50 protein-coding genes (1 of these 50 running past the window's edge) are annotated in these 57671 nt (G+C 50.3%); 15 read left to right on the top strand and 35 right to left on the bottom strand.

The window, feature by feature from the left end:
* Positions 1-88: 88 nt before the first annotated feature.
* Positions 89-859 carry an Ig-like domain-containing protein gene (locus HZA49_05515; protein ID MBI5778896.1) on the bottom strand — a complete coding sequence of 257 codons (771 nt, stop codon included), beginning with the start codon at positions 857-859 and terminating at the stop codon, positions 89-91.
* Positions 860-1289: 430 nt separating this feature from the next.
* On the opposite strand from HZA49_05515, the gene HZA49_05520 reads away from it, so the two are divergent.
* The 3 genes from HZA49_05520 (at position 1290) to HZA49_05530 (ending at position 4694) form a co-directional block, all read left to right on the top strand.
* Complete coding sequence (locus HZA49_05520; GenBank protein ID MBI5778897.1) at positions 1290-2276, top strand: hypothetical protein; 987 nt, start codon at positions 1290-1292, stop codon at positions 2274-2276.
* Between the two features lie 210 nt (positions 2277-2486).
* The gene (locus HZA49_05525; protein MBI5778898.1) at positions 2487-2852 is read left to right on the top strand and encodes a hypothetical protein; all 366 of its coding nucleotides are present in this window, start codon (positions 2487-2489) and stop codon (positions 2850-2852) included.
* Between the two features lie 297 nt (positions 2853-3149).
* Positions 3150-4694 (top strand): hypothetical protein, encoded by a 1545-nt coding sequence (locus tag HZA49_05530; protein ID MBI5778899.1) that lies wholly within the window; start codon positions 3150-3152, stop codon positions 4692-4694.
* Between the two features lie 373 nt (positions 4695-5067).
* Here HZA49_05530 and HZA49_05535 read toward each other — a convergent pair whose 3' ends face one another.
* The 29 genes from HZA49_05535 to HZA49_05675 form a co-directional block, all read right to left on the bottom strand.
* Positions 5068-6129 carry a hypothetical protein gene (locus HZA49_05535; GenBank protein ID MBI5778900.1) on the bottom strand — a complete coding sequence of 354 codons (1062 nt, stop codon included), beginning with the start codon at positions 6127-6129 and terminating at the stop codon, positions 5068-5070.
* A 255-nt stretch (positions 6130-6384) separates the two neighbouring features.
* Positions 6385-7179, bottom strand: a complete 795-nt coding sequence (locus HZA49_05540) for a hypothetical protein (protein MBI5778901.1) — start codon at positions 7177-7179, stop codon at positions 6385-6387.
* Between the two features lie 313 nt (positions 7180-7492).
* Positions 7493-7819, bottom strand: a complete 327-nt coding sequence (locus tag HZA49_05545; protein MBI5778902.1) for a hypothetical protein — start codon at positions 7817-7819, stop codon at positions 7493-7495.
* A gap of 73 nt (positions 7820-7892) precedes the next feature.
* Positions 7893-8567 carry a trypsin-like peptidase domain-containing protein gene (locus tag HZA49_05550; GenBank protein ID MBI5778903.1) on the bottom strand — a complete coding sequence of 225 codons (675 nt, stop codon included), beginning with the start codon at positions 8565-8567 and terminating at the stop codon, positions 7893-7895.
* Positions 8568-9304: 737 nt separating this feature from the next.
* Positions 9305-10045, bottom strand: a complete 741-nt coding sequence (locus tag HZA49_05555) for a hypothetical protein (GenBank protein ID MBI5778904.1) — start codon at positions 10043-10045, stop codon at positions 9305-9307.
* Positions 10046-10054: 9 nt separating this feature from the next.
* Entirely contained in the window at positions 10055-10819 is a 765-nt protein-coding gene (locus tag HZA49_05560) for a nucleotidyltransferase (protein ID MBI5778905.1), read from the bottom strand.
* On the bottom strand, positions 10806-11543 hold the full coding sequence (locus tag HZA49_05565; protein MBI5778906.1) for a hypothetical protein: 738 nt from the start codon (positions 11541-11543) through the stop codon (positions 10806-10808). The genes HZA49_05560 and HZA49_05565 overlap by 14 nt, the downstream gene beginning before the upstream one ends.
* Positions 11521-12732 (bottom strand): DUF4263 domain-containing protein, encoded by a 1212-nt coding sequence (locus tag HZA49_05570; protein MBI5778907.1) that lies wholly within the window; start codon positions 12730-12732, stop codon positions 11521-11523. Before HZA49_05570 ends, HZA49_05565 begins: the two co-directional genes overlap by 23 nt.
* Positions 12733-12886: 154 nt before the next feature.
* Positions 12887-13642 carry a nucleotidyltransferase gene (locus HZA49_05575; protein MBI5778908.1) on the bottom strand — a complete coding sequence of 252 codons (756 nt, stop codon included), beginning with the start codon at positions 13640-13642 and terminating at the stop codon, positions 12887-12889.
* Between the two features lie 20 nt (positions 13643-13662).
* Positions 13663-14598 (bottom strand): hypothetical protein, encoded by a 936-nt coding sequence (locus HZA49_05580; GenBank protein ID MBI5778909.1) that lies wholly within the window; start codon positions 14596-14598, stop codon positions 13663-13665.
* Between the two features lie 14 nt (positions 14599-14612).
* The gene (locus HZA49_05585; protein MBI5778910.1) at positions 14613-15392 is read right to left on the bottom strand and encodes a phospholipase D family protein; all 780 of its coding nucleotides are present in this window, start codon (positions 15390-15392) and stop codon (positions 14613-14615) included.
* Between the two features lie 13 nt (positions 15393-15405).
* Positions 15406-15831 (bottom strand): zinc ribbon domain-containing protein, encoded by a 426-nt coding sequence (locus tag HZA49_05590; protein MBI5778911.1) that lies wholly within the window; start codon positions 15829-15831, stop codon positions 15406-15408.
* A gap of 302 nt (positions 15832-16133) precedes the next feature.
* Complete coding sequence (locus tag HZA49_05595) at positions 16134-16481, bottom strand: hypothetical protein (GenBank protein MBI5778912.1); 348 nt, start codon at positions 16479-16481, stop codon at positions 16134-16136.
* A gap of 144 nt (positions 16482-16625) precedes the next feature.
* Entirely contained in the window at positions 16626-17066 is a 441-nt protein-coding gene (locus HZA49_05600; protein MBI5778913.1) for a hypothetical protein, read from the bottom strand.
* A 431-nt stretch (positions 17067-17497) separates the two neighbouring features.
* A complete protein-coding gene (locus HZA49_05605) occupies positions 17498-20617 on the bottom strand; it encodes a GAF domain-containing protein (protein MBI5778914.1) in 3120 nt (1039 codons plus the stop codon).
* 24 nt (positions 20618-20641) lie between these two features.
* Entirely contained in the window at positions 20642-21700 is a 1059-nt protein-coding gene (locus tag HZA49_05610; protein ID MBI5778915.1) for a response regulator, read from the bottom strand.
* Positions 21701-21778: 78 nt separating this feature from the next.
* Entirely contained in the window at positions 21779-22039 is a 261-nt protein-coding gene (locus HZA49_05615) for a hypothetical protein (GenBank protein MBI5778916.1), read from the bottom strand.
* Between the two features lie 95 nt (positions 22040-22134).
* On the bottom strand, positions 22135-22560 hold the full coding sequence (locus HZA49_05620; GenBank protein MBI5778917.1) for a hypothetical protein: 426 nt from the start codon (positions 22558-22560) through the stop codon (positions 22135-22137).
* Positions 22561-22853: 293 nt separating this feature from the next.
* Positions 22854-23288, bottom strand: a complete 435-nt coding sequence (locus tag HZA49_05625) for a septation protein SpoVG family protein (GenBank protein MBI5778918.1) — start codon at positions 23286-23288, stop codon at positions 22854-22856.
* A 117-nt stretch (positions 23289-23405) separates the two neighbouring features.
* The gene (locus HZA49_05630) at positions 23406-23864 is read right to left on the bottom strand and encodes an ATP-binding protein (GenBank protein ID MBI5778919.1); all 459 of its coding nucleotides are present in this window, start codon (positions 23862-23864) and stop codon (positions 23406-23408) included.
* A 177-nt stretch (positions 23865-24041) separates the two neighbouring features.
* On the bottom strand, positions 24042-26102 hold the full coding sequence (locus HZA49_05635) for a response regulator (protein MBI5778920.1): 2061 nt from the start codon (positions 26100-26102) through the stop codon (positions 24042-24044).
* Between the two features lie 724 nt (positions 26103-26826).
* Complete coding sequence (locus HZA49_05640; protein MBI5778921.1) at positions 26827-28254, bottom strand: sigma-54-dependent Fis family transcriptional regulator; 1428 nt, start codon at positions 28252-28254, stop codon at positions 26827-26829.
* 4 nt (positions 28255-28258) lie between these two features.
* On the bottom strand, positions 28259-30034 hold the full coding sequence (locus HZA49_05645) for a sensor histidine kinase (protein MBI5778922.1): 1776 nt from the start codon (positions 30032-30034) through the stop codon (positions 28259-28261).
* A 93-nt stretch (positions 30035-30127) separates the two neighbouring features.
* A complete protein-coding gene (locus HZA49_05650; protein MBI5778923.1) occupies positions 30128-31564 on the bottom strand; it encodes an SPASM domain-containing protein in 1437 nt (478 codons plus the stop codon).
* 386 nt (positions 31565-31950) lie between these two features.
* The gene (locus tag HZA49_05655) at positions 31951-32664 is read right to left on the bottom strand and encodes a hypothetical protein (GenBank protein ID MBI5778924.1); all 714 of its coding nucleotides are present in this window, start codon (positions 32662-32664) and stop codon (positions 31951-31953) included.
* A gap of 15 nt (positions 32665-32679) precedes the next feature.
* Positions 32680-33657, bottom strand: coding sequence for an ABC transporter substrate-binding protein (locus tag HZA49_05660; GenBank protein ID MBI5778925.1), 978 nt, complete (start codon positions 33655-33657; stop codon positions 32680-32682).
* A gap of 233 nt (positions 33658-33890) precedes the next feature.
* Complete coding sequence (locus tag HZA49_05665) at positions 33891-35780, bottom strand: TonB-dependent receptor (GenBank protein MBI5778926.1); 1890 nt, start codon at positions 35778-35780, stop codon at positions 33891-33893.
* A 6-nt stretch (positions 35781-35786) separates the two neighbouring features.
* Positions 35787-36590 (bottom strand): response regulator, encoded by an 804-nt coding sequence (locus HZA49_05670; GenBank protein MBI5778927.1) that lies wholly within the window; start codon positions 36588-36590, stop codon positions 35787-35789.
* Between the two features lie 139 nt (positions 36591-36729).
* Complete coding sequence (locus HZA49_05675; protein ID MBI5778928.1) at positions 36730-38085, bottom strand: insulinase family protein; 1356 nt, start codon at positions 38083-38085, stop codon at positions 36730-36732.
* A 135-nt stretch (positions 38086-38220) separates the two neighbouring features.
* On the opposite strand from HZA49_05675, the gene nadA reads away from it, so the two are divergent.
* Complete coding sequence (gene nadA, locus HZA49_05680) at positions 38221-39129, top strand: quinolinate synthase NadA (GenBank protein ID MBI5778929.1); 909 nt, start codon at positions 38221-38223, stop codon at positions 39127-39129.
* Positions 39130-39166: 37 nt separating this feature from the next.
* Here nadA and HZA49_05685 read toward each other — a convergent pair whose 3' ends face one another.
* Positions 39167-41392: a hypothetical protein gene (locus HZA49_05685; GenBank protein ID MBI5778930.1), complete on the bottom strand. Its 2226-nt coding sequence runs from the start codon at positions 41390-41392 to the stop codon at positions 39167-39169.
* Between the two features lie 249 nt (positions 41393-41641).
* Here HZA49_05685 and HZA49_05690 point away from each other — a divergent pair, with 249 nt between their 5' ends.
* The 5 genes from HZA49_05690 (at position 41642) to HZA49_05710 (ending at position 45651) form a co-directional block, all read left to right on the top strand.
* The gene (locus HZA49_05690) at positions 41642-42370 is read left to right on the top strand and encodes a hypothetical protein (GenBank protein MBI5778931.1); all 729 of its coding nucleotides are present in this window, start codon (positions 41642-41644) and stop codon (positions 42368-42370) included.
* Between the two features lie 4 nt (positions 42371-42374).
* On the top strand, positions 42375-42752 hold the full coding sequence (locus tag HZA49_05695) for a small basic protein (protein MBI5778932.1): 378 nt from the start codon (positions 42375-42377) through the stop codon (positions 42750-42752).
* A 72-nt stretch (positions 42753-42824) separates the two neighbouring features.
* On the top strand, positions 42825-43850 hold the full coding sequence (locus HZA49_05700) for a zinc-binding dehydrogenase (GenBank protein ID MBI5778933.1): 1026 nt from the start codon (positions 42825-42827) through the stop codon (positions 43848-43850).
* 177 nt (positions 43851-44027) lie between these two features.
* Positions 44028-45353: an NAD(P)/FAD-dependent oxidoreductase gene (locus HZA49_05705; GenBank protein MBI5778934.1), complete on the top strand. Its 1326-nt coding sequence runs from the start codon at positions 44028-44030 to the stop codon at positions 45351-45353.
* A 10-nt stretch (positions 45354-45363) separates the two neighbouring features.
* Positions 45364-45651, top strand: a complete 288-nt coding sequence (locus HZA49_05710) for a hypothetical protein (GenBank protein ID MBI5778935.1) — start codon at positions 45364-45366, stop codon at positions 45649-45651.
* Positions 45652-45895: 244 nt separating this feature from the next.
* Here HZA49_05710 and HZA49_05715 read toward each other — a convergent pair whose 3' ends face one another.
* Complete coding sequence (locus HZA49_05715; protein MBI5778936.1) at positions 45896-46291, bottom strand: hypothetical protein; 396 nt, start codon at positions 46289-46291, stop codon at positions 45896-45898.
* A gap of 180 nt (positions 46292-46471) precedes the next feature.
* Between HZA49_05715 and recG the strand changes: the two genes are divergently transcribed.
* The 5 genes from recG (at position 46472) to mreD (ending at position 51895) form a co-directional block, all read left to right on the top strand.
* The gene (gene recG / locus HZA49_05720) at positions 46472-48580 is read left to right on the top strand and encodes an ATP-dependent DNA helicase RecG (protein ID MBI5778937.1); all 2109 of its coding nucleotides are present in this window, start codon (positions 46472-46474) and stop codon (positions 48578-48580) included.
* 84 nt (positions 48581-48664) lie between these two features.
* The gene (locus HZA49_05725; protein ID MBI5778938.1) at positions 48665-49054 is read left to right on the top strand and encodes a hypothetical protein; all 390 of its coding nucleotides are present in this window, start codon (positions 48665-48667) and stop codon (positions 49052-49054) included.
* Between the two features lie 197 nt (positions 49055-49251).
* On the top strand, positions 49252-50316 hold the full coding sequence (locus tag HZA49_05730; GenBank protein MBI5778939.1) for a rod shape-determining protein: 1065 nt from the start codon (positions 49252-49254) through the stop codon (positions 50314-50316).
* Positions 50317-50388: 72 nt separating this feature from the next.
* Positions 50389-51288, top strand: a complete 900-nt coding sequence (locus HZA49_05735) for a rod shape-determining protein MreC (protein MBI5778940.1) — start codon at positions 50389-50391, stop codon at positions 51286-51288.
* Positions 51289-51391: 103 nt separating this feature from the next.
* Positions 51392-51895: a rod shape-determining protein MreD gene (gene mreD / locus HZA49_05740; protein ID MBI5778941.1), complete on the top strand. Its 504-nt coding sequence runs from the start codon at positions 51392-51394 to the stop codon at positions 51893-51895.
* Between the two features lie 5 nt (positions 51896-51900).
* Here mreD and HZA49_05745 read toward each other — a convergent pair whose 3' ends face one another.
* Positions 51901-53100 carry an HD domain-containing protein gene (locus HZA49_05745; GenBank protein MBI5778942.1) on the bottom strand — a complete coding sequence of 400 codons (1200 nt, stop codon included), beginning with the start codon at positions 53098-53100 and terminating at the stop codon, positions 51901-51903.
* A 2-nt stretch (positions 53101-53102) separates the two neighbouring features.
* The gene (gene glmM / locus HZA49_05750) at positions 53103-54455 is read right to left on the bottom strand and encodes a phosphoglucosamine mutase (GenBank protein MBI5778943.1); all 1353 of its coding nucleotides are present in this window, start codon (positions 54453-54455) and stop codon (positions 53103-53105) included.
* Positions 54456-54637: 182 nt separating this feature from the next.
* On the opposite strand from glmM, the gene HZA49_05755 reads away from it, so the two are divergent.
* Positions 54638-56995 (top strand): FHA domain-containing protein, encoded by a 2358-nt coding sequence (locus HZA49_05755; protein ID MBI5778944.1) that lies wholly within the window; start codon positions 54638-54640, stop codon positions 56993-56995.
* 50 nt (positions 56996-57045) lie between these two features.
* Here the strand turns inward: HZA49_05755 and HZA49_05760 are convergent, their stop codons facing one another.
* Positions 57046-57671, bottom strand: partial view of a S41 family peptidase gene (locus HZA49_05760; GenBank protein MBI5778945.1) — the 3' end only. Its footprint extends 1588 nt past the window's final position; only the last 626 of its 2214 coding nucleotides appear in the window; the start codon falls outside the window, past its right edge; it ends in the stop codon at positions 57046-57048.

The raw sequence follows: 57671 nt of genomic DNA on the forward strand, positions 1-57671 counted from the left end.
AAATAACCAGGAAAGTAGTCAGCGGAGAGAGAAAGCTGGCGATTACGACCAACTAAGTGGTTAGGCCGTAAAGTTTCTGTTAGTAAAATCACTGTTTACCGCTTAGTGCGGTTCTGTAAAAGTGTTTTTGGACATGCTCCACATACCTATTGGACCAGATATTGTATCTTGTGCCGTCCGACTGCTCCCAGACCACGAAGGCATTGCCGCTGGCATCAACCGCAATCTGGGGGGAATTGGCATATACGGTTCCGGTTTCAATAGGTCCAGCCGTGGCCCAGCCCGTGCCGGAGACATACCTATTAGCCCAGATATTGGCCGTTGTGCCGTCCCGCCTCCAGACCGCCAGGGCATTGCCATTGGCATCAACCGCAATCTGGGGGCCACCGGCATCACCTGCATTGTCTGTCTCTACGAGCACTGGTGTGCGCCACGCCTGCCCGGTGGTAAAACTCCAGGTGTAATCAACGGCCAGGGCATTGCCGGCCGAATCCGTTACCCCGGTGGTTATGGTGGCCGTGTAAACAGTTAAATCGGCCAAGGCGGCCGATGGCGTAAAAGTGGCGGCGGCGCCTACGCAGATAACCGTTCCGGCTACCCCGCTGAGCGTAAATGTGCCTGTGGTAACGGTCGTGGCACTCATCGCCTCGCTGAATGTGACGGTAATGACGGTATTGAACGCGATGCCGGTGGCGTTAGCCGCCGGCCCCTTGGATGAGACAGTCGGCGGAGTGGTATCAGGCGCGCTCGAACCGCTGTCCGAACCGCCGCCGCCGCCGCCGCAACCCGCGTAACCCAGCATCATTACGCCGGCAAACAAGGCCAGGACTATCCCGGCCGTCCATATTCTGTTTCTCATAGCACACTCCTCTGGCGCCGAAGCGCCATGGCGCCCTTATGGCGCCACTTCTTTACCGGTTACCCGGCTTGGTTAATCAATGACGGCAGTTTACCACATAACGGTAAAATGTCAAGAGATGTTACAATATTTTTGCAGCCGGCAGCCACGACCGCGTCCCTCCGCGGGGGGCCGGGGGTTGTTTACTCGCAGTTAGCGACCCCGCCCGTACGGGCGGGGTAAACTCCGGAGCGTTATCTGCGAGTTATCCCGCAACGAAGTGGAGTGGTTATTTCCCTCCAGCCGCTGGCGCAGTTATGCACTTTACTTTAATCTTATATTGCGTATCAGGTCTCCCGCACCATCCGGTAAAATATCTCCATTTCTTCTTGATAACAACCGACTAATAATGTATAAATGCAGAAATATTATTAAAGAAAGGACATGCGCTATGAAGGAAACCATGAAAATAAAACTCGGCCTGGCCATCATCTTATCCGGGGCCATTATCCTGGGCTATTACGGCTGCGGCGGCAGTTCATCCTCCAGCGACTCCGGCTCCAGCGCCCCGCTCTATTCCACCGGCGTCCTGGATACCACCTTTGATACAGACGGCGTTGTTACCACCACCATCGGAAGCGGTGGTGATTATGCCCAGGCCATAGCCCTGCAAACAGACGGTAAGATTCTGGTAGCCGGATATGCCTTTAATGGTTTAGATAATAATATCGCCCTGGCGCGTTATAACGTCAATGGTTCTTTGGATACCGCCTTTGACACGGACGGTGTCGTTATCACCGCTATCGGAAGCGACGATGGTTATGCCTCTGCTGTAGCCGTTCAGACCGACGGTAAGATTGTGGTGGCCGGATATGTTTCTAATGGCGCTAATAATGATTTTGCCTTAGCCCGGTATACTATCACCGGCACATTAGACACCGCCTTTGACACCGACGGCATAGTCACCACCACTATCGGAAGTAGTAATGATTATGCCTATGCCCTGGCCCTGCAGGCCGATGGTAAGATGGTAGTAGCCGGAAATGCCTGGAATGGCGCTAATGATAATTTTACCTTAGCCAGATATAACACCAACGGCTCTCTGGATACCACCTTTGACACCGACGGCATAGTCACCACCACTATCGGAAGTAGTGATTGTTATGCCCAGGCCATAACCCTGCAGGCAGACGGGAAGATTCTGGTAGCCGGATATGCCTATAACGGCGCTGATAACGACTTTGCCCTGGCCCGCTACACCATCACCGGCACGCTTGATACCACATTCGGCATTTCCGGCGTAGTCACCACCACTATCGGAAGTAGTAATGATTATGCCTATGCCCTGGCCCTGCAAGCCGATGGCAAGATTGTCGTCGCCGGATATGTTTATAATGGCGTTAACTATGACTTTGCCCTGGCCCGGTATTGGCGTTAACGCTTAAAATAACCCGGGCGGATTCGCTTTACTGCGGTCCGCCCGGAAAAATATCAGATTCTGCTTGTCAAACCCTTTTAAGCGGTTATATTATATATGCCGGGGGGCGGAAAAAGTCCCTATCCCTGTCCCTCCAAAAACCCAATGACTCTGCCCGTCCCCGTCCCCCGGCTTAATCCTTCTCCGCGCCCGGGCGGTGAAAGGTGTTTTATGAAGAAAGAAGACATTAAAAAAAGCATTGTCCTGGGCGTGGTGGCTGTCGCCTTACTCTGGGGTGTCTTTGGAATCACCCATATCATAACTCATGGATACCGGCCGGTTACAAGCATCGACGATATTATACGGACTATAGGGTATGTCGTCATCATCCCGATTTCAATATTAGTCCTATTCAATATCAAACTGCCCCTGGCGCTGGGCAGACCGCTGGCCGTCCTTTCCATCCTGATGGCGTTAGGTTATCTGGCATTCTTTCGCTCATTCTTTTCCGAACCCCCCTATCCTTCCCCATCTCTTGGATTTTATACCTACTTTGCTGGATTGGTTGCATGGTATTCCTTGTGCCGCCAATCATAACCTTTGCCATCTACGCCATCCGGGTCCTGCGCCCGGCCAAGAAATAATTTCTCACCACGAAAACACGAAAGTCCGAAGACACGAAAAGGACTAAAAAACATTTCGTGATTTCCTTATTTCGTGCCTTCGTGGTTGCATCTTCTCCGCGCCCGGGCGGTTAATCTGTGCCCTCTGTGGTCATCCGCGTCCCATTAGTCCCTCCGCGCCAGACCGACAATTAAGCGCATTTACCTTGACAAAACCAGGCAACATGCTATATAACTGGGTAACACTGTAACGTAAGGAAAGGGAATGGTTATGAACAAAAAGAAATTGGCAATCATCACCGGCGCAATTTTATCCGTTGCCTTGGTAACCGCCTTGACTTATGTCGGCTGCGGCGGCTCCTCCAGCAAGGGCGGCTCCAGCGTTGTAGCCAAACTGGCGGTTAGAGGAACAATCGGGTCCGGCTATACACCACCGCTGGCTTCCCGCCCGGACAACTTCCTTGACAAATTCTGTTCCATCTTTTCGCCCGCATTTGCCTGGGCGGCCGCCGATATTCCGGTGAATAAAATCCTGGCCGTGCCTTATGATGGCGGCGCTTTTGAGGATTATTCGGTGCGGAATATCAAGGAGATTCCGATTAATCCGGACGGTACATTTACCATGTCATTGGAAAAAGATATGAACTGGCTGCTTATCCTGGTGGATACCACCCAAACCGGACGCGAGAACCAATTCATAAGTTATGTGGCCTTAGACGCGGGCTCGGGCGAGCGCCTGCTCCAACTGCCGGTCTCCAGCGTCAGCGCCGATTCGCTTGACCTGGGCAACCTGGTCAGGGCTACGGATATGGCCGTGGCCGACAATGCCGCGATTACGGCCAGCGCCTTCTCTCTGACCGCGCAGCAATTAACCACCCTGGCCAGAGGCGACGACATGTTAAAAACAGTCAAGAACCTTTTCGTCAACTACGACAGTGTTACGCGCCAATATTACCTGCTCCGTCCCCAGTATGAATGGCGCGGTGATTATAACTCCCTGGCCCTGGGCGCCTACACCACCGCCACAGATTATGCTTATCACCATTACCTGCTTATGATGGAGACCAATGACCCGTCGCTTACCCTTAATAGTTTAATCAGCGCCGATGGTCTGGCGCCGGCCAAGGTCTGCCAGATGATTCCGCCGTCCGATGTTCCCACGGTAAATAACACACCGCCTATTTATTCGGCCTCCAACCCCATATCCAACGCCTATGCCGTGGCCGCAGACATCATCCCGAACACCAACGGGCCCGGGTTCATGTTGCAATACCCGTCCACCCTGCGTGATTTCCGGGCGCAACAATCTGGCGCCAATATGCTCTTCGACCTGGGTTCCGCCAACCTGAGCGGCACCGCCCCGGCCGGAATCTGGAATTGGACCATCAACGGCGCGCCGGTCGGTAAATTTGATATCGCCATCACCCTGCCGATAACCGGAGACAAACAGGTCAAGGGCTTCGTGCCGGCCATCAAGGTTAACACCGTTACCGATGCCGGGTGTGAAAAAATCACATCCATGCAGATTAAGTGGTATGTCTATGATGACGGGGCCGCGGGTTATGTGGAAGCGGACAACACGGTGCTCAAATACCTGACCCAATCCTTCATGATAGTTCTATCGAATAATTCGCAGGTTACTCCGCGCTTTGAGCAGTTTACAGAATTACCCCTGACCACTTCACTGGTTACGCCCACGCTGGCCACCGGCTGGTATTTGGGAACCGGGCCTACCGTGGAACAGGAGGCCCGGCGCATCGGGTTCGGCTATAAGTCCGGCGGTGTTGAGTATTTCTTTGCCTGGGATAAACCTTAGCGACCGCCAAACGGATTCTACGGCCCTTTGCGCCCCTGTCCCGAATGGCACATAGTTAAGGGGTAGCCATCCCCTTATTGTCATTCTGAGCGGAGCGAAGAATCTCATTACGAGCACAAAAAGAGACCCTTCACTTCGTTCAGGGTGACACCTTGGAGCTTAACTATGTGCCATTCGCTCCTATTCGTCCCATTCGTGTTTGATTATCCGGTATCCTGCATCCTGCATCCTGCATCTGTGGTTTCTACACTACATATCCAAGTATGTAGATTACCAGCTCGGTGGAATTGTTTCCAGCCACATAGGCCTGTCTTAGAGCCAGTTAGACTTTAGTCGTTACTGGCTCTTAGATCCCGCCGCAGGCGGGGCCACATTAAACAATGTATCCTAGAATATATATCACCAGTTCAGTAGAGTTATTTCCTGATACATAGGCCTGCCACAACAGCGTCCGGTCAGATGCCACCGGCATCAGGACTGAGCCGCCGTTACTAATCCCCGGGGCATTAACCGGCGGAGCCATGACCTGCAAGGCATACTCCGCGCCCAACTGACTGAAGATATATGCCATCATCCCGCCGTTGGCGTAACTCTGGTTGATGACTGCAATGGACACAATCACGCCCTTGGTGTTGAGTGGAATAATCGCCGATAAATCCACAGTCGCCGGTTGGGTGGTAGCGGTAATCCCGGGGAAATCAAGGGCCGTAACCGGCGCCGGAAGCATAGTTAGTGTATCCCCGCCGCCCACGCCCGGGGCTAACTTGGCTTGCGTCACTTGCCCGTCACCGATTTCCGCAGTAGCAATTGGCGGCGTAAGTGGTCTTGCTACCGGAGTAAATGATAACTTCTCCGGCGTAACAGAGCCGTTAGCGAGTTTTTCCGTAATCACGCTGTTTGATTGCAGTTCGCCGGAACCGATGGCGTTGTTGGCAATCTTGTTCTGGGTAATGGTGTTGGTGGCAATCTTGGATGCAATGATTGCGCCGTCGGCAATCTTAATAGAAGTCACCGCGCTGTTGGCAATTTCATCCGTTGACACCGCCGGCGTAATCGGCCGGGCCACCGAGGGCGGCGTAAAAGATAGTTTGGCCTGGGTAATCGCCCCATCCCGGATTTTGGCCGTGCTGATGGAGTCATCCGCTATCTTGGCATTCGTAACGCTCCCGTCTGCCAGTTTCTCGTTGGTGATGGCCTGGTTGGCAATCTTTTCCGCTGTCACGCTGTTTGCTGCCAGCTTGCCGGTTTCAACCGCGCTGGACATCAGCTCATCCGGTCCGATCATCCCGTCGGCAATCTTAGCCCGGGTAACCGAACTGTCCCGGATATGTTTTTCCTCGATAGCGTCGTTGGCTATCTTATCGCCCGTGACCGATTGCGGGCTTAAGTGCCTGGTTTTGATTTCGTTGGCCCGGTCGTATAAAGTCCTTGCCATAATGTGATACTCCTTTCGCATTGCCGAACCGGTGGTCCGGGCAGACGCGCCAATGGCTTCCTGCATAAAGGTAGGAAGACCTGTTTTTACAACGTTTCCAGTATTTGGTTAACGCCTCGCATTGCATAACATTCCTCTTGTCATTCTGAGCCGGAGGCGAAGAATCTCACATTGAAGCGAGACCCTTCGCTCCGCTCAGGGTGACATTTCAGTCACCTACGCCCCCCGATGTGACATCGGGGGACTTCGCTTACGCTACGCCGTATATATCTGCGCCTCCAGTTTGAGTTGGCCGTTATCCACGAACCAGACGCAATAGGACTTGTCCACGGTGCGCGTCGCCACCCAGTTATTTGCCTTGGCTGAGTCCGAAACGCTGGACAGGAAATCCATAATACGCTGGTTATGGCTGGCCAAAGAAGCCGCATCATAACCGCTGGCCGTTACCAGCACGCCGGTCTGGATAAGCAATTGAGCCAATCCAACCCTGAGCGTGGCCTTGAGCCGCCCCTTGGCGATGTCATAAGGACCGCCGCCCGGCAGAATCTCAGAGCCCTCCGGCAGTTGCTCGGCAATGGTCTGGTTACCGGTCAGCCATTCGCCCATAATGGCCGCGGCCTGCAGACCCCCAACGCGCGAGCCCACCAACCTCAGGACCTTGACTATGCCTTCCTCCCAGGCCGACTGCTTGGCTTCGACATTATCCTTATACCGCTTGGCAAAGACGCCGTCTATTTCCTCAAATGCCCGGTCCCAGTTGTCGTTATACTTGTTATAGGCATTGAGCAGATTGGTTCTCTGCTTGGTGCGGATGTCGGATGCGGACAGGTCGCCCTTAGAGATAAAAGAACCGTCCACGAACGGCTCAAAGTTCTCAGCGGCCGGGGTGGCCATCACCTGGCCAAAGGTCGAGTCATCAGGAATCCGCTCCTTACGGCGGCTATTGATGACCTCGGCGTTATTGACCAGTCCGTCCCGCCATCTGGTGCCCATCTCCGGCCGGGGCGTAATCGCCGCCAAAACCGGAATGCTCACTTTAGTATGTATCATGTTTGTTCGCCTCTCTTAGAGCCAGTTAGACTTCCATCGTTACTGTCTCTTAGATCCCGATGAGTGTAGCCGATATCGGGAGCGTTCTACAGTTAGCGCCACGCTCTGTTAAAAATTGGCCCGCCTATCCGCGCCGGTGAGAAGCACGGATACTCACCTGGCAGGCCAATCTCTTTTTTCACTACGAGAATCCCCTCTTGAGAGGGGTGTCCCGAAGGGACGGGGTGTGTTACACACCCCTAAATCCCCTCTTAATAGAGGGGACTTTTTACATTCTTTGTGCCGGCGCCTGTCCCGTCGAATGACGGGATGGTTAATCTTTAACGGTCGCATATCCCGCGCCGACCAGGGGTCGCTTGGGCAATCTAGCCAATACCCCAGCGCAATTGTCGTCCTCGTCGACATTGCCCTGTTCGCGGTCTATCTTATCAATGATATCATCGGTCCATTGCCTGGACTCCTGCCACTGGCTGGCATCCAAGAGCCACTCGTCGCCCATTCGGATGGACGAGGGCAGGGGGTGCCGGCGGTCGCGATGGGTCTTGTCGTAGCAATGCTTGCACAGGCAATCCGTCTCGCGGTCGAAGGGTGGGCCGATTTCACCGCCGCAGATGTCGCACTTGCCAAATTCGTTTTCCATAAAATGCTCCTTTTCTTACTCGCTGTTAAACTTCAGTTGTTACAGCGAGTTAGACCCCGCAGAATTGCGGGGCTTACCTTATGTTATTCTGCTCCAAAAATTTATAAATTTCTCCTATCGGGACAACACCGGCCATAGTTGTAACCAGTTGCCCATTGTAAACCTTCACCCAAACCGCGATTCCTATTACCTCATAGGTCTGCGCATCGTAAACGGGTCCTCCCGAGTTACCGGGCAAAACCGGTGCAGTCATTTCCCAATGGTCTGACTCAACCACAGAAATGATTCCATTGGATGGTCTGGGATTTAAACCCAAAGAGCAGCCAACTACATATACCGGCGTAAAAACATAGGCGGTATAATCCTTCTGCGCCAGCCGGGCTTTATATGTAAGTGATTGTGACGGCCTGAGCAAGGCCAGGTCTTTTAGGGTATCGGTGATAACCACGGTCGCGGTCAAAACCCGGTCATTGGTTTCAATCGTTACCGTGCTTTCGTCTTCTACGACATGCGCAGCCGTCAGGATGTAATCATCAATCGCAACGCCCGTTCCAGTAGACCACCCGGCTGATATTTTTACAGCCGGATATAGAAGTTTTTCATACTCAGTTTGGTATGGATTACGGTTCTTATCCGGCGCTTTGACTATTACTATTTCCGTGGTGTCATCTACCCTATACGCTCCACGCTCTACGCTCAACGCTAAGGCAATCGCCAGCAACCCATAAACAACCAATCTCTTTATCATAAACCACCTCGTTGAAGCATTAACCGGCACACCGGCCAACAGGTTAACTGGCCGACTGCCTGCTCTCTCCTACCTATATGTGCTAACCGTAAATTTAGGGGCGTTTTTGAGGGATGGTGAAACGGGTGATTTTTGATAACTGCTTGGCAGGCAAGGAAATAAAAAATCCGATATTTTTTGGTTCACCGTAAACTTTAGGGTTAGACGGTGGGGGGTGGGGTATGGTAGTGGGGGGTTTAATCCAGGGCCGTGTCGCTTCTTATGGTCAATAGCGCCCCTGCAGTGATTAGATAGCCACCAGGCAAATATTAGATGGCCACCCCGTAAATATTGGATAGTAACCATCTAATGATTTGATGGCCACCCCGTAAAGATTGGATGGTGACGATGCAGAGGATTGATGGTAACGACGTAAAAATTAGGTGGTAATGATATAAATGTTAGATGGTGACGATGTAAGAATTTGATGGCCACCCCGTAAAGATTGGATGGTGATGATATAGAAGTTTGATGGTAACGATGTAAAAATTAGGTGGTAACGATATAAATGTTAGATGGTGACGATGTCAGGATTGGATAGTAACGATGTAAAGAATGGAATGTATGCACTCTGGGGCCAAGAACAAAAAAGCGGCCTGCCCGCCTCTGGCTGGGGTTTTAAGAAAACGTGGCCTGGTAAGGCAGGTAGATTAAGAGAAAGAAGGAATTAAATGTACCCCAGGAGAAAGGAGAAGAAATTAAGAATTTTTAAATGTCTTGAGATACTCTTTTAAATCAATTGCAGGAGCTGTTCCTAATCTTTGAAGCTCATCTAATAAATTAATGAAAAAGAAAATCAAAGATTCTTCCTGTGAACTTTTTTCAAATTTATACTTGTTTTTACCTTTATTTTTATACCAGAATGAGACGCAAGTAAGAGAACAACCAAAATGTAAGAACTTCTCTTTGGGTAATTTGAAAAGGTTTGCTTTTAAAGGTACTGTATATTTACTATCAATTGTTAAAATTCCAGCCAGAATATTAAAAGGCTTTTTAGGGTTATTAATTACACCTCCAGCATGATAAATCGGAGCCGAAGTGCGTTTCAGCTTGCGTACAGAGGCCGCTTTTTCAGAAGCATATTTAATATTGCTTCCATTTAAGGTTGGCTTAACTTCAATCACAGCATAGATGCTTTCTGCTGGTATGTAAAGTGTATTATCTTGATTAAACAGAAAGGGAGAATAGTGTTGGTCAAAAATTACAATATCAATCTGATCACTTAATTTACCCTTAGAATCTAAAACAAAAGCTTTATTCGCAACCTGATAACGTTTGGGTAAATAAGTTCTCAACATATTTGCCCACCTATACTCAGTAGCATCACCTTTAGTTACGGGATGAAATATGATTTTCCTGTTGAGCAAAAAGCGACTTTCCATTTCTTCCTGTAACCCCAAAAAAGCTTTTCGTAAATCAATCGTTTTGTTTTTACTCATAATGGTTTCTTAATAAATAATTCTACCCCAATTAGCACTCAAAAGGCTATTACCTGCTGCATTTGAAATTTTTAATTTTTCTAACAATGTTAAATCGTCAGAAATTATATTGGCACTATTTGCAGGATCAACCACTTGAGTACCAGTTAAGTCATCTTTAAGATATTGTAATACAGTAAGAAAATTATTAGCTATTTGGCCTATATTTTTATTATAAAGAGCATTTAGCACTGATAACTCCAAATAAAACGAGGGGAAATCTAGTCCATTTAAATTACGCCAAATTTTTGTCGCTACTATCTCATCAATTCTATCAGAATTTTTAACTTTATCAATATGTCGCTGAATATTTGTTTGCGTCCATGTCTTTTTCTTATTTTTCCATAGACTATGGTTATTTGTATTACCTGATTGCTTCCTTGCAGGAATCAAATCAACTGAAAGAGTAGAATGTTTAATGCCAATAGAAACATTCTGGCGACGAGGAGAATACCGCTTTCCCTCTAGATAATCATATAAATTATCGTAAATATCTTTTAATGTCCCTGGTGTATTCGAACTGAGAGAGATAAATAAATCAACGTCAGTTGAACCTTTAACGGCAGTTCCTTTGGCGCAAGATCCGGAAAGAGAAATATCCAGTAAATATACACCTCCCCACTCACGAATCATGGGAGAAATTAATTGTCGCACATTAGATGCTACTAATGAACTAACTAATGGAATCATTTTATATTTAGATATAATAGATCCAACATATTCATCTGCGGTCATTTTTATCCTCTTTCACAACAATTAATAATTCCCTTACAATATTTGCTTTAACATTCCCAAAGCGTCCCTTACCTTTTTGTTCACAAGCGGCACCGCGAATACATATTACGTCTACACCTGTTTGCCAAAGATTTGGAAGTTGTTCTTTGGTAATAGAACCAGCTAGCCAGGCTTCTATTTTATTCTTATGACAATGAGATACAAACCTCTTAATATCTTCTAAAGTTAAATAATTTAAAAGTCCCTTGCCACACTCTTTATCAAAAGTATCTATTAATATCCCATCTGCTTTAATTTCTTTTGCTAATTTAGGGCCGCCTTTAATAGGGTCAAATATCTTGCGTAACTTTGTGTCTGCAAATATTGCAGGTATAACCTGTTTCCTTGGAAACCAATGCTTTACTGTTCGCACTATATTACCACCTAAATAACACGCATCTTTATACTTAAGGTTTGCTAACCCGGCCTTTATAATATCTGCTCCGCTGGATGCAACGCCTAATGCCGCCTGACAAGCCGTGCTTCTATTTAATTGTCTTTCTCCTATATTTGTAGAAACTAACATCTTTCTAGGCAGTGCTTTTCGTACCGTCATTATATTTAAAGGATAAGGTGTTCCAAGAGCAGAGGCAGGAAATTCTACATCAGCAATATGCGCACCTCCCTTACACGCTTCTACTGCTTCATTTCTTCCACGAACACTAATTAATAGTCTTTGTTTCATCTGTTATTCTATCCCCTCTTAAACGTTTAAGGAGATTCTTTAAGTTATTGAGAAAATCGTCATATAAAATAATTTCTATATTTTTTAGTGAGCCATTAAGCATTTGGAAATCATCTCTCTTCTCTGAACCGATTAGCTGAGAATTTGTACCGGCTATAATATAACCCCGAGGTTTTATAACCCTTATGTTTACGCCTGTTTTATCTCTAACATTATTTATGAGAACATTTTTATTTTCTTGAATTTCTTCAATATAGTTCTCAACCTGAGAAATTGCCTTGGCAATCTCCGGGGTCCAATAATAATTATTACGGCTTTTATCTAAGCTTAATAGTGGCGTATTGGGTCTTTTAATTTCATATATATCTAAATAACCATAAACATTAATAAGCAAGAAATCAGGATAATCACCTTTTAGCGAAATATTCTTTTTCGGCAGAACTCCAACATAATTAGTATTAAACAGTAAAATATAATCCCTCAGAAATTCTTGCCATTTGTGTTCATCTTGAGTTTGAGCATTTAGTTTCTGTTCAAATTCTTTAATAATATCGTTCAAGTAGACGGATTCTTCTCTATTTTTAGTTTGTTTCGTAATAATCAATCGTTTAATTCTACTTAGTTTTAAACGGTTACTCTCCCAAAATCTAGGATAAAAATCGGCCAGTTCTTCCACGTCTGATTTAGATAGATTTTTAAGAACACTTTTCTTCTTTAAAATCCCTGAAAGTTGGTCTTCTTTATAAGATGAATCATATTTTATTTCAGACTCTTTAAAGTATCGCGGGAAATATGAATATAAATAAGATTGAATTAAGTCGTTTGAACTTTTATTCTTGCTTCTATTGAACAGGCGTAATTGTTTCGCAATAGATGACAATTCATTATACCCAAGAAATATTTTTACTTTAGTAACAAGGTGTTTTAGATAAGTTTTATCTTCTCTTAAAATATGAAATTCAACCTTTTTCCCAAGTTTATTTATAATCTTAAATAAAACCTTCCCTACAAAATACCCTATAAAACCTTCTTTATTAAAACCAGATGGTAATTTCTTAAAATCATCTAAATATACTCTTTTGATAAAATTAGATAGTTTCATTTTACTGTTTATATTGAATCTAATTTTATTAGTCATTATTTCATAAGGAATATATCGTTGCCTTCTTCTTCGCTTTTGTTTCGGCATTTTCTTTCCTTTCGCTATGGAATCACTGGGGTATCTTGTCGCAAATCCGCCTCAAGAGGATTCGATTCAATAATTCGGTACGTCCTCCCCCCAAATTACCTCATTTTAATTGATATAAATATTTTTCAAAGGGGATAGTAAAATCGTCATTTTACTACCAAACAATATCTTCCCAGCGAGTTTTCTCAAGACTCGCATTGGCGTTATTTTTCATGGTCAATTTATCCGATGATGTTATTAAATCAGATACAATATTATTACTGTTTGCCGGGTCAATCAGTTTTACCAATTCAACATTTTCTTTAGTATATCTCAAAGCCTGCAGCATTAGTTCCCCATAATCTTCGGTGCGGGAATTATCAAGGGCTTTTATGATTAAAAGTTCTAAAGCGAACGATTTAAAGTGTATCGAATGACGGTATTTCCAGATTTTCATTAGTTTAATAATAGGCCTACATTTTGCTTTGCTTACATAATCCTTATGCAATTCAATATTAGTTTTAATTGAACTGCCCGTAGTGGTAACAAAAAGATTTGCGTCCGCAGAATTATTTGATATCTCCCGCGCCGGAACAATATCAACGCTTTCCTTATCATTGGAAATTCTAATTGAGACAATTTGTTTGCGTGGGTTTAGACTGCGTAGACTTGCAAATACTTGATTGTACATATCCTGTAATGTATAAAAAGCATCGCCTTTAAAATAAACACATAAATCCACATCATATTTTAAATTAATTGCTGTTCCTTTAGCATAAGAACCAGAGTAATATACTCTGCTAATTTTTGAACCATAGCTATACCTTAACAGATCTTCTATTTCTTTTCTTCGTTTCTGGATTCCGCTAATGTCATTTTCAGTAAGATTATACTTTGCCAGTATTTCCTCTAAATATTGTTGAGAAGTCATATTAATTATCCTTTCTTATTTTATCTGACTGGAAAAGATGACCCAAATATTGCTCGCCACCACATTCTTGCCAATAGTAATCTCCCTTTTTCTTCTGCTTTAAGAGCCCAAAGTGATTGTTTATAAGCCTTATTGCATTTAATCAGTATTCTTTGTTTATCAAACATTGTGAGGTCTTTTGTTACATTATTGGTTGGATTAACAGGATCTATAATCATTATTGGAGATTTTGCTACTCGTACTTGCGATAATAAGAAATTATCATTAAACCATACAATATCATTTAATTTGCTTTCGCAAACATAGCGCATGACATTGGAAAAATTAAGACCAAAATGTGCGGATGTAGAAAACTTATCTAGTGCCTTCACGCAAAGTAGCTCCAATGCAAACCCTTTTAGCGGAACCGCTCTTACTTTTTTCCACCATTTGAGTAAACGTATTGTTTTACCGTAGGGTCTGTATGAAAGGTCTCTTTTCTTAAAAAACTCTACGTGCATTGGTATCGATGTTTTTATCCATTTTTTAGCGTCGCGGTCAGGTATATTGGAAAGATATTTATCATTACCGTCCCAAAATACCGGAACAATTTCAACATCACAATCCGTGAAACGAATTCCTATGGATCTTCTTTGCCTTCTAACCGGTAGTTGTGGAAATGTTTGCTTAAAGCGGGTAAAAAATTTACCTAAAACAATTCCGGGCATATAAAATTCGCCGTTCGGTTTTTTGCATATCGCTAAATCATAATGTGGGGATAAATCTACGTCTTTAAGCGGAGATATACAGGTATCTTTTGCATACGAACCAGAATAAAAGAATTTTTTCGGAGAAAGATCGGGGTCGTTATTTAGTATCTGTTTAATATAATCACAGTGTTGCCTCGCCGTTTCCAATATACTTTCGGATGGAATTAGACCAGAAATAAGACTTTGAAATGATTCATTTATATCCATATTTTCCCTCTTCTCTATTCCGGTGGTTTACACACCTTACAAGGTTCGTATCCTTTTGCCTTGGCGTCTTTTAGTTTTATGGGAATCTTTGACTTCGCTAGATGCTGACACTCAGACCGATGGTATTTGCTCCCAGTCCTGGTTATATACACTGTTACTTCTTCCGTGTCACCTTTTTTCGTGCCGGAATCGTCCTTTGCCTCCGGCGGTTTGGTTGCCGGCGGGGTATCGGCATTCTTTGTCAGATATTCTTCCGAGTGTTCCCTGTGCTTGAAATAGTTTGCCTCATATTGTTTGACCAGGTCCGGATGGTCTTTGATTATCAGCAGGTTTTCGGCATTGTTCTCCTCGGCGTTCTTGCTGAAATTAAAACTGCCCGTGATTATCACCTTGCTGTCCAGAAGTATTATTTTATTGTGGGCTATGGCGTGCCTGGCATCAATCAGGGTCGAGATATTGGCCTGGTAAACCATATTCGCCTGGGAGTATCTTTCAGACCTCTGGCTTTTGTCCAGGATAACCTCTACCAGAACCCCTCGTCTGGTCGCATCTACCAGGGCCTGGGCGATGGGTTCAGAAGTGAATGAATACGCCTGGACACAGATGATTTCCTTGGCGGCATTAATTTCCTTGACTATCGCCTCGGTGCATCCGCCTTTGGGTGAGAAATAGATCTGAATATCCTTTGCAGTATGTTTAGCCACATCCTGCTGTTCGCCCGGATATAGGGACATCAAGCCCCCGAAACCAAGCAACCCCACCAATCCCAAAACCAATAACCATTTAAGTTTCATATTGCAAATCTCCTCATTTTTGCTTGCCTGTTTGACCGAAGAGATAACCAACCACTGTTCCTAGAAGCGTTCCAACTACATAGTTGTCAATCAGTTTTTGATAACCTAAAATTCCGATAGTACCAAAAGTTATTGCTGACAATATTAACGTAAAACTCCAACGCCAGAAAAAGTATTTTTTGGTTGTCTGGTTCTCTTGCTCTTTAACGATTTTTTCTATTTCCAGTTGCTTATTTTTGTAAGTGAAATATTGATTACTGACTGCTTGGGCACCCGCACTATTTAGTAAACCACCAAATGCATCTACTGTGTCAGCTATACCGGTGTCTCCTGCTTCTTCAGATTCGCTATGATGTTCCATAGGCTTGCCACACTTGAGACAAAAATCTGCCTTGTCCGATATGTCTTGTCCGCATTCATTACATTTTATCAGTGCCATATAGTATATCTCCTTTTAGTGGAAGGGGCATTTTTGATATTAATCAAAATATGCCCCCTCCATTTACCTTATTTGCTGCAAGTTCCGTTTCTTTCTTTTCCCAAGCATTCATTATCAAGTTCTCCAGAACTTGGACGTTTCCCATCGGGTGGGGTTGTCTCTTCATAGTCTGATGTTGGCCAATTGGAACAATTCTTGCACCAATGCCATGTGTCGCTACCTTTTTTTCTACGATAAGTTGCCATTCGTTATCACCCCCTTTCATTATTTACAGTTATCTGTGCAATCAGTGTAATCTGTGGTTACCTTTTCTTATCCTTCCGTTCAGAGCGTTCTTTGATGCCCAGCGCATCGCGGATGGCCTTTTCTCGCTGTTCCAGGTGGCTGACTGAACAGCCCATGATAATCGCCACCCGCCCCATATCTTCCAGCGCGCCGTAGAGCACCACAAAGAGCGCGTCCTCAAGCGTGAACCGGCCCAATATCACCTTCTTGCCGGCCAGGGCCTTTAATGATGCCTGGGCAAAGGTCTTGAAGGTCAGTTGCTCACCGGAATAGTCACGGGTCAGATGGTATTTGCCCGCGGCGATGACCTTCTCTATAAAAGAAAGCTTCTCTAATTTTTCGTCGTCATAATCTCTGGAAAACATAATTTATAAACACGAATCACACGAATAATAAATTCCTGGATTCCGCATCAAGTGCGGAATGACAAGCGAAAGGGAAACACACCCCGACCCCTCTTAATAGAGGGGATTAATTAGTGTCATTCGCTCCCATTCGTCTTATTCGTGTTACTCTTTTATCCACGGCACACTGCCTTTGAGGATGACCTCCAGGTATTTTTGCCGCTCCTTTGGGCTCATCTCTTCCAGAGAGCGGGCCAGTTTCAGGGTAATGATGTTCTTATGGAGCCAGGGGTCGGACCAGCCGGCCAGGGTATAAGGCGTGCCGGCCTGAGAACGCGGCACAGAGCGCAGGTAGGTGAATCCGCTCCGGGCCAGTTTCTCGGTCATCTCCAGGGTCTTGGGTGTCAAGCCGACAAAGACGCCCTTGAGTTCGCGATAGACCACACAGCCCAGCCAGAGGTCGCGCAGTTCGTCCTTGAGCGTCCGGGAACGGAAGTAATAGCCGAAGGTGGCCTGGTCTTTGGTCCGGGTCAGGACCTGACGGACCGGCTTCCAGCCCAATGCCGGAAGGATTATCTTGCTCTCCTCAACGATGAGTTTGGACATAATCAAATTTCCTTAAAAAGTAATTCAATACTAACCGAAAAGGGTATGTACAATTTGTACCCACCCTTTGCCCTGCTTGATACAACCGGTGACAATTTGTCACCACTTCACCTCTTTCCGTCCTTTTCCCCGGTGACACCCTCATGTTCCGAGGTTGCAAATAGGGAATTACCCAACAAACATCAAAAATACCCGGTTTGTTGGGTAACTGCGCTTAATTCAATCCGTTCAATTCCTTTCCCTGGGTCAATCAATATTTTACAACGGGATTTAACTGATTAAACCGATTAAAATAAATATCCGTTAAATCCGTTTAATCCCGTTGTTAAAGTCCTGTTCTCTTTACACACCCCTTACCCCTCCCCGTATCAAGTACGGGGCAGGCTTTAATAGAGGGGATTAATTACGCTATACGCTCTACGCTCCACGCTCTACTGCTTTCCCTCCAGCATTTCCCGAATCGTCTTAAACAGTTCATTGAGTTTATAGGGTTTCTGGATAAAGGGCAGATTGCGCGCGCGTATCTGCTCGCTGTAGGCGCCCCGGCTGGCATAGCCGCTGCTTAACAGCACGCAGACGTTCTTGTTTTTGGCGGACAGCTCGTCGCACAGTTCCACCCCGTTGGTGTCCGGCAGGACCACGTCGCTCAGGATAAAGTGGAACACGCCTTTTTCCTTTTCAAAGAGCGTGCGGGCCTCAGCGCCGCTGGCCGCGGTAAAGACCTGGTAGTTCATCTTGGCCAGGGCGTTGGTAACCAGGTTGCGGATGCCCTCGTCGTCCTCGACGACCAGGACCTTTTCGGACTTGCCCCGGAGCTGGTTGACTGGAATAACCCTGGTATCGCTCTTGGCCTGCGGTTTTTCAGCCGAGACCGGCAGGTAGATTTTGAAGACGCTGCCCTGGCCCGGTTCGCTGTTTGCAATCCCTTTGGGTTTGCCATACGCGGTCCCTGCGGGTTCCGAATAGACATTGAGCCAGCCGTTGTGTTTCTTGACGATGCCGTAAACCACCGACAGACCCAGTCCGGTGCCTTTGCCCTGGGGCTTGGTGGTGAAGAACGGCTCAAACATATGGCTCAGGACCTCCTTGGACATTCCGGAGCCGGTGTCGGAGACGGTAAGAATGACAAAATCGCCGCAACGGGATTCGATATTGAGTTGGCAGTATTTTTCATCCACGGCCACGTTCTCGGTCTTGATGGTAATCTTACCGCCGGTGGGCATGGCGTCCCGGGCATTGACCACCAGGTTGAGCAGGACCTGTTCGATATTGCCGGCGTCGGCCTTGACGGCCGCGGCGTCAAGCGCCAGTTTGGTTTCTATCTTAATGTCCTCGCCGATTAACCGGTTGAGCATCTTGAGCATATTGGCGACTGTCTCGTTGAGGTTGAGGGACTGGAGTTCGGAGCTGTGGCCCCGGCTGAAGATAAGGAGTTGCCGGGTGAGAACGCCGGCCCGGTCTGTTGCCGTGACGATGTGCCTGAGGTATTCACCCAGCCCCTGCTGCATCTTGGGCGTCAATTCGGGTAAGCAGGGGCTGGGTTCATGGACCGGATTGGATTTCTCGGTGCCTGCCTGTGCCGTGTTCGGCACGGCAGACAGGTCCATCAGGGAGAGTTCGGCATAGCCCTTGATGGCGCCGATCATGTTGTTGAAGTCGTGGGCGATGCCGCCGGCCAGGGTGCCGACTGATTCCAGTTTCTGGGCCTGGAATAACTGGGACTGGGTTTTCTTTTGCTCGGTGACGTCGCGGCCATAGACAATAACATAGTTATCTTCTGAGACAGGCGTTAATACGAAAGAAAAAACGCGGTTACCAAGTTCCATCTCAAACTCCCTGCCGGCCTTTGATTCAAACACCGCATTAACCCAGTCGCGCCATTTATCGGACACCATTTTACCTACCTGGCTTTTTGCAGACAATATTGAATCGCCGGCCTGGTTCGCATAAAGTAGAATTCCGTTAAAATCAACGCACATAATCGGGTTGGGATTCCCGGAGGGAATTTTAGACACGAATAACATTTCTTTCTCAACCCGTTTCTTTTCCTGGAGGTCGCGCAGGGTGGTGATGCCGTGGCCCAGGTCCAGGGCCATCTCGGACAGGAGTTTGACCTCGGGTTCGTCAAAGACCTCCGGCTCGGAAGAATAGATATTAAGCATTCCGAATACCTTGGCTTGGGCAATCAAGGGCAGAGAAATCGCCGAGGCATAGCCGCGCTTGAGCGCCTCGGGCCGCCAGGCGACATATTCCGAGATATGGCCGATATCCCGGGTAATCACCGGCCGGCCGGTCTGGAACGCGTTATAGGACGGGCAGTGCCGGGTTTCCGCATCATCCCAGCAGCGCTGGATAATTTCCATGAAGCCATCTTCATAACCGGCGCTGGCAACCGGATTTAATTTCTGTTGTCCGTTGTTTTGGGCATAGCCGACCCAGGCCATCCGGTAGCCGCCCAGCTCCACAACGGTCCGGCAGATGTCACGGGTGAATTGCTGTTCGTCAGTGGCCATGACCAGGGTCTGGTTGCATTTGCTCAGGGTGGCCAGGGTGCGGTTGAGCCGCCGGAGTTCCGCGGTGCGCTGCTGGACCTTGATTTCCAGTATGTCGTGCGATGCCTGGAGTTCATCCTTTGCGGACTGACGCTCGGCATCGGCTTTATGGAGCGCCTTGGAGATGACATAGAGGAAGACCACAAAGATGATGATGTCGGCCACAAGCCGGATGGAGGTGCCGAATTCACCGGGGTATAGGCCGGAGCGCTGGCCCCAGAGCCGGAGCCAGCCGGTGATGAAGAGGATAAAGACCGCAACGGGCATAATCCAGCGGGCCATCTTGCCGCCCAAACTGTCGCTGGTGAAGATGGACATCAGGCCCAGGTCCGGCCGGGCAAAGAGGACGCCGAAACAGATGAGGACGAAGAGTATCATCGTATTGAGCGCCATCCTGGTATATGAGGCCAGGCCGGTGAATTCGCTGACGTTATAGGAGTAGCCGATGAGGGCCAGGAGGGCGATTATTCCTTCAGCCGCAATAAGAAACTGGGTCGGCCGGTAGCCGCGCCGGGTTTCCACGTCCAGGAGCAACAGGGCCAGCCCGATGAGGATGAAGTTGAGCGCGGTATTGGGCGCCATCCGGCCCGGGTGCACGGTGCCGACTGCGCCGGCCGGCTCAACCACCAGGAGCTGGTCAATGCCCAGGTTCACGCTGAAGAGGTATTCGCCCAGACTGAGCAGGCCGATGCAGGTGATGAGGAAGGCACAGATAAAGGCGATGCGTTTAGCGTAGAGTGTGGAGCGTAGAGTCCCGCCAAGGGCGGGATAAACTCTGTCCCGGCCCAGGAGGTAGAGCGCGATGCCGATAAGCAGGAAGCATAGCGCGGTGTTGGCCTTCATCGTGATGAGGGACGGATGGGGCGATTTCAGGACCGGGATGTCAAGGAACCAGCCGATGAGCACCAGGCATCCGGATAAGGCCACGATGGCGCCGATGATGCGGGAAACAAGCCGGAGCCGGTTGACCAGGCGCAGGTCAGATTCGTTGTTGTTCATAGAACTCTCCTTTGTTGTCGCTCTCTACTGGCATTGGTCGCAGACCGCCTGAAATTTATCAGCTATATTAATAAAGGTCTTTAAGACCTCGGGGTCAAAGTGTGTTGGGTCGGTCCGGCCGTCGCCCTGGGTGATGATGCGCACGGTCTTGGCGTGGTCAAAGGGCGGCTTGTAGGGCCGTCTGCTGCGCAGGGCGTCATACTGGTCGCAGATATTGGTAATGCGGGCTTCTATGGGAATCTTATCCCCTTTTAGTCCCTGGGGATATCCACCGCCACTAAATCTTTCATGGTGATGCCGGGCAATTGCAGACGACATCTTTAAAATAGGATGGTCTGAATTGGCAAAGATATTAAAACCGATATTAGGATGCTCGGTCATAATCTCAAATTCGTCCTTGGTCAGCGAACCTTCTTTCAAGAGGATATAATCCGGGATGCCGACCTTGCCGATATCGTGCATCATAGAAGTGAGTGAAATCGTCTCCACAAACTCAGCCGGCATATCCATAGCCCGGGCCATAACCTCGGCATAGGCGGAGATTCTTTTGATGTGCAGCCCGGTATGCTCATCCCGGTATTCGGCAATCATGGCCAGGCGCTGAATCATGTCGCGGTTGGCGCCTTTAAGTTGTTTGAGCGCCAAAAATAATTCCGCGGTGCGCTGCTGAACCGTGTTTTCAAGCGATGCCTTATAATCATTTTCCATCCTGAACAGGCGGTGATATTCCAGGGCCTTATAGATGGTATAATAAAGGTATTCGGCGGCAAAGGGCTTAATCAGGAAATCGAAGGCGCCCTTGCGGATGGCTTCTATGGCGTACTGGAGTTCGGCTGAGCCGGTCATCATTATCACCGGCAGGTCGGGTTTGAGTTTCTTGATTTCGCCCAGCAGGGCCAGGCCGGACATGCCGGGCATGGAGATATCGCTCAAGACCAGTTCAAAACTATTTTCCTTGATTTTATTCAGGGCGTCCTCGCCGTTAGCGCAGGCCGTAACCAGATACCCCTTGGGTTTGAGGATTGACGAAATGGCGTCCAGCATTATGGAATCGTCGTCCACGACCAGTATTTTATGGTTCATAAATCTATTCCCTATCCATAAAACGATGCGCGATTGGCCACTACTATGTTAAATAACATAACCGCCCTATGTAAAAAATCAAGCCGAATATTTTATAAAGCCGATAATCTTAATTGCCAGGACCCAGGCCGAATAGGCCATCAGGGCCATTATCACAACCGTGCCGGCCCAGTAGATTAACGTGACCCATTTTTCCGCCCGGTCGGCGCCGCGCTTAAAAGTATCAATGTCTTCCGGCAGCCGGCTGATAATCTCACGGCACCAATAGAATCCGCCGACCAGGATGATTACGTGAATCAGCCAGACACTTCCGCGTCCGTAAAAACCATGTATCCCCATCAATATTCCTTTTTTACAACTGTACTCCGGGGACACCTTACCGAATTATTTAATTCAGTATGCTGTCCCCCGAACCGTTACGCCTGCCTCATGTTTCACTTTTTACGGTCGATGAGCACCAGCCGTTGGCCGGCGCCGGATTCCTCGAGCGCCAGCTTGAGGATGGTCCATTGACCGGCTGACTTGACGGCCTCGACATAGAGCCAGCCGGATTTAGCGCCGCACTGGACCGGGATGGCCAGTTCGGCGTTGCCGCTTGAGCCGGAGACATGGATGTTCCCGCTCAGATACCAGCCGGGTTCGATTTTGCCGCCGAAGAGTTTTACCGCCGCCTCATTTTCCCGCGCATAGCTCAGGGACATCTTGTAGGCGTCCGAGCTTTTCATCACCGCGAAGATGGAGTAAACAAATCCGAATATGGCCAGCCCGGCGATGATTGCCGCCGCCAGCGCCATGACCGGCACGAACCATTTCCAGTTACCGGACCACCAGCTTGGTTTCTTGTTCACTGTTTCATTCATAATAAAACCGCCTTTCTTTTTACGCGCCGGCAACCGCTTTATCCCGGGCCGGCCCTCCGGGTTTGAGGCGCTTGGCGATAATTTCGCTGTTGCATTTGGGGCAACTGAATTTCAAGGCCATATAATACTCCGGCAAGGGTTTCTGGTGCGGTCTCTATGCCTGCTTAATCTGCCCCGCACCCCGAATGCTTTCGGGGCGGGAGTGAACCCGTTTACCGGTTTTATTCTATCAATCCGTTCGCTGGAGTCAATCAATTCCAACCCCCAGACCAATACATTGGTGCGGGGGCATGCTATACGCTCTCCGCTCCGGCGGCCCAGCCGCTGTATTGGGAGGGCCGGCCACGCGCCGGCGCGGCTTTCCTTAGTTCGGTTTCGTAGGCCTGGAGGACCTTCTGGGTAATCAGGCTGTGGAATTCTTTGTTAACCGGAAAGGCGATTTCGGTAAAGAGCTCCGGCCGGCCGCGGGCATCCGCCGTTACGCTCCGGTTCGGCAGTTTGCACCCGCATGCGGAGCAGAATTGCGCGAAGACCGGGTTGTGGCCCCGGCATTCGGGACACGGGACCATAATCATCCGGCTGGGCATGGCCACACACAGGCCTTGGGAGCCCAGCATCACCTTCAGGTCGCGGATAATAAAGCCGTTGTCCAGGACGATGTTGCAGAATGCCTTTAGGCTGTCGCCCGGCTTGTCCATCAATTTAACAACCACCTCGGTTATTTTCATAAATATGCTCCTTTAAGGACAATAGTCGGTAAACAGTAGCCAGTAACAACCCCCCTGCCTGTGCCGTTGGCACGGCAGACAGGCTGGCCCCCTTTAATAATGGGGAATCGCGGTCACTTAGCGCGCCTCTTTTCCGTTGTCGAGATACTTGATGAAGGTAAGTTTATTCCCCGGGGGCGTGTAAATCACTTCATCGCAGCATTTGCGGATCAGGGCCAATCCTAAGCCGCCGGGCGAGCCGAATTTCATGGTTTTCTCTATCAGCTTGGGCGCCTGGAACTGCTCCAGCGGCGTATCCAGGTGTTTCTGGTATTCGAATCCGGCGCCTTCGTCAGACACCATAAAGATGATGCTCTTGGGCTGGCAGAGGTATTCCACTTCTATATATTTTTCGGTCGAGAATTTGTTGCCGTGGATGACCGCGTTGTCTATGGCCTCGCCGACGGCCAGCATGAACCGGTCCCGGTTAGACTCGTTCAGATTGACGGTCTTGAGGATGTGGCTGAGCATCTGGAACACGGCCCGGGTCAGCTCAGCCGAGGTGGAAAAGCGAAGGGAGACGGTATGAGAATTCATAGTAGTAACCTTTCTTCCTAAAATGACCACTGTCTAACTGCAATTAGACAACCCCCTTTATCCCCCTTTATTAAGGGGGAATAATTCGCCCCACTCCCCCTTAGAAAAGGGGACCGGTCCCTCTGACGGGATCCCGTTGAGGGAGGGGTTGTTCCTTAGTGTCTTGGTGCCTTGTGGCTATCCTTCTTTCATCACTTCATTTATGGTTTTAACCAGGGCATCGATGCCGAACGGTTTATGGAGCAGTTTATAGCCCTTGGCGTTGATTATCTGCCATCTGGATTTGTCGTCCACATAGCCGGATGAGAGTATCACCCTGGTTTTGGACTGGCCGGTCAATAATTCCCCGGCCAGTTCGATGCCGTTTTTGTCGGGCAGTCCGATGTCTATCAGGGCGAGGTGGAATTTATCCGGCGTTTTCTTAAAGGCGCTCAGGGCATCGGCGGCGTTGCCGGCCTCGGACACGGTGAATCCGCAGCGCTGTAAACTCTGGCTGATGAATGAGCAGACGTCTTTTTCGTCGTCCACCACCAGGGCGTATTTGGGCGTTCCGGCCACCAGGGCCGGTATGCTCCGGGTCTCGGATTTTCTGGTCAGGCCGGCTGAGACCGGCAGGTAGATGTTGATATTGGTGCCCTGACCCGTCTCGGAATAGAGATTAACCCAGCCGTTGTGTTTCTTGACGATGCCGTAGACCGTAGACAGTCCCAGGCCGGTGCCCTGGCCTTCCTTTTTGGTGGTGAAGAACGGCTCAAAGGCATGGGCCATGACCTCCGGGCTCATGCCGGCGCCGGTGTCGTTGACCGAGACGCAGATAAAATCGCCGGCCTTGGCCTCGGGATTGAATCTGAGGTATTCCGGGCTGACGGTAATCTGATGGGTCTTGATGGTAATCCGGCCCAGCTGGGGCGTCTGGCTGCTTTTGACGGCGTCCCGGGCGTTGACCACCAGGTTCATCAGGACCTGCTCGAACTGGCCGGTGTCGGCCAGGACCATGGCCGGAACCGGGTCCAGGTCCAGGACCAGGATGACATCCTCGCCGATGATGCGCTTGAGCATCTTCTGCATATTGGAGATGGCGTCGTTGAGATTAATCAGTTTGGCCTCGACTGATTTCTGGCGGCTGAAGGCGAGCAGTTGGCCGGTCAGGTCGGCGGCCCGCTTGCCGGCCCGGTTGATTTCCTGGAGTTCGGAATATGACGGGCTGTCCTTGGGCATGTCAATCAGGAGCATGTCGCTGTAGCCGATAATGACCTGGACGATGTTGTTGAAGTCGTGGGCCACGCCGCCGACTAAGCGGCCCATGGCCTCCATCTTCTGGATATGGGTGAGCTGTTCCTGCATCTTCTTGACCTCGGCCTCGGTCTTTTTGCGCCCGGTGATGTCGGTGCTGATGACGGTAACGGCTACGATGGCGTCCCTTTCCCGGATGGGACTCAGGCGGCTTTCATACCAGGCCAGGGCGCCATCAGGCCCTTTGCCGGATGCCTCGTAATAGGCGGGGATGCCGGTGTTGAAGACCTGCTGGACCGCGCCCCGGACGATTTTGTAGAATTCCGGCGAGATATATTCGTAGATAGAGGTGTTTAGCACCCGGTCTTTATCAAGGCCGGGCTGGGTCCGGTTGATGAAGAGGATTTTGGCGTCCCGGTTGATGATAATGACGAAATCGGCCGTGTTGTCAATGAGCGACCGGAAGTATTCCTCAATCTTGAGCCGGCCGGCGCATTGGGATGAGATTTCCTCGGTCAGGTAACTGACCGAAATCGAGGTGCCAAAGAAGAACAGCGGCCGGGTGGTGAATTCGGCCAGGGTCAGATTGCCGTGGTTGAGCGAGATGAAGATATAGAATGCGCTGACCAGGAGGGTGATGACGACGGAGGCCTTGACGTTTTTGGCAATGGCGGCAATGGCAATGACCGCGAAGTAGGTAATGAAGAGCTGGTCGGTCTTGATGCCCAGGATGTAGATGAGCAGGCTGATGAGGATGGCGTCGAAGATGAAAATCCAGGCCAGGATGCGCTGGATGAAGAAGTAGGTCTTGTGCTCGAAGAGGTAGACAATCTGGGAGGCCAGGAATACGGCGCTGACCGGCCAGAAGAGCCAGGGCAGGTTTTTGGCGCCCCGCTCCTGGAAGATTATCAGGTAGATGATAGCGAAGACAATCAGCCGGAGAGTGATGATGACGGTCTTGCGGTTGTTCAGGAGAGCCGGTGTGGCATCTATGTAGGTCTTCATCTTTTGGCTCTTTCTTTTTAGAGGCTGTTAGACCTTAGTCGTTACAGCCTCTTATCCCGGCAGTTTTTGCCGGGACTTCTGGTTATGGTTTCCCCCTCACCCAACCTCTCCCCTTTGGGGAGAGGAGAACGGTGAGGGGCAACAGGCGTAATTCGGGCCTGAATTATCATGCAGCGATAATCCTCCTACTGCATTGGCAGTATAAACTTCTTGATATACGCCTGATGAGGTCAATAGAGCAATTAGCGTGCCAGTTCGGGCCGAAATCGGTTATTGATATCGGATATGCGGTGATGTGCGCCATAACATGCAACAATAAAGGAGTTAGGTGTAATGATATTTTATAATATTTTTTGAGGCGTTGGGCGCTAAAAAAGAGCTTTGGCGAGGGGGGTACCCACTTTGCACAAGTTCTTGTGCAAAAAATGGGTCAAAAAAGGGGCTTTTTTTGGCTTATCGTGATACAGAATAATGAGTTATCTAAAAAAACGAGGGGGTAGGCGGGTTTGCACAAGTTCTTGTGCATGCACTTATCATAACCCATTTACTTTGCCAAAAAAGGCAGGAAATAACAACCTCCTTAATCCCCCTTTACTAAGGGGGACTGAGAGGGATATTCCACCTTTACTGGCGCCATTAGGAGGAGTGATTAGTAAATTCCCCCTTGATAAAGGGGGTTAGGGGGTTATTACTCCGGGTGGTTGTCAATGATATTTTGGGTCAATCAGGCGGGTGATGCGTCTTCCTGAGCCGGCGCCGACTCATCCGGAATCGGTGGTTTTTCGTCCTCCGGAATGGTAATGCCCAGGGCCTTCATGCGGTTGGTGAGGGTATTTCGGTGCACGCCCAGCGCGTCGGCGGCCACGTTGCGGTTATTGTTTGCCTTGGACAGGGCATTTCTGATGTAGTTTTTTTCAAAGCGGGTCATGGCCTCATCGTAGGAAACGCCGTCTTCGAGAATATAATATTTGGAATCGCCCTGCTTGGTGATTTCCACCGGCAGGTCGCTTACCGAGATGGTATTATTCTTGGCAACTACCAGGAGGCGTTGGATGACGTTTTCCAGTTCCCGGACATTACCCCGCCAGTCATAGGTATGGAAGAAGTTGAGCACCTCCATGGGGATTTCTTTTACCCGGCGGTGGAGTTCGTGGTTATAGATATTCAGGAAATACTTGGCCAGGAGCGGGATGTCGTGCCGGCGCTCCCTGAGGGGCGGCACGGAGAGCAGAATGATATTCAGCCGGTAAAACAGGTCTTCCCGGAATTTGCCGCTCTTGACCATCTCACCCAGGTCCAGGTTGGTGGCGGCGATGACCCGGACGTCGATGGGGATTTGTTTCATTCCGCCGACCCGTTCGACGGTTCGTTCCTGGAGGACGCGCAGGAGCTTGACCTGGAGGGTGAGCGGCATGGCGCTGATTTCGTCCAGGAAGATGGTGCCGTGGTTGGCCAGTTCGAATTTTCCGGTACGATGGTAAGAGGCGCTGGTAAAAGCGCCCTTTTCGTGGCCGAACAGCTCGCTTTCCATGAGTTCGGCCGGAATGGCGCCGCAGTTGACCGGGACAAAGGGGCGGTCTTTGCGCTCGCTCTGGCGCCAGATTTCCCGGGCCACAATTTCCTTGCCGGTGCCGCTTTCGCCGGTAATCAGCACGGTGGCGTTGTTCTCGGCCACCTTCTTTATCAGGTTGGCCAGTTCCAGCATTGACCGGCTCTGGCCGATGAGTTTGCGCTCCTTTTCAACGCTGATGGAACGGTGATAGCGGACCTCGTGCCTGAGCCCTGATTTTTCGACGGCATTTTTCACGACCAGTCCGAGCTTTTCCACGTCAAAGGGCTTGACCAGGTAGTCACAGGCGCCCAGTTTCATGGCCTCGATGCCGCTTTCCAGCGAGCTGTTGCCGGTCAGGACGATGACTTCCATGTCCGGATTCGCCTCTTTTACCTTCTTGAGGAGTTCCAGTCCGTTCATATCCGGCAGGCCCAGGTCCAGGATAACCAGGAGGATTCTTTCGCTATTCAGGACGGCCAGGCATTCGGCGGCGTTGGAGGCGGTGTGGAGTTTGTAGTCGCCTTCCAGCGCGGCGCCCAGGCTCCTGAGCACCATCGGGTCGTCATCGACAGCCAGAAGTTCAGGCATATTTGTTTTCATATGGTCAAATCATTATATCAGTTTGCGGTTCAGTCGGCAATTTAATAGTGAATTCCGTGCCCTGATTCTTTTGGCTGGTAACCGATATGGCGCCCTGGTGCTGTTCGATGATTTCCTTGCAGATGGTCAGGCCCAGTCCCAGGCCGGCCTTTTTGGAGGTCTGGAACGGCTCAAAGAGCGTGGCCAACTGGGCCGCATCCATGCCGGTGCCGGTGTCGCCGACCTTGATTATCATCCCGCTACCATTCAGTCCGGCCGAGATGCGCAATGCGCCGCCCGGGGCCATGGCCTGCAGGGCGTTCTGAATCAGGTTGATTAATACCTGCTTGAGCTTATCCGGATCGGCATTTAAGAAGAGCTGGTCGGATTTGATGTCGATATCGGACTTGATGTTGTCCCTGAACATCTGCTCCCGGAACAGGGTTAGCGTCTCGTTAATCAGCCCGGCCAGGTTAATCCGGTTGACATTCAGCCGCCGGATGGCCGAGAAGTCGCTTAAGGCGCCCATCATCTTTTCCAGCCGGACCATTTCATGCGGCACGGTGTCGTTGAACTGGGCGATGAACTTGGGGTCCTGGTAGCGCTTGGGCAGAAGCTGGACAAAGGTCTTGACGCCGACTAAGGGGTTCCTGATTTCGTGGGCAATCTTGGAGGTGGCCGTGCCGATGGCCGAGAGTTTTTCCAGCCGCTTGGCCTGGCGCAGCCGGGTAATCATGTTATCGAAGGCATTGAGCAGCCCGCCCATTTCGTCGGTCCGGGCTGATTTGATGACTTGGTCCAGGTTGCCGGCGCCGACCTGGTCGGTGGCGTCAATCAGGGTCTTTACGGGCCGGGTGACTTTATTGGCAATCATCAGCCCGACCACAATGGCCGTCAGGATAGCCAGCCCGATAATAAGAACCGCCTTGGCCTGCATCCGGTTGGAGAAGGCATAGGCGTCCTTGACCGGCTGGCGGATAATCAGGCCCCAGCCAAAGGCGCTGATGGGCGCATAGGCGCTCAGCCAGCCGCTGGTCAAGTCCTCGCGGCTGCCATTCTGCCCGCCCAGCACGGCCTGAACCACCGGCGTCCCTTTGAGGTTCTCGGACTGATAGACCTTACGCTCCTCCTTGTGGACCAGGACATAGCCCTGTTCGTCCACAATCAGAATCTGGCCCTGGCCCAGTTTTATCTTCCCGATGATTCCCCAGATGCTGTTTAATTTGACCTCGGCCATCAGCATGCCGGATAGACCTTGGGGCGTATTTATCGGCGCGGTGATGGTGACATAAGGCAAATGTTCGGCAGAGAAATAGACCTGGGAGATGGATGAGGAATTTAACAACCCCCTATCCCCCTTTATTAAGGGGGAATTTACTAACCACTCCCCCTTAGCAAAGGGGGGCAGGGGGGTTGTTCCCTGGGATTTTATATCCGAAGAAATTATTTCCTTCCCATCCGCGGACACAATAGCCACCCGCTCAAAGAGATGCGGGTAATCCGTGACCATCCGGTATAACAGCAATTTCTGGGTCTCGGAATCTCTTATTCCTGTGGCGCCCAGGATGCCGGCGGTATTAACCAGCAGCGCCTGAGGCTTATCTATGAAGTCGTTGAGTTGTTGGGCCGTATTGCGGCAGATTTCCTGGTAGTCTCTCAAGACCGAATCCCGGACCGCCGCCCGGCTGGCCGTGATTAACAGCCCGCCCAGCGCCATCAGTGAAATCAGCATCAACAGTCCAAAGGCCAGGCCAATCTGTTGCCAGAGCCGGCGCGGGGTCAACTTCTCAATAAAATTCATATAATAATTGGCACAAAGAATAACAACCCCCTTAATCCCCCTTTAATAAGGGGGAATATTACTCCCCCTTAACAAAGGGGGCCGGGGGGTTGTTTACAACGCCCCTCTTTCATAATCCATCTTAAGCAGCTGGGGAAATATCTTTTCGTAGTATTCCTTATCGCAGGCCGGTTTGGTATAGTCCGAGTGCTTGAGCTGGGCGATATAGCGGCACCCGCCGCCGCACATCGGCACATAGGCGCAATCCCCACACTCCTTCCACGGCTTCAAGGCCAGGAACTCCGCATAGCGGTGATTGAACCGCCTCTCCCGGACATTGCCGATGCAGAACTGCTCCCGGCCCACGAAGGCCTCGCATTTATAGATGTCGCCCGCGGGGTCAATCACCAGCATAGAATCATCCATGGTCATCGGGCAGGCATTGACCTTGACCGATGACGGCGTCCGGTATCCGCGCTGAATCAATTCCTTTTCTAATTTGATGCCCTCCTCGGCCAGTTCGCCGGAAAGTTTGTGGCAACCCACCGGCTCAACGGTTATCCCTCTCACCCTGTCCGCTCCCCCCTCACCCTTCCCTCTCCCCTCTGGGGAGAGGATAGGTGAGGGGCCCAGGCGCGAGACCACCGGCGCAAAGAGCACTCTGGCAATGCGCTTATTTAAGCCCTTTTGCTCTAAGTAGTCAAGCAATCGGTGCAGTCCGGCGATGTTGGCCCGGTCAAAATTGGCGCCCAGTTCGACCTTTACCCCCACACCAATGGAATTGGTGTGGGGGTGAACTTCCATACCTGTAATAGACATAATATTAGCCATTATCGTCTCAAACGAGCCGCGGCCGTCTAAATACGGGCGTCTCCGGTCGTGTACCTCTTTGTCGCCGTCTAATGTTATGCGGATGCTGGTCAGTCCGAGCGGCGTGAGTCGCTCAATAATATCCTTCCTGACCAGCGAGCCGTTGGTTATCATCCCGAAGGAGAATTTGATGCCCTTTTCCGCAGTCCATTGCTGGAGCGCCGAGGCAATCTTGATTATGGCGGCCGGATTCATCAGCGGCTCGCCGCCGTAGAACATCAGCCGGATTTTGGGCGACTGCTTCTCCTCGGCCTTATGCTTAAGATAGGCGATGACCTGGTCCGCGGTCTGGTCGTCCATGGTCTGTTGCTCTTTAACCCCCTCCTCAAAGCAATAGGTGCAGGCAAAGTTGCATTTGAAGGTAGTTAAAATCGTGGCGTGCAAAGGCCGCGGCCGGAACTTTATTTCATCAAACCAACTCTCTAAGACCTTGTCCTCGTCTGTTTCTTTATCAACGATAATGCCGGAGTCCTTGAGTGTGTTGAGGCACTGTTGCTCTTCCGGCGACAAAGAAACGCCGTTGCTGATAATCTTCCCGATAAAATCCCTGACCTCTTTATTTACCCCCACACCAATTCCATTGGTGTGGGGGTGAATCCTGAGCACGCCCTGGGTCCGGGTATTGTAGACCAGCGAATCGCCATTATTCCCATAGAAAACGGTGTATTTAGATAATTTCATATTTTAAGTTCGCCCCAGACCGGGGAAGCCGGTCCCCCGATAATTGGTCAGGGGACCGGATTAATTCTTATTCATCACTGCCCAAACTGGAAAAGGTAAATTTCGGGCAACATCCCAGGTTCTCGGTTGATTCCTGGCCTTTACGGATTACTTCTATCTTCAATTGGCTCACCCCCTCTTACTCGCTGTTAGCCCGTAAGTGTCGGATAAATCCGACCGCTACAGAATATTGTAGCGGTGCGATTCATCGCACTTACCCTTACGAGCCGAGTTACAATTCGTCCACCCCCCTGCAGGAGGGATGAACCCATGGGTGAGCCGCGCGGCTTTGTTATTTAGTTGTAACAACCCCCTTAATCCCCCTTTGTTAAGGGGGAATTTCCTATTTACTCCCCCTTAGAAAAGGGGGCCGGTCCCTCTGACGGGATCCCGTTGAGGGAGGGGTTGTGTCCTTTGCTAATCTTCCATTCCTTTATCGTATAAAACGGCATTGCCGCCGAGAAGAATCTGTCCGTATTGCTAAACCGCCGGCTGATGGCGCATAGATTCGGCAGGCAATACAGGAATGTCCCGGACTGCTCTTCATATACCAGCCGGTGCAGGCGATGATAGAGTTCCTTCCTCTGGTCTATGTCCTGAATAGTATTGGCCTGCTCAAAGAGTTTATCTATCGCGGGGTTTGTGTATGGCCAGAGTTTGCCGTCCCGTTGTTGTTTGTTTGAGTGCCAATTCGGCTCTAATTCGGCAGATATCTTAATGCTGATAACAGCCGCGCCGGCCTGCTGAACCAATTCCTTGTCCTGATTGCTGTGGTCGTATGTTTTTATGTCGCATCGGATGCCGATTTTGTATAAATCCTGATAGATGATTTTGGCGATGGTCCCGGTGACGCGCTCCTTGGGGTCAACTAACAGCGTAAAACGGAACTGGACGCCGTCTTTTTCTAATACCCTATCATCTCTCATCTCCCATCTCTCATCTTTTAGTATTTTGAGCGCCAGGGCTGGGTTATATTCCAGCGGCTTGACATCGGGATTTGAGAACCAGGCGCCCGGCAGGAACGGCCCGGTGGATTGATAGACATTCCCCTCGCCCCTCACCCTGCCTTTTTCCCCCTAACCCTGCCCTCTCCCCTCTGGGGAGAGGGAAAACCCTTCCACCTTATTGATAATCTCCGGGATGTTGATGGCGTGCGCCAAAGCCCGGCGCACCTGCTTATCCTTAAAGAGCGGATGCTCCGGGTTGTAGTCAATCATATAGGTATAGATGGACGGGAAGTTGTAGACCCGGAATGCCGGGTCTCTGGCGATGGTCTGATACTGCTCGGTGTTGAGGAACTGAATCATATCAATCTCGCCCTTCATAAAGGCGGAGAAGTATTCAGGGAAGGTGTCGTAGCCGCGTGCCTCTATTCTATTTACTCCGCATTCCGCATTCTGCATTCCGCATTCGTAATAGTCCGGGTTGGCTTCTAAAATGATGCTGATAGTGTCATCCTTGGTCCGCTCGACAAACCGAAAAGGCCCGGTGCCGACGGGGTTTACCCCCGCCCCGGATGCTTTCGGGGTGGGATGTATCGGGAAGTTCATAAGATTTATAAACGATGCCTGGGTTTCGTTCAGGGTTACGGTGAAGGTATATCTGTCTTGGGCCTTGACTGTTTTTATCATAGTATAATTCTCCCGCCAGGGGGAGTTGTTAGCCGGGTTTAGGACTGCATTATAGGTAAACGCGCAGTCCTGGGCCGTGAGTTCCACATTGTCGTGGAACCTGACCCCTTTTCTCAGATAGAATGTATAGGTCAAACCATCGTCAGAGACCGACCAGCGCTCGGCTAAGTCCGGCTCCGGCATCATCCGTTCGTTGATGCGGACCAGGGCGCTAAAGACCAGGTCAGCCAGATTGACCGAAATCGTGCTGTTGCTGATAATCTGGTTGATGGGTCCGGGTGGGCCGCCCAGTCCGCCGATTCGTAAGGTTCTCTCACCTCCGGTTTCTGTCTTGCCGCATCCGATTAGGATAAGCGGCAAGAAACATATAAGCAAGTAGCGTGCCAGTTGGCTGATAATTGGGCGAGAATATTTTCGGTTCATATAATTCTTATTATAACTTGTTACCGGGCGTGTAATAAGGAAAATAAGAAAATATTATGGTTTTATGGGGTAAATCTGGCCCGAAAATGAGGATGTGTTCTGAGAAGGGTGATGCACAAGAACTTGTGCATCCTAAAACGCGTCAAAGATAGTAAAAAGTCGTCAGGAGTGGTCAAGAGTTGTTTTACGACTTCTTGACTATTCTTGACAATCCTTGACCATTCTTGACGAATTTAGAATTCGTATTTTACCCCGAATTCGACGGTCCGGCCGGGCATAGGCAGGAGTTCGTGATACCAGTAGTCGCGGTCAAAGATGTTATAAACGCCGAGGAATATAGATGAAGGCATTGTCCTATTATCGGAGCCGGCCGGGATATTGTAATTAACCAGCATATCATAGATGAACCTGCGGTCATTGGGGTTGCTTGAGGCCGGCTCGTTCCAGAATCTGTAATTGCCATTGAGGGTCAGATTAAGGTTCTTCTGGTATTGATAGTTGAAGCCGAGGTTATAGGTAAGTTTGGCCACACCACCGCCCTGGACAATTCCGTCGGTCTGGCGGTCCTGGACCCGGTTCAGGGCAGAGCCCATCTGGGCCTGAAGCCCTTCTGCAACATTATATTTTGCTTCTGCCTCCACACCCTGCCGGCGCACGGCCGAAATATTCTTCATCATATTGGATGGGAAATCATAGACCACCAGGTCATTGACCTCGGCCCGGTAATAGGCGAATTTAAGGAACAGGTCTTTTGCGGGTTTGGTATCCAACGAGGTTTCATAGACGGCCGGGGCCCGCTCGGCCTTCAAGTCCGGATTGGGCGAGATGACATTGATGTATTTGTAAATCAGAGGCGGTGCGTTGAACGCCTTGGAATACAAAACGCGCAGGTATGAGTCAAGCGGCATCTGATAAACCACGCCGGCCGAAGGGCTGAATTGGGAGCCGTAGGCCTGGTTGTCGTCATAGCGCGCGCCGAGATTGACTGATAATTTATCTCCGGCTATGCCGGTCTGCAGATAATTGGCATAATAACCCTGGCGGCTGAATCTTTCCTTGCCGGGCATCAGGTCTGATTCCAGCGAATCCCAACCCAGGTCAGCGCCTGAAGAAAGGGTCTGGCTGTCGTTCATCTTTATCGTGGACTGCAGGTCCAAGCCGGTAAAGATATTCTGGCTGGCTACCCTGGCCAGCAGCGCCGAACCCGGAATGGCAAAGTCCTCGACCTTGCTGTCCTGGTTGGAGGCCTTGACCGTGGCGCTGAATTCCCATGCTTTGTCCGGGACAATAAAGAATTTAAGCGAGCCGTATCTGGCGAAATAGGTCAAGTCCTCGCTGTAGCCCATGGTCGGAAATTCAAAACCGCCCATATCCGAGCCGGTATAATGCAGAGCGGCCTCCAGATAGGCGTCGTCTGAGAGCGCGTAATTAACTTTGGATGAGAATTTCTGGCTGGCGATGGCGCTATTGGCCCGGAACTCGCTATTGCTGTCCAGGCCGCTCATCCAGACCAGATAGGAAAACTTATCTGACTTACCTGACAGCTCCAAATTTTCCCGCTGGAAATTGTAGGCGCCGCCGGCCGCGGCCAGCGAAAAAACGGCCTGGAATGGTTTGACTGTAGAGGGCTGTTTGGTGATGATATTGACCACGCCGCCTAAGGACGAACCCCAGACCGAGGAGCCAGAGCCCTTGATTATTTCTATGCGCTCCACGTTCTCAATGGGAATCTGGGACGGGTCGGCAAAGGCCATGCCCTGGGAATTCATCAGGACGCCGTCCACCATCACCCGGACGTGGCCGGCCGAAGAGCCCTGGATGCTCAAGGAAGACGGCTGGCCGACCGGGCCTCTTAACTGGATGTCAATGCCGTTCACGAAATTAAGGGCCTCGGCTAAATTATGCGCCGGCAGGTTGGCTAATTCCTTTGACGACAGGACGGTGATATTCATCGGCAGGTGCAGGGAACTGTCGCCGGTCCGGCGGGCGGTGACTACTATCTCATCGGTCCGGGTGGACGCTCGGCTGAGCTCAGTCGAAGCCATGGGCGTTTCCGGATATGACAGGGAAATCGATGACCAGACGACAACTAAAGCAATTATATAATATCTCGCAAGAAGCATTTAATTTTATTCAGCCAGAAGTATCTTGGTCATGACCACCATATCCAGGTATTCCATATTAAACGGCTTCATGATATAGTCGTAGGCGCCCAAACGCATGGCCTCACGGGTGATGCTTTCATCATTGATGCCGCTGATCATCAATACGCTGATTTTCTTGTCCAGTTCTTTTATTTTCTTCAGGGCCATTAATCCATCCATACCGCCCAGTTTAATGTCCAGCAGGACAATCAAAGGCAGACTTTTGCTTTCGGATTTTTTCGCAGTGACGGCCGAGTATTTGCTTAACCGGTCCAGGGCTTCTTCGCCGCTGCTGGCCGTGCTCACCTGATAGCCCTGGCGGGTGAAGAACTTTTCCAGCATGAACCTGATTTCCGAGTCGTCGTCCACCACCAGGATATCGCCTTTGGATTTGACTTCCGGGCCGGACTGCTTGCTTTTGCGCTTGTCCAGCACGTAATTGACGGATTTGAGGAATAGTTCCACGCCCACGCCTTTTCTCAGGATTTCGGAAATACCCAGCTTGCGGGCCTGGGTTTCCAAATCGTCTATATTGGTGCCGGTCAGGAGAATGGTTTCGATTTTGGGGTCAATCCGGCGCATCTGGACAAAGGTTTCCAGCCCGTTCATGCCCGGCATCATCAGGTCCAGGATAACCAGGTCCGGACTTTCCTTGGCCATCATATCCAGGGCCTCCCGGCCATTAGGCGCGGTAATGACTTTGTAATTTTGCCGGGTCAAAACCGTGTAGAGTAAATCGCGCATGACCATTTCATCATCCACAACCATGACTTTTTCTGCGGTGCTCATAGATCTGCTCTCTTATCGCATTAATGGTTATAAACAATTATTCTTCGCCGGGCAATGCGATACTACAATCGCTACATTATAACCGAGATTTATTAAATAGCAAGTAAAATATTTTATTAACTGATTAATCCCGGAGGCGTTATGCCCCGGCGCCCCGGCCCAAAGGCTTAACCACAGAGATGGCGTGGTGTTTAGGATTGAGATGTTCTTTGAGGCGTTTTTGGATATCGGAGGTGGTTATCTTTTTAATCAGGCCGGACATCTCATAGACCTCCTGCCCGGGCTCGGGATTCTTAAATATCCGGCTGAAGTAATAACCGGCAAAGAGCGAAGCTACAGCCATGGGCGAATTGAAGACCCAGGTGAATTTGCCGATCATCTTGCGCTTCTGCTCTTCCAGTTCCCGCCGGGAACATATCTTATTCCGGGCCAGTTTATCCAGTTCGGACATAATCCGCTGGTAGAGCACCTCGGGACGGTCGGTCTCGGCTGAAATTATCGTGAAGCCGTAGGTCTGGTGCGAACTGTAGCCGCAGCCGAACCGGTCGTCGATCATCTTGGCTTCATAAAGCTTGGAATATAATTTAGAACTCTTGCTGAAAATCAGGTCCAGCAGCATATCGCTCAGAATATTCTGTTTGAGCAGCGGTATGCCTTCCAGTCCGGTCCGAGTTTCCTTATAGCCGATTAAAAGACTCGAGGTGCTGGTGGACATCTTTTCTTCCTTGGAATGGCTGTTTATTTCAGCCGGTTCGTCCGGCATATTGCGGATAATCCCGGTTTCGTCGGCCCGGCCCTGGAGATACGGGCTTTGGTTAAGCGCCTGGATAATCTTATCAATATCCGCTTCCGGGTCGCCCCTACGGGACTCCGTAAAGTCGCCGCAGATGACCAGAACCATATTGGCCGGCTGGTAGAATGTTTGGTAGCATTTGGCCAGCAGTTCCGGGGTGATGGTCCGGACACTGGCGACCGTGCCGCCGATGGAAATCCGGACCGGGTGGTATTTGTAGAGATTGCTCATCAGGTTGTCATAGACCTTGAAACCCGGCATGTCATTATACATGCGGAGTTCCTGCTCGATGATGGATTTTTCCTTGGCCACGTTCTCGGGATTGAAATATGAGGTCATCACCACCTTCAAAAGGATATTCAGGTTATCCAGGAAATTATCCGCGCTCTGGAAGTAGTAGGTGGTCGAGGTATTACCGGTCCCGGCGTTGTAGGAAGCGCCGAAACGGGCGAATTCCATGCTGACATCTCCGGATTCCTTCTTGAATTGCTGGTGCTCCAGAAAATGGGCAATGCCTTCGGGCACGGTTATGGAACCGGTCTCATTAGACCGGCACCAGGAGTTATCGATGGACCCGTAGTTAACGGCCAGCGCCGCGACCTTTTCGTTAATACCACTCTTGGGAATGATAAAGACCGGCAGCGCGCCGATCCGGGTAAAGAAATACTTCTCGTTCAGGTGTTTATTAAAGACCTTATGCATAAAAATACAGAACACGAATCACACGAATATTACGAATAATACGAATAATTATTCCCATTCGTCTAATTCGCCATTTATTCCTCCTATTCGTGTTTAATATATTGTATTTTGTATTCTAAAATATATAATATTACCATGAATTCATCAATAATTTCCGGCATTGAGCAGCTGAAGAAAGAGCGCCGGTCCGTTATCCTGGCCCATAATTACCAGCATCCGGATGTCCAGGATATCGCCGATTACGTGGGTGACTCCCTGGGCCTGGCTCAGACCGCCGCCCAGACCGATGCCAAGGTCATCGTCTTCTGCGGCGTGCATTTCATGGCTGAAACCGCGGCCATCCTCTGCCCAGATAAAATTGTTCTGATGCCTGACCCGCAGGCCGGCTGCCCGATGGCTAATATGATTACAACCCGGGAACTGCGCGAACTTAAGAAGCAATATCCGGACGCCGTCGTGGTTACTTATGTCAACAGCAGCGCGGCTATCAAGGCCGAGAGCGATTACTGCTGCACCTCATCCAACGCGGTCAAGGTGGTAGAAAGTATTCCCAAAAACAAACGGATTATCTTTATCCCGGACCAGCACCTGGGCCACTATGTCCAGACCCAGACCAAACGCGATATGATTCTCTGGCGCGGATATTGCCCGACCCACCGCAGAATCCTGGCTGAAGATATCATCAGGAAAAAAGAACTTTACCCGGATGCCCTGGTGGTGGTCCATCCGGAATGCGCCACCGAGGTAGTGAATCTGGCTGACCAGGTCGCCTCGACCAGCGGAATATTGGGATATTGCCGCGAGTCAAAGGCAAAGACGTTCATCATCGGAACGGAAATCGGGCTGATTCACCGGCTCAAGAAAGAAAGTCCGGATAAAATATTTATGGCCGCATCGGATTTGGCGGACTGCCCGAACATGAAACTCAACACGCCGGAAAAGATTCTCTGGTCGCTGGAAGACATGACATATCAGATAACAGTCCAGGAAAAGATTACCCACCTGGCGATCAAATCAATTCAAAGAATGCTCTCCGTAGTGTAAATCACGACAGGCCCTCCCCGAATGCTTTCGGGGTGGTTCAGGGCAGGGTCCTGAAGGAAAGTATGGCGCCATAGGTCGTGCCGGACGCATTAGTGGCATAAACCTGGAATTCATAAAGGGTATTAGGAATAAGCGCCGGCTCTAATGATTGACCGGTCCAGACAAGCCAATCGCCGGTGCCGCTGCCATTATCCAGAGGTGGCGACTGAATATTCCAGGGGCCCTGAGGAGATGCAGTTCTATACCGGAAATAAACCGTCGTGCCCAATCCGTTGGAATTAACCGTGCCATTTAATTGCGCATTGGTCCTGGTGATATTGGTGGCCGGATTAGTGACCACGCTGGGCGCGCCGGCCAGCGGGGTGGTAAACGACTGCTGCGCCCCATAGGAATACTGTCCAAATGAATTATATGCCACCACCCTGAAGTAATAGGTCACGCCCGGGGTGGAACTTGTAAATCCCTGCGTGACAGTAATCGGGGTCCTGCCATTTCCGATGGGTTGAGATGAAGTATTGCCGTAGTTGTACCAGTAAGAGTAAATCCCATATTGGAAATAAACCGTGGTGGTTGAACCATTGGGATTTACCGTAGCATTAAACGTAAACCCGGATGATGAAGTTACATTACTGGCCGGCAGGCTAACCGCCGTGGGCGGCTGGGCTGAGGTGTTAAATTGCAGGCGGTTTCCGTATGTCGTGCCATTGCCGTTAACAGCCACAATTCTGAAGTAATAGGTCGTGCTTGATGTCAAACCGGTTATTGCCCTCTGAATGCTAACCGGCCCGGTGCCGCTGCCGATAGCAGTCGGAGTCGTAGAACTGCCATAAGTTATGGTTGTTCCGTATTCAAAATAAACCGTGGTGGCCCCGCCATTGGGATTGACCGAGGCATTCAGGGTGGCGGTAAAGGCAGCAATTCCTGTGGCCGCAATAGTGGTCGCGCTGGGCGGCGGCACCAAGGTGGTAAATATCTGGTTAAAACCATTGGTCGTGCCGCTGGAGTTGGTGGCCACGACCCGATAATTATAGTTGGTATTGCCGAGCAATCCGGTTATGGTCGCGGTAACGCTCACATCAGTAATGCCGCTGCCGATAGCTTGTATCGAGGTGGTATTTCCGTAAAAAATGCTCGTCCCCCACTGGAAATAAACCGTGGTGGCCAACCCATTGGGATTGACCGAGGCAGTAAGCGTAGCCACGCTATAATTAACATTGGTCACCGGCGTGGTTGCGGCGCTGGGCGGCGGCGGCGGAGTGGTAAACGACACCTGGGTTCCATAACTTTCTCCGGCCGGGTTTCTGGCCGTCAGACGGTAATAATAAGTCGTGTTGGCTGCCAGGCCGGTCAGGCTGGCACTGACGTTGACATTGCCGCTGCCGGACGGGATAATCTGGGATGAGGTGGTATTGCCGTAGGTGGTGACCGGCCCCCACTGGAAATTAATGGTGGTATCCTGCCCATTGGGATTAACCACGCCGTTGATAATGGCAGAATTATAATTGATGCTTGAAGCCGAACCCGTAGTCGCCACCGGTTGCGGCGGGCCTGAATTGAACGTCCGGTTATTCCCGTAAACCGTGCCTTCAATATTTACGGCCACCACCCGGTAGGAATAATTCGTATAAGCGCTCAGCCCGGTGATATTACTGGCCACAAAAACGCCGACCACACCGCTGCCGATGGATTGGTCGGCAGTCCGGTTACCGTATGAAGAACTTAAGCCCCACTGAAAATAAATCGTGGTGGCCAGGCCATTGGGATTAACCGTGGCATTCAAGGTTGCGGAAAGAGACGAAATATTGGTGGCAATCTCGGTGGTGCAAGACGGACGACCAAACGTGGTGAACGACTGCGTTTCGGTATAGGTTAAATCATTGCCTCTCAAGACTGCCAGGCGGTAATAATAAGTGGTATTGGGCAGCAGGCTCGTCACGGTCTCGGTCACCGTGATATCGTATCTCCCGTTGCCGAGCGTCCTGGGCGTGGTCACATTCCAGCCGTAAGTCGAGCCCCATTCAAAATAGACCTCGGTATCAACCCCGTTGGGATTAATCGTGGCCGACAAAGTTTCGCTGTATGTGGCGCTGATTACCCCGGTATTGACACTGCTGCCGGTCGTCCACTCGTACGGGTAAAACGTGTATTGTTTCTCGCCTATCGAACCGCACTGCCAGCCGTAGGTGATTATGCTGACCAGCCCGATCAGGATAAATAATCCGACCCGGAGTGAGCGCCGTAACCCGATTTTCTTGGTATTCATATTCTCGCAATATTATACCCGCCCGGCCCGGTTAAGTTGCCGAAATACCATATAAAATATATCCGCCTTAAATATCAAAGTCAAGTAAAAAATAATAAATTCTCTCTTATTATTGACAAGAAATTATAATTATTATAATTTCTTATCTATAATCAAGGTATCATGGCGCTTGGGAAGCGCCGCCTAATGGCCCCGAAAACGTCCGCCGGACACCCACTGGGCCTTCGGGAACCATAAGAGGAGTAAACTATGTTTACCAATAAGGACAAGCCGGAACTCTACGAACTCCTGAAGATGAACCGGTCGAAACTGGGCAAGACGCCGGCCCAGGAAAAAGACGAGCCAGCCGTCAGCGCCCCAGTAGTAACGACTTCTGATTCAGAGCCGATTCCTTATACCGCCCCGCCGTCCTCAACAACCCGGCCGTATCCCAAACTGAGAATGCCATTCCCGACCCTTAAACCCAAGGAACCGGCCGGCGTATTCAAGAAACCCAAACCCATCCGGCCGAAAACCAGGGAAGAAGGAAAGCCCCTGAATTATCCCAAAATCATCATCATCGGCGGAATAATTATTGCCATCATTGTCATCATTTATCTGGCATTGACCCTGCCCCAGGCAACCCCATCAACACCGGGCAGAACAACGTCGCCATCGGTTCAGGCGCCTGAAATACCGGCCATGATGCCGGCAACCACCGGACGCACCTGGGCCATCCGACTGATTTATTATAATAATGACGCTGATGGTTCCCGGGCAATTATCACTATGTGCCAGATGCTCAGAAATAAAAACATTAAAGTCGTAACTAAGAGTGAAATGATTCATGGCATTTCATCCAATTCGATTTATCTCGAAAGCAAATATTCATCGCAGGAGCAGGCGCAAAAAGAACTGAAAAATGAACTGCCTAAATTAAAAAACGTCCATTATAAACTTAAGAATGCATCGGTTGTAAAATTAGAAGAAGGAAGATAAAACTATGTCAATCCATCGAAGTTTAGCCGTCATCGGGAAACTCAGGCGGCACCGCAACGTCCTCAAGAAAAGCGAACGCTTAGAGCGTCTCTTATCAGACGGCAAGCCGGAAGGCGAAATCGCCATCTTCGGGCTGCCCAAACTGCGTAATATCATGCTCAAGGCCAAGCCCAAACCCAAGAAGGAAGCCGCGGCTGAAGGCGCGGCACCGGCTGAAGGCGCGGTTGCTGGAGCACCGGCTGCTGCTGGCGCCAAAGGCGTCACTCCGAGCGCCAAGGCACCGGCCGCTGCTGCCGGCGCTAAAACCGCCGCTCCGGCTGCTGCTGGCGCCAAAGGCGCCACCGCCAAGGCCGAGGCACCCAAGACAGGTAAGAAAACTTAACGTTATGCGTTATGCGTTGTGCGTTGTGTGTTAGACGCAAGACGCCTGACGCAAGACGCCTGACGCATTGTTATGAAAGCCGCTGTATTTTACGGGCCTAAACAGCCCCTCAAAGTTGAGGAATACCCCAAGCCGCAAATCAATCATGACGAGGTCCTGATTAAGGTGGCGGCCTGCGGCGTCTGCCACACCGACCTGCACTACATCGACCACGGCGTGCCGACCGTCAAGAAACCGCCCTTTGTGCTCGGGCACGAAATCTCCGGCACGGTGGCCGAAATCGGCGCTAATGTCAAGAACCTCAAGGTCAGCGACCGGGTGCTCCTGCCGGCGGTCCTGACCTGCGGCACCTGCGAATTCTGCCGGATCGGCCGGGAAAACATCTGCAAAACCATGGTCATGTTCGGCAATCATATTGAAGGCGGCTACGCCGAATTCGTCAAGGCGCCGGCTAAGGACGTCTTCATCCTGCCCAACGAAATCCAGCTCGAAGAAGGCTGCATCATCGCCGACGCCATTTCCACACCATATCACGCGGTCAAAAACCGCGGCCAGGTCCGGCCCGGAGACACGGTAGCCATCTTCGGCTGCGGCGGCGTAGGCGTGAATCTGGTCCAGTTATGCGCCGCCTCAGGCGCCACGGTCATTGCCGTTGACATCATTGAAAAGAAACTCGACTGGGCCAAGCAGTTCGGCGCTACCTATGCCCTCAATTCATCCAAAACACCGGACGTCACCAAGGACATCCGCAAGATGACCAATGGCGGCGTGGACATCGCCTTTGAAGCCATCGGCAATCCGGCCACCATGACCGCGGCGTATAATTCCCTCAAGAAAGGCGGACGACTGTGCATCGTCGGCTATACCGACAAGGAATTCCCGCTTTCAGCCGCCAAGACCATGTTCTTTGAGATGGAGGTGGTCGGCTCGCTCGGTTGCCGGCCGGTGGATTATCCGCGACTGATAGAAATGGCCCGGATCGGCAAAATCAAGGTAGCGCCGCTGGTCACCCATAGATTCCCGCTGGATAAAATCAACGACGCCTTTGATACCCTCCGAAAAGGCGAATCACTGCGCTCTATTGTGGTGATGAGTTAAAACTTAAGGAAAATTCGTTGCCACTGGCGCCGAAGCGCCATGGCGCCCTTATGGCGCTCAAAAGGCACGAAGACACCAAGCTGTCATTTTGAACGAAGCGAAGAATCTCTTCGAAATGAGACCCCTCACTTCATTCAGGGTGACAATAGTCACTTAGTGGCTGATATTCTGTTCCCTATGAAAATAGTCATCATCGGCAGCGGCGGCGCCGGAATCTCGGCCATCCAAACCATCATGGAAAACGACCCAGACAAGGAAATCCACATCACCCTGATTTCATCCGAACGCGAGCTGGCCTATTCGCCCTGCGCCCTACCCTACGTGATTTCGGACAGTATCCCCTACAAGCGGCTGGCCCGGCTGGACAGCAATTTCTACAAGAAGAACAAAATCCAAACCTCTTGGGGCAGTCCGGTCTGTAAGATTGACTTAGGTAGGAAATCCATCGCCCTCAAGAACGGCAAGACCTTTTTCTACGACAAGTTATTAATCGCCACCGGCTCGGTTCCGATTAAGCCGGCCATACCCGGCATCGACAAAACCGGGGTATTCTTTGTCGACACCCTCAAGAACACCCGCCGAATCAAGGACTATATCCGGAAAGAGAAAATAGCCAAGCTCGGCAAGAAAGTGGCCGTTATCGGCGCCGGATTCACCGGCATAGAAACGGCTCTCGCCCTGCGCCAGCAAGGCATCAACGTCATCGTCATCGAAATGCTGGACCGGATTCTGGCCAAGGTCCTGGACGACGACTTCGCCAAGATTGCCCACTCAAAACTCACCTCGCTACCCTCTTCCAACGGGGAAAAAGAGATTGAATTCAAGCTCTCATCAGCCGTGACCGAAATCAAGGGCAAGACCAAGGTCAAATCCGTACACCTGCACAACGGCAGAAATATCCCGGTCGATATGGTTATCGTCTCCATCGGTGTCAGGCCCAATATCGACTTTCTTAAAGACAGCGGTATCACGCTCAGCAAAGGCATCATGGTTAATGACCGGATGCAGACCAATGAACCGGACATCTATGCGGCCGGTGACGCAGTAGAAACCACGGACTACATCACGGGCGAATCGGTAATTTCAGCCATCTGGCCCAATGCCATAGAACAGGGCAAGGTGGCCGGGTTAAATATGATAAGCAAAGATACGCGCTATCCGGGCTCTTACAGCATCAATGTCCTCAGCCTGGAAGGCCTGCCCATCATCTCGATGGGCAAAATATTTAACGGAAAAACCAAGCCACATACAACGCACCTGAACGGTTCATACACTTATCGGAACGAAAACTCCATACGCCGGCTGTTCTTTAATCACAACAGTCAAAACGAGGACAAAAGCAACATCACCCTGGCCGGATTTGAGGCCATCGGCGAATTCCGCAACGCCGGCCACCTCTGGTCGCTCATCCGGAAAAGAACCCCGGTAAAGGAAATGGACCACGATATCCTGATGGACAATACCGCCCCATACTATTCCGACCCGGAGAGTAAAAAGAAATAGGCCGGCTGGCTTGCCCAGCATCGTGCCGGGTTATATCGACCTGGCCGAACTGAACCGGGATATGCAGGCCCGGCGGGACCTGATACCGCGCCTGAGGCGGGCCACATCCATCATGGAAAGCATGGACGACACGGCCCTGCTCTTAGGGTCGGATGTGTTTACCAACTGTCTGGCCTTCTACAAAGCGGTCAAGGCCGCGGCTCAGGCCAATGTGCCGGGTTCCACCTCGGTCTATCAGGACTTGGCCGCCCAATTCCCGGGCCGGCCCAGGTCAATCCCAACCCCGCCTAACCCCTAAACCACTCCTGGGGTAGAAAAAACCACTTCGGAGGGGGATAAAACCCCCTCTGAGGTGGTAAAAACCACCTCTGAACCTATAACAACCACCTCGGAACCTGTAAAAACCACTTCCGAACCTATAAAAACCACTTCCGAACCTGTAAAAAGCACTTCTGGACCTATAAAAGGTGGTTCCGGACGTGTAAATATACGTTCTGGACCTATAAAAGGTGGTTCCGAAGTGGTTATTAGAATGAGCGTCCCTACTTTTGGGCCGGCCACAGCGCCCGGCGGATGTAGGTGAGCAGGGTGATCATAACCGCAGTAAGTCCCAGACAGTAGATAATGAATAAGAAAAACAATTCCGGTCTGTCGATGGGTTTATAAATAAGGCCAACAAATGCCGTCACGACAAACAGTGCACCCAGGATGGAAATAATTACGAGTGGAATCCTTAATGCCTTATGTAGTTTGACATTGCATATGACCAGCACTGAAATCGGAATAATCACCAGGGCCGTGATAAGTACTACAAAAAAGTTTGTTTTTCCTCTGATAGGATTTTCCAGGAGTAGTGCGCCTATAGGCAGGATTACAATCATGATGCTGGCAAGGATTATGGCGATAACAGCCGAGGCGATAACGATGGCCTTTTTCATATTATAATCTATTAAATCTGTCTTATCCGTGTTTACCCCCACACCAATACATTGGTGTGGGGGTTTATCTATTTACGCAATTATCTTTCTACCAAATCCAGCTGAGAATGTCAAGCGGAATGATTTATACTGCGCTATTTTCCTTGCCCAATTTCGCCCGCCGGGTATAATACCCGCCAAATGCGCTCGCTTGATGACTCGGTCCAGTTCCTAAAAGGCGTCGGGCCCCAGAGGTCCAAACTCTTCCTGCGCCTGGGCATCAATACCGTCTCCGACCTGCTGGCCTACATCCCCCGCAAATATTTAGACCGCTCGCAAATCAAGTCCATCAAGGAATCGCTGGCCTCGATTAACCCGGACGAAGAAGTCACCCTCAAGGGCACGATTACCGCAGTCAGATTACATCTGCCTAAATACCATAAGACTATCTTTGAAGTGGTCTTGAGCGATTCTACCGGACATATCTCGGCCACCTGGTTTAACCAGCCGTACCTGCAGACGGTCTTTGCCAAGGGCCAGGAGGTAATTCTTTCGGGTAAGATAAAGTTCTACAAGTATCCGCAGTTGTCTTCGCCGGAATATGAGTTTATCAGCGGTGATAATTTTGCACCCCTGCATTCTCAGGGTATTATCCCCTGCTATCCCTTAACCGAAGGCCTGACCCAGAAATTCCTCCGGCGCATCATCAGGTATTGTTTGGATAATTACATTTCACTGGTTCAGGATAACTTAGGCTCAGCGCTTAAGGTAAAACACAATCTATTGGAGTTACCAGAGGCAATAAGACAGATTCATTATCCGGATTCAGCCGAGCAGATGGCTAAGGCACGGGTCCGGTTGGTCTATGATGAACTGTTACTCTTCCAACTGTCCCTGGGCTTAAGAAGACAACAAATCAAGCAGACCGCGGTAAAATATCCCATCGCCATCTCCGAACAATTAGAGGAACGCATCCGTAAGAGAATCCCCTTCCAACTCACCCGCGCCCAAGAAAAGGTGATTGCCGAGATAAGGCAGGACATCACCAGAAATTATCCGATGAACCGGCTACTGCAGGGCGATGTGGGCTCAGGCAAGACCATCGTTGCCATCTATGCCATCCTGGCGACTATCGGGAACGGATTGCAGACGGCATTTATGGCGCCGACTGAAATACTGGCTGAACAACACTTCCGCAACCTCTCGCATCTCTTAGCCGATTCCCAGGTACGAATGGTGTTGTTAAAGAGCGGGCTTGGCACGGCCGAGCGCCGGAAGATACGCGGGCTGATTGAGGCAGGCGAGGTGGATTTGGTTATCGGCACGCATGCCTTAATCCAAAAGGACGTGGTATTCCGAAAACTGGGTTTATTGGTGATTGACGAACAGCACAAGTTCGGGGTAATGCAGCGGGCTGATTTGCGCGAGAAGGGCGAGAATCCCCATACCCTGATTATGACCGCAACCCCGATTCCGAGGACCCTGGCCCTGACTGCATTCGGAGACCTGGACATCTCCACGATTGACGAACTGCCGCCAGGCCGTCAGCCCATCAGGACGGTTCTGAGGCCATCAAACAAGATGCCGGACGCGTTTGGTTTTATCCGGGAGAAAATCCGGGCCGGACGGCAGGTATATTTCGTCTATCCGCTGATAGAGGATATTGAAGAGATTGATAGCAAGACCGCCCAGAGGCAGTTATACAAGGTCAATCTAAAATCCGCCACAACAATGGCCAAATATCTGAAAGAGCAGGTGTTCCCTGAATGCACGGTGGCGCTGTTGCACGGAGATATGAAGGATGCCCGTAAGGAGAAGATAATGGCGGATTTCCGGGCCGGCAAGACAGATATCCTAGTCTCGACTGTGGTGATAGAGGTGGGCATAGACGTGGCCAATGCCTCGGTGATGGTGATAGAGCACGCTGAACGCTACGGCCTAGCCCAGTTGCACCAGTTGCGGGGCCGGATTGGACGCGGGGCGCACCAGTCATACTGCCTGCTCTTCGGTGATTTTACCACGCCTGAGGCCGAACAGCGGCTGAAGATTATGGAGGAGACCTCGGACGGATTCAGGATTGCGGAGGAGGATTTGAGGATTCGCGGGCCGGGCGAGTTCCTAGGCACCAGGCAAAGCGGACTGCCGGAATTCCGGGTGGCCAACCTGGCCACGGATTTCGGGGTGCTGAAACTGACCCAAACGGATGCCAAAGAGATACTGGACCGGGACCCATTCCTGGACCAACCCGACAACCGCAGATGGCGGCAGGAGATAAAGAACCATTTCAGTAATATAGTAACCATGCCGTAAAGGAACTGTAAAAATAATTTTATCATTTACTTGACAAGGAGTTAAATTAGGATATTTATTGAGTCTCATAAGGAAGCCTATTCTATGCCAGATGAATTTGAAGAAATCATTCCGGCGGCTGAAGAGCCCGCAGAGCCGGTGCTTGACGCGGCTGATACCATGGCCGGCGACGACCTGGCGCCGGTAGATGGAGCCGTGGACGTCTCGGATACCATGGCCGAATCCTCATTTGCTTCAGGCCAGGGGGAAGTCCCGGGCGGCGCGCCGATGATGCCCGGCGCCGGACCGGCAACCTTCACCATTACCAAACCGAGAAGCAATATCTTCACCCTGCTGTTAATTCTGGCTTTTCTTTGCATCGGGCTGGCTATTTATTTCCTGGCACACGAATTAAATAATTACTACGGCGTAACCTTTGGAGGGATATTGTCACCGCCGAATAAAACCGCTGGAGCGACCGGGACCGAAAAATAACCCGGGGATGTCATTATTTACCCTCAAGTTTACCCGTTAAATATCCGATAAAATCACTTAAGGGAAAGAAATATACCCTAATATATTTTGTATCTGGTCCCCCGATGGACATCGGGGGACATAAGAAACTGTCCCTAACGGGACTCTCTTCGGTCGTAACCGACCAGGGGATTAACAGTTTCTAATGGAGTATTAAAATGGCTAATTTTTTAGATGATGTGATGGGCATGCTCTCAACCGATATCGGCATTGATTTAGGCACCTGCAACACCCTGGTCTGCGTCAAGGGCGAAGGCATTATCCTGTCCGAGCCGTCGGTGGTGGCGGTGCACAAAGGGACCAACAAAGTCCTGCTCAACGGCCAGGCGGTCGGCAACGTGGCCAAGGAAATGTTGGGCAAGACCCCGGGCGGCATCTCGGCGGTCCGGCCCCTAAAGAACGGTGTCATCTCAGATTTCGACCTGGCCGAGGCATTGATTCGTTATTTTATCCAGAAGGTCCGGACTTATAAGGGCTGGAAATTGATTAAACCCCGGGTGGCCATCTCCATCCCTTCGGGCATATCAACCGTGGAAAAACGGGCGGTGATAAATTCGGCCGAACGGGCCGGAGCCCGGCGGATATTCCTGGTGGTGGAGCCGATTGCCGCGGCCATCGGCGTGGGCCTACCCATCCAGGAACCGGTGGCCAATATGATTGTTGATATCGGCGGCGGCACGACCGAGGTGGCCGTAATTTCACTGGGCGGCATCGTCACCTTCAAGAGCATCCGGGTGGCCGGCGACGAGATGGATGACGCGATTGTCCAGCATATGAAGAGCACGTATAATCTCCTGATCGGCGAGCAGATGGCCGAGCGAATCAAGGTTACCCTGGGGTCCGGTTCCCCGCTGGAAAAAGAATTGACCATGGAGGTGGGCGGACGCGATATGGTGGCGGCCCGACCCCGTAAGGTAATTGTCAATTCCGAGGAAATCAGAGAAGCATTAAAGAAACCTCTGGATGCCATCCTGGGTGCCATCCGGGAAACCCTGGAAAAGACGCCGCCGGAATTGTCAGCCGACCTGATAAACTACGGGCTGACCATGGTGGGCGGCGGTTCGCTCCTGCGCGGGATTGACAAGGCCATCTCCAAGGAAATCCAGATACCGGTCCGGGTGGACGAAGACCCGTTAACCGCTGTAGCCAAGGGCACCGGTATTGTCCTGGAGAACCTAGACCTGGTCCATGAAAGTCTGGAAAGCGGCGAGGACCTCATGTAATTAACTTCGGAATGTGGAGTGCGGAATGCGGAATAATTCCACGTTTATCATTCCCCTTTCCGCATTTACACAATGAAATTCTCTCCTGTGATTCTTTTGGTTATCACCATCATCATTATCATCGCGCCAATCCAATGCCTGAATAAGACGGAATTGACCCTGTTAACCCTGGCCCGGCCGTTCACCTATTTCTACGCCAAGACGCCTTCGGATGACACCATCACGCCCGAGATTTACCAGTCACTCAAACCCAATGACAGGAACAAGTTCCTGGAACAGCAGGTGGCTGAACTCAGAAGCCAGATTGTCCTGCTTAAGAATGAGAATTCCGCGCTGGCGAGCAAGCTGAAAACCATCAGCGATTTCCGCGAGATTGCCGCATCCGGAATGAATATCAAGCAGTATTACAATATCGTGCTGGCTGATGTGGTGATTAAAGCCGATGTCTCGGCCTGGCGCAGGAGTTTCCTGATTAACCGCGGGGCGAACGACGGGCTGCAGACCGGCTTTACCGTGGTCTCGGGCAAATACCTGATCGGCAAGGTCTCGGAAGTAAACGCGTCCAACAGCCGGGTACAGCTGATTACCGACCCGGCCTTCCGTTCCCAGGTGATGATTCTGCCGCCGCCGGAAGAGGCCGTGACGCCGACTGAGCCGGCGCCGGTGGCCAATCCGCCGGGCAAGAAAGCGGACAAGAAAACCACACCGGACCAGCCCCAAACCGGATTCGGGGTCCTGCTCGGGATTTCCTTTAACCGCTCGCTGGTTAAATGGGTCTCGCGGGAGCTGAAGGTCGGCAATAACTGGAATGTCTTTTCCGCCCCTGACCCCAGCGCCATAACGCCTTCGGGTTTGATTGTCGGGACCGTGGACAGCTTTTCCGTGGACGGCTATTTTTATACCTTAAATGTCAAGCCGGCCATCGACGCCTATAACCTGAGCAGCGTCCTGATACTGGTACCGAAGAAATAGTGTTATTATTCCCCTCTTTGAAAAAGAGGGGTTAGGGGAGATTTAAATCCCCCTTTATCCCCCTTTTCCAAAGGAGGATATCCTGCAAGGTAACAGCATTAAAATGAAAAACAGCATTTTCATCATCCTGGCGCTGGCGCTTATCTTCCTGGAAGCCCTGTTTTTCTATAAACTGGAAATCAGGGGGGTCAGGCCGGATTTTCTGCTTGTCCTGATATTCTTCATTGCCTTTAATACGCCGCTGGAAAAGGCCATCATCCCGGTCTGGCTGATCGGATTCTTCAAAGACATCGTCTCCCAAAGCGGACTGGGAACCACCGCCCTGCTTTATCTGGTGAGCGTGCTGGTTATTTCTCTCCTGAAAGAAGTGATTTTCAAGGATGATACCGGAATCCAGGTAGTGGTTTTATTCCTGAGCGTCTGGCTCTGCCATTTTCTTAATGGGCTGGGGCTGTTCCTTTTCTACTTCGCCGGCATGCCGCCTTTGGGCTATATCATGCTAAAATCACTGGCCACGTCGATTTATACCGTTCTGGTAGGCGGGCTATTACTCATCGCGGTTTATAAAATCCAATGGCATATCAGGTGGCGCGCCAGTCAGCCCTGATTATCTCAACCATTTCTTAATACGATCGCCTTCAGGATATCCATAATTTTCTCGTCAATGATCTTGTTTTTGACGTCGCCGTTAAGTATCCGGAGGGCTTCGGGAATCGGTATTTTCCTGCGGTAAGGGCGGTCTTCGGTCAGGGCCGTGAAACGGTCTGCTACTGCGATAATCCGCGCGCCCTGCGGGATATTGTCCGCATCCACTTCCAGGGGATACCCTTTCCCGTCCAACCGTTCGTGGTGATAGATTGCCCACTGGGCCACCTCGTCAAAACCAGGTATGGAACTTAATGTCAGATAGGTAAAATAAGGATGCATTTTAATGATATCGTATTCGTTCGGGGTAAGCGCGGCCGGTTTTTCCAGGATTTCATCCGGAATGGCCAATTTCCCGAGGTCGTGCAGCAATCCGGCAATCAGGAGATATTTCAATTCGGTTTTGGACCATCCCATGGATTTGCCGATTTTAATCGCTGTTTCCGCCACCTGAACCGAATGAAGCCTGGTAAAGTGGCTTTTATAATCAACCACCTGGGCAAAGATATAGGCCATGTCCACCATATTGTCAACGGTCATTTTCCGGTCGTCCTGGGGCGAGAATTCATTAAGGATGTCGTCCACGAATTCCGGCATCAGCCCTATCCAGAATATCTTGGAAGCGGTTATTTCCTGAAGCGATTCCACCAATTTGGAATTGAACCAGGTTCCCTGGCCCTGAGCAATTTTATTGATGATCTGGCTGGATTGGGGCAGTATATCCTTATCATCCTTGATGAGGACCTCAAACCGGTCCGAGATATGGATTATCTGGCTCAATAACGGGATTTCGTCTTGAGACAGACCTGAAGGATTGGGGCCAAAGTATTTATCGTGATGAAAGCGAATGGAGTCGGCAATCGGGCGCATCAATTCGCTTTTCTGGAGTATCTGGAAACCGGATTCGCAGTGCTGATAACAATTGGGGCAGTCAAACTCCATAATCTCCAATTTGTCCTTGGCTGAAAACGCCCCGATATCGTGCAGGAGTCCGGCATAAAACAAGGTGGTGGTATCTTCAGTGCTTAAATCGAGGTCCCGGGCCAGATTGAGGCAGATATGAGTGACCCGTTGGTGGTGCTTGCCGATGCGCCGATTAATCAGCCCGAGCGCATGCGATAACGACATGATAAATGTCTTGACAAAAGGCGCCGGACCGTCTGACATAGTTATCCTATTTCTTTCTTTATTATTACTGCGAGTTTGTCAGCCAACGCTTTTATATACGGGAAATTCCGGCCTTCTATCATTACCCGGCAAAGATTTTCGGTGCCTGAATATCTCAAGACCAGCCGGCCCTGATTACGCAGCAGTTTATGAATCCGGTCCGCCTCCTGCTTAACGGACTTGATATCTTCCAAAGTCGGTTTGGAGGCCACCGGCACATTAACGATAATCTGGGGGTATTGAGTAAAACCTTTTGAGAGCTGCCAAAGCGTCTTGCCTTCATCGGCCATTATTTTGAGCATCATCAAAGCCGTAATTACCCCATCGCCGTTTTTAGAGTAGTCCCTGAAGATAATATGGCCGGACGGCTCTCCGCCGACAGAAAATCCGTTTTTGAGCATCTCGTCCAGGACATATTTATCGCCCACCCGGGTACGCACCAATCTGACACCTTGCTTGCCGAGGGTGCTTTCCAACGCGCTGTTGGTCATTATGGTGCCGACCACGGTATTATTCCTCAAGAACCCCCTTTTCTTCAGGTAACCGGCTGCGATATAGAGGACGAAATCGCCGTCGCGGATATCGCCTTTTTCATCAACCATAATCACCCGGTCGCCGTCACCGTCAAATGAGAATCCGATATGCGCCTTGGCCGCCAGGACTTTACGCCTGAGGGTTTGGGGATGGAGCGAACCACAACGACTGTTAATATTTTCGCCGTCCGCCCGGTGATTAATGGGAATAATTGTCGCGCCGGTCCGGCTGAATATCGCCGGCGCAATCTCAGCCAGCGCACCATTGGCGCAATCCAAGACTATTTTGGTGCGGGGCGAAAGAATACTGACTTTAGAGCTCAGGATAATCCGGGGGATATCATTTATATATCGCTGCGTCAACTCCGGCTTGACCATAGCCGAAAACACGCCCGGCTTGACGATCCGCTTTTTAAGACCGGAACGAATCTGTTGTTCCATTTTCTCCTCTGTTGAATTAGTTATCTTAAGTCCATTGGCGGAGAACAATTTTAGACCATTGTAACTGGAAGGATTATGAGAAGCGGAAATCATTATACCAACCGCATATTCCCCGCATTTGGCCAGATAAGCCAGACCGGGAGTTGAGATGACCCCGGCGCTGTCAACATTTACGCCCACCGACGCAAGCGCGTCGGAGAGTATTTTTTCTATTTTTGCCCCTGACGGTCGCGTATCACGGCCGATGATTACCTTTGACGCCCGGCGCCCGGCAGGGATATTCGACCCGATAACCCGGCCCAATTTATCCAGAAATGCCGGTTTAAGGAATCCATGATTCACAATATCCCTGATGCCATCCGTGCCGAATATTTTTCCCATAAATCAACTTTCTTCTTGTATTATAATCCACCCGAGATATAATATATTATAAAAATATAGCGGTTTCAGCAAATTCTTGTATTAAAATATTTATCCCGTTAGAAGATTCTGCAATCATGGCTATAACAATGATATAAGTTTGTTACTCAATTACAGGTCTTTCTAACGGGGCTGACACAACTATGCATCTATATATAAAGTCTGATTTACCGCCATCCTCCGCGCCGCAACGCCATTTTGACCTTGTTAAATTCTTTGACCAGAGTAAAGGCCCGGTTAAATTCTGGATTGGCCGGGATGACGACTGCCAACTCAAGATTGCCGACGAGAAGATTTCACGCCATCATTGCTACATAGAAAGAACCAAGGAAGGATCCATAAAACTGGTTGACAATAACAGCACCAACGGATTTACGGTCAACGGCATCAAGGTAGCAGAAACAATTCTCACCGATAATGATGCCATCTGCATCCGGCATTACGAAATGGCGTTAAAAAAAGAGTTGGTTGCCGGCAACGCTGCGGACAAGCCGCATGCGATCTTATCAACACCGCAGTTTAAGATGCCGGAACACGCGATAAGAAAACATAAGAAACATGCCGAGGATAACTCTTTCCGGTTATTAGTTACGGTCTTTTTCCTGGTGATTGGGATTGTGCTTTTGGCAATCCTCTTCTCTGAAAACAAAACAGACGAAGCCAGAAAAGGTGACTGGCAAGCGACCGAGAAGGCAAAGAAGAACCAGTCGCCCGGTGCTTCTTCCGGTGGACAGACCGAAGCCAAAAAAACCGACATCCCCAAACAAAGCCGGCCGTCATCCACAACCACAACTATATCAGGCGGAGACAGCCCGGCGCGCAAGACCGACGAGGAGTTCGAGCGTCAGCAAAAAATAATCAAGGAACAACGGGACCGGCAGGACGCCGAACGCCAGGCAAAACTGAAAGCCGCTACGGAAAAGCAGACTACCTCGAAACAGCGCCAGGAGGAACAGCGCCTGATGGCTATGGAACAAGCCAGATGGACTGAAGTCAAGGCAACCGCCGCGCAGGAAATCGCCAAATACCAGTATACCGGCGCGATTAAATGCGTGGCGGAATTCATTAACACGGCTAAAACCGCTTCCATAGAAGAAGACGCCCGGGATCATCTGGACAATATCAAAGGCGAATCCTCGCTTTTTGCCGGCCTGGTAAAGAGTTTGACCGGTGGATCCAGCCGCAAGAAGATTGTATTGGACACTTCATATGAAGTCTGGATAACAAAGGCAACTGAGATCGGGTTTGAGGGTAACGTGGCCGGTTTGGGCGACAGCGTTTATTACCGGCAGTGGAAAGATACGCCGACTGCGGCGATTTTGAATTTATTCCCGCGCGACCTGGGGAAATTAGAGCGTTTCTACTCCGCCACTTTCTGCTATAACCATAATCTTACTTCGGACGGCGAACGAATATTAATCTACTGCTTCAGGGCCTACCCCGACCAAAAAGACCGATTCAGCCAGTTTCTGGCCCGTTATAAAAATATTCCACTGCCGGACGGCGGATTTGCCGAATACCAGGGGCAGCTGGTTACGGCTGAGGATAAATCCTACCTGGAAAAAGGTTATGTTAAATACAACGACAGGTGGATGCCTTATGATGACATGATGACTGCCAAAGGACTGGTCAAATTCCAGGGTAAGTGGGTAACTCCTGATGAAAAGGCAAAGATAGAGGCGCGGTTGGCGGCCCTGACTTCCCTAAAAAAACAATTGGCGCCTAAAGGGATGATTGACAAGACCGGCGCTGACAAAGAACAATTACCCTGGGATAAAGCACGCATCAAAGAAACGGAACATTATATCATCAAGGCAAATATCAGCCAGGAGTCCATCGATGACCTTTGCTTTTTGATGGAGTGTTTCTATTTTGAAGCCAAGAAAATATTTAAGGTCACCCGCGACCCGGGCACTAAACTTAAGATTTTCGTCTTTAAGAATGACAAGGAATATTATGCTAACGGAGGTTCTTCAGGATCCAGGGGCATTTTCAGGGACACGGGCAGTGATAAGCAGATAATGACATTTTACCAGCCGCCCTTAACCACTTCGGTACTGCTGCATGAAGGCACTCACCAATTTGTTAACATTGCCTGTTCAAATGTGCCCATCTGGATTAATGAGGGATTAGCTACATATTACGAATCAAGCAAGTTTGAAGGCACGGCGCTTAAAACAAATATCGTCAACAACAACCGATTACAGTTAATCAGGGACTTAATCCTCAAGAAAGACGTGCCGCGGCTTGAGGACATCATAAATATCCGGCAGGCGAATTTTACCATTTATGAATATGCCCACTGCTGGAGTTTAGTTTATTTCTTTATGAATTACAGTCAGGGCCAGTATGCAGACGAGCTGGAGGCATACTTTGAAGCGATAAAAAGAAAGGGATTCGAGAACCGCCCGCAGCATAAGCAACTCTTCGAAAATATCTTTAAGGTGAAGTTCGAGGTGCTGGAAAAGCAGTGGGAGGATTATATCCTGAAGTTAAGATAACCCCCGCGGATTTGCATCCCCGCCTGACCTTGGCCGTCAGTTCGAGCAGGCTATTTCACCAAACTTTCCTTGTCCTTGTCGCTGTCAAACTTATGGGAAAATTTCTTATAAGCCGGAATAGTATCCGGATTGATATTCACCTGGGCGGACCGACAGGCCTCGATAATCGCACGTTGCAAGACCATATCCGTCTGAACATCCACAATAAATTCCTTCTGGCGGTCGTCCGCTACTTTCCGTCTAATATGTCCCCTTAACGCCTGGCGCACCTCGTCTTTTTCCAGACGCTCCTTGCACCGGCTGTAGAACTTCTCAAAATCAGGATAGTTCGCATAGTTCTCTCCGTCATCCTCGGCCAAGGTCTGGAACAACAGTTTATTATTCTCGTAATATTCATTTGTATACTTATCCAGCTCGCCTGATTCAATAAGTTTATTAAATTCCGATGCCTTGCCGAAATCCTGTTCCGGCGCAATCGCCTTAATATCCGGCTCAACCCCGCCCTTGCCTTCCTTATTTTTCTCGACCGACCGGCCTGACGGCAGGTAATATTTGGCGATGGTCATTTTTAATGCGGTTGCGCCATCGGTGGTGGACAGGTCTATGGGCTGCTGAACACTGCCTTTGCCATAGCTGGTTGAACCGACAATAACGGCCTTATGGTAATCCTGCATTA

The organism is Planctomycetota bacterium (genome assembly GCA_016235865.1).
Classification (GTDB): Bacteria; Planctomycetota; MHYJ01; order JACQXL01; family JACQXL01; genus JACRIK01.

Excerpts from the sequence above, each read along its gene's own strand:
- HZA49_05640 (MBI5778921.1), bottom strand. The coding sequence starts at position 28,254 with ATGAAAACAAATATGCCTGAACTTCTGGCTGTCGATGACGACCCGATG.
- HZA49_05600 (MBI5778913.1), bottom strand. The coding sequence starts at position 17,066 with ATGTCCAAACTCATCGTTGAGGAGAGCAAGATAATCCTTCCGGCATTG.
- HZA49_05665 (MBI5778926.1), bottom strand. The coding sequence starts at position 35,780 with ATGCTTCTTGCGAGATATTATATAATTGCTTTAGTTGTCGTCTGGTCA.
- HZA49_05660 (MBI5778925.1), bottom strand. The coding sequence starts at position 33,657 with ATGAACCGAAAATATTCTCGCCCAATTATCAGCCAACTGGCACGCTAC.
- HZA49_05705 (MBI5778934.1), top strand. The coding sequence starts at position 44,028 with ATGAAAATAGTCATCATCGGCAGCGGCGGCGCCGGAATCTCGGCCATC.
- nadA (MBI5778929.1), top strand. The coding sequence starts at position 38,221 with ATGAATTCATCAATAATTTCCGGCATTGAGCAGCTGAAGAAAGAGCGC.
- HZA49_05730 (MBI5778939.1), top strand. The coding sequence starts at position 49,252 with ATGGCTAATTTTTTAGATGATGTGATGGGCATGCTCTCAACCGATATC.
- HZA49_05690 (MBI5778931.1), top strand. The coding sequence starts at position 41,642 with ATGTTTACCAATAAGGACAAGCCGGAACTCTACGAACTCCTGAAGATG.
- HZA49_05515 (MBI5778896.1), bottom strand. The coding sequence starts at position 859 with ATGAGAAACAGAATATGGACGGCCGGGATAGTCCTGGCCTTGTTTGCC.
- HZA49_05535 (MBI5778900.1), bottom strand. The coding sequence starts at position 6,129 with ATGGCAAGGACTTTATACGACCGGGCCAACGAAATCAAAACCAGGCAC.
- mreD (MBI5778941.1), top strand. The coding sequence starts at position 51,392 with ATGAAAAACAGCATTTTCATCATCCTGGCGCTGGCGCTTATCTTCCTG.
- HZA49_05650 (MBI5778923.1), bottom strand. The coding sequence starts at position 31,564 with ATGAAATTATCTAAATACACCGTTTTCTATGGGAATAATGGCGATTCG.
- HZA49_05555 (MBI5778904.1), bottom strand. The coding sequence starts at position 10,045 with ATGAGTAAAAACAAAACGATTGATTTACGAAAAGCTTTTTTGGGGTTA.
- HZA49_05545 (MBI5778902.1), bottom strand. The coding sequence starts at position 7,819 with ATGGAAAACGAATTTGGCAAGTGCGACATCTGCGGCGGTGAAATCGGC.
- recG (MBI5778937.1), top strand. The coding sequence starts at position 46,472 with ATGCGCTCGCTTGATGACTCGGTCCAGTTCCTAAAAGGCGTCGGGCCC.
- HZA49_05745 (MBI5778942.1), bottom strand. The coding sequence starts at position 53,100 with ATGTCAGACGGTCCGGCGCCTTTTGTCAAGACATTTATCATGTCGTTA.
- HZA49_05725 (MBI5778938.1), top strand. The coding sequence starts at position 48,665 with ATGCCAGATGAATTTGAAGAAATCATTCCGGCGGCTGAAGAGCCCGCA.
- HZA49_05520 (MBI5778897.1), top strand. The coding sequence starts at position 1,290 with ATGAAGGAAACCATGAAAATAAAACTCGGCCTGGCCATCATCTTATCC.
- HZA49_05755 (MBI5778944.1), top strand. The coding sequence starts at position 54,638 with ATGCATCTATATATAAAGTCTGATTTACCGCCATCCTCCGCGCCGCAA.
- HZA49_05700 (MBI5778933.1), top strand. The coding sequence starts at position 42,825 with ATGAAAGCCGCTGTATTTTACGGGCCTAAACAGCCCCTCAAAGTTGAG.
- HZA49_05620 (MBI5778917.1), bottom strand. The coding sequence starts at position 22,560 with ATGAATGAAACAGTGAACAAGAAACCAAGCTGGTGGTCCGGTAACTGG.
- HZA49_05565 (MBI5778906.1), bottom strand. The coding sequence starts at position 11,543 with ATGAAACAAAGACTATTAATTAGTGTTCGTGGAAGAAATGAAGCAGTA.
- HZA49_05625 (MBI5778918.1), bottom strand. The coding sequence starts at position 23,288 with ATGAAAATAACCGAGGTGGTTGTTAAATTGATGGACAAGCCGGGCGAC.
- HZA49_05585 (MBI5778910.1), bottom strand. The coding sequence starts at position 15,392 with ATGAAACTTAAATGGTTATTGGTTTTGGGATTGGTGGGGTTGCTTGGT.
- HZA49_05570 (MBI5778907.1), bottom strand. The coding sequence starts at position 12,732 with ATGCCGAAACAAAAGCGAAGAAGAAGGCAACGATATATTCCTTATGAA.
- glmM (MBI5778943.1), bottom strand. The coding sequence starts at position 54,455 with ATGGGAAAAATATTCGGCACGGATGGCATCAGGGATATTGTGAATCAT.
- HZA49_05670 (MBI5778927.1), bottom strand. The coding sequence starts at position 36,590 with ATGAGCACCGCAGAAAAAGTCATGGTTGTGGATGATGAAATGGTCATG.
- HZA49_05560 (MBI5778905.1), bottom strand. The coding sequence starts at position 10,819 with ATGACCGCAGATGAATATGTTGGATCTATTATATCTAAATATAAAATG.
- HZA49_05715 (MBI5778936.1), bottom strand. The coding sequence starts at position 46,291 with ATGAAAAAGGCCATCGTTATCGCCTCGGCTGTTATCGCCATAATCCTT.
- HZA49_05575 (MBI5778908.1), bottom strand. The coding sequence starts at position 13,642 with ATGACTTCTCAACAATATTTAGAGGAAATACTGGCAAAGTATAATCTT.
- HZA49_05610 (MBI5778915.1), bottom strand. The coding sequence starts at position 21,700 with ATGAACCATAAAATACTGGTCGTGGACGACGATTCCATAATGCTGGAC.
- HZA49_05540 (MBI5778901.1), bottom strand. The coding sequence starts at position 7,179 with ATGATACATACTAAAGTGAGCATTCCGGTTTTGGCGGCGATTACGCCC.
- HZA49_05525 (MBI5778898.1), top strand. The coding sequence starts at position 2,487 with ATGAAGAAAGAAGACATTAAAAAAAGCATTGTCCTGGGCGTGGTGGCT.
- HZA49_05530 (MBI5778899.1), top strand. The coding sequence starts at position 3,150 with ATGAACAAAAAGAAATTGGCAATCATCACCGGCGCAATTTTATCCGTT.
- HZA49_05605 (MBI5778914.1), bottom strand. The coding sequence starts at position 20,617 with ATGAACAACAACGAATCTGACCTGCGCCTGGTCAACCGGCTCCGGCTT.
- HZA49_05615 (MBI5778916.1), bottom strand. The coding sequence starts at position 22,039 with ATGGGGATACATGGTTTTTACGGACGCGGAAGTGTCTGGCTGATTCAC.
- HZA49_05630 (MBI5778919.1), bottom strand. The coding sequence starts at position 23,864 with ATGAATTCTCATACCGTCTCCCTTCGCTTTTCCACCTCGGCTGAGCTG.
- HZA49_05590 (MBI5778911.1), bottom strand. The coding sequence starts at position 15,831 with ATGGCACTGATAAAATGTAATGAATGCGGACAAGACATATCGGACAAG.
- HZA49_05675 (MBI5778928.1), bottom strand. The coding sequence starts at position 38,085 with ATGCATAAGGTCTTTAATAAACACCTGAACGAGAAGTATTTCTTTACC.
- HZA49_05695 (MBI5778932.1), top strand. The coding sequence starts at position 42,375 with ATGTCAATCCATCGAAGTTTAGCCGTCATCGGGAAACTCAGGCGGCAC.
- HZA49_05735 (MBI5778940.1), top strand. The coding sequence starts at position 50,389 with ATGAAATTCTCTCCTGTGATTCTTTTGGTTATCACCATCATCATTATC.
- HZA49_05595 (MBI5778912.1), bottom strand. The coding sequence starts at position 16,481 with ATGTTTTCCAGAGATTATGACGACGAAAAATTAGAGAAGCTTTCTTTT.
- HZA49_05645 (MBI5778922.1), bottom strand. The coding sequence starts at position 30,034 with ATGAATTTTATTGAGAAGTTGACCCCGCGCCGGCTCTGGCAACAGATT.
- HZA49_05580 (MBI5778909.1), bottom strand. The coding sequence starts at position 14,598 with ATGGATATAAATGAATCATTTCAAAGTCTTATTTCTGGTCTAATTCCA.
- HZA49_05685 (MBI5778930.1), bottom strand. The coding sequence starts at position 41,392 with ATGAATACCAAGAAAATCGGGTTACGGCGCTCACTCCGGGTCGGATTA.
- HZA49_05635 (MBI5778920.1), bottom strand. The coding sequence starts at position 26,102 with ATGAAGACCTACATAGATGCCACACCGGCTCTCCTGAACAACCGCAAG.
- HZA49_05550 (MBI5778903.1), bottom strand. The coding sequence starts at position 8,567 with ATGATAAAGAGATTGGTTGTTTATGGGTTGCTGGCGATTGCCTTAGCG.